The organism is Jeotgalibaca sp. A122, from assembly GCF_052266715.1.
Lineage (GTDB): Bacteria > Bacillota > Bacilli > Lactobacillales > Aerococcaceae > Jeotgalibaca.
Window position 1 is genome coordinate 1 of the sequence record NZ_JBQPRB010000003.1, and the last position, 57,671, is coordinate 57,671.

51 protein-coding genes and 1 rRNA gene (1 of these 52 running past the window's edge) are annotated in these 57,671 nt (G+C 44.8%); 37 read left to right on the forward strand and 15 right to left on the reverse strand.

Annotation, left to right across the window (positions count from 1 at the left end; translation table 11 throughout):
- The first annotated feature begins 148 nt into the window (after positions 1-148).
- From rrf to ACTU7M_RS04280, 4 genes are all read left to right on the forward strand, one after another.
- Positions 149-264, forward strand: a 5S ribosomal RNA gene (gene rrf, locus ACTU7M_RS04265).
- Positions 265-420: 156 nt separating this feature from the next.
- On the forward strand, positions 421-837 hold the full coding sequence (locus tag ACTU7M_RS04270) for a hypothetical protein (RefSeq protein ID WP_443473141.1): 417 nt from the start codon (positions 421-423) through the stop codon (positions 835-837).
- A 36-nt stretch (positions 838-873) separates the two neighbouring features.
- A complete protein-coding gene (locus tag ACTU7M_RS04275) occupies positions 874-1,329 on the forward strand; it encodes a SixA phosphatase family protein (RefSeq protein WP_443473142.1) in 456 nt (151 codons plus the stop codon).
- Positions 1,330-1,334: 5 nt separating this feature from the next.
- Entirely contained in the window at positions 1,335-2,072 is a 738-nt protein-coding gene (locus tag ACTU7M_RS04280; protein WP_443473143.1) for a CHAD domain-containing protein, read from the forward strand.
- Positions 2,073-2,261: 189 nt separating this feature from the next.
- On the opposite strand, the gene ftsH is transcribed toward ACTU7M_RS04280, so the two are convergent.
- Together ftsH and ACTU7M_RS04290 are read right to left on the reverse strand one after the other, a co-directional pair.
- Positions 2,262-4,109 (reverse strand): ATP-dependent zinc metalloprotease FtsH, encoded by a 1,848-nt coding sequence (ftsH, locus tag ACTU7M_RS04285; protein WP_443473144.1) that lies wholly within the window; start codon positions 4,107-4,109, stop codon positions 2,262-2,264.
- Positions 4,093-4,551, reverse strand: coding sequence for a MarR family winged helix-turn-helix transcriptional regulator (locus ACTU7M_RS04290; protein WP_443473145.1), 459 nt, complete (start codon positions 4,549-4,551; stop codon positions 4,093-4,095). Before ACTU7M_RS04290 ends, ftsH begins: the two co-directional genes overlap by 17 nt.
- Positions 4,552-4,656: 105 nt before the next feature.
- Between ACTU7M_RS04290 and ACTU7M_RS04295 the strand changes: the two genes are divergently transcribed.
- On the forward strand, positions 4,657-5,118 hold the full coding sequence (locus ACTU7M_RS04295; RefSeq protein WP_443473146.1) for a methylated-DNA--[protein]-cysteine S-methyltransferase: 462 nt from the start codon (positions 4,657-4,659) through the stop codon (positions 5,116-5,118).
- A gap of 99 nt (positions 5,119-5,217) precedes the next feature.
- Here the strand turns inward: ACTU7M_RS04295 and ACTU7M_RS04300 are convergent, their stop codons facing one another.
- From ACTU7M_RS04300 to ACTU7M_RS04315, 4 genes are all read right to left on the reverse strand, one after another.
- Positions 5,218-5,898, reverse strand: coding sequence for an amino acid ABC transporter permease (locus ACTU7M_RS04300; RefSeq protein WP_443473147.1), 681 nt, complete (start codon positions 5,896-5,898; stop codon positions 5,218-5,220).
- 3 nt (positions 5,899-5,901) lie between these two features.
- Positions 5,902-6,741: a transporter substrate-binding domain-containing protein gene (locus ACTU7M_RS04305; RefSeq protein ID WP_443473385.1), complete on the reverse strand. Its 840-nt coding sequence runs from the start codon at positions 6,739-6,741 to the stop codon at positions 5,902-5,904.
- A 162-nt stretch (positions 6,742-6,903) separates the two neighbouring features.
- Positions 6,904-7,563 carry a P-II family nitrogen regulator gene (locus ACTU7M_RS04310; protein ID WP_443473148.1) on the reverse strand — a complete coding sequence of 220 codons (660 nt, stop codon included), beginning with the start codon at positions 7,561-7,563 and terminating at the stop codon, positions 6,904-6,906.
- Between the two features lies 1 nt (position 7,564).
- On the reverse strand, positions 7,565-9,049 hold the full coding sequence (locus ACTU7M_RS04315; protein WP_443473149.1) for a DUF1538 domain-containing protein: 1,485 nt from the start codon (positions 9,047-9,049) through the stop codon (positions 7,565-7,567).
- 99 nt (positions 9,050-9,148) lie between these two features.
- Between ACTU7M_RS04315 and ACTU7M_RS04320 the strand changes: the two genes are divergently transcribed.
- From ACTU7M_RS04320 to ACTU7M_RS04340, 5 genes are all read left to right on the forward strand, one after another.
- Positions 9,149-9,997 carry a metallophosphoesterase gene (locus ACTU7M_RS04320; protein WP_443473150.1) on the forward strand — a complete coding sequence of 283 codons (849 nt, stop codon included), beginning with the start codon at positions 9,149-9,151 and terminating at the stop codon, positions 9,995-9,997.
- A 233-nt stretch (positions 9,998-10,230) separates the two neighbouring features.
- Positions 10,231-11,097 carry an aldo/keto reductase gene (locus ACTU7M_RS04325; protein WP_443473151.1) on the forward strand — a complete coding sequence of 289 codons (867 nt, stop codon included), beginning with the start codon at positions 10,231-10,233 and terminating at the stop codon, positions 11,095-11,097.
- 124 nt (positions 11,098-11,221) lie between these two features.
- Positions 11,222-12,205, forward strand: a complete 984-nt coding sequence (locus tag ACTU7M_RS04330) for a Gfo/Idh/MocA family protein (protein WP_443473152.1) — start codon at positions 11,222-11,224, stop codon at positions 12,203-12,205.
- A gap of 15 nt (positions 12,206-12,220) precedes the next feature.
- A complete protein-coding gene (locus ACTU7M_RS04335; RefSeq protein WP_443473153.1) occupies positions 12,221-13,501 on the forward strand; it encodes a DEAD/DEAH box helicase in 1,281 nt (426 codons plus the stop codon).
- A gap of 95 nt (positions 13,502-13,596) precedes the next feature.
- Positions 13,597-14,580, forward strand: a complete 984-nt coding sequence (locus ACTU7M_RS04340; protein WP_443473154.1) for a LacI family DNA-binding transcriptional regulator — start codon at positions 13,597-13,599, stop codon at positions 14,578-14,580.
- A gap of 261 nt (positions 14,581-14,841) precedes the next feature.
- Here ACTU7M_RS04340 and ACTU7M_RS04345 read toward each other — a convergent pair whose 3' ends face one another.
- Complete coding sequence (locus tag ACTU7M_RS04345) at positions 14,842-16,020, reverse strand: M20 family metallopeptidase (protein WP_443473155.1); 1,179 nt, start codon at positions 16,018-16,020, stop codon at positions 14,842-14,844.
- An 18-nt stretch (positions 16,021-16,038) separates the two neighbouring features.
- Complete coding sequence (manA, locus tag ACTU7M_RS04350; RefSeq protein WP_443473156.1) at positions 16,039-16,986, reverse strand: mannose-6-phosphate isomerase, class I; 948 nt, start codon at positions 16,984-16,986, stop codon at positions 16,039-16,041.
- A 263-nt stretch (positions 16,987-17,249) separates the two neighbouring features.
- Here manA and ACTU7M_RS04355 point away from each other — a divergent pair, with 263 nt between their 5' ends.
- Positions 17,250-18,053, forward strand: coding sequence for a hypothetical protein (locus ACTU7M_RS04355; protein ID WP_443473157.1), 804 nt, complete (start codon positions 17,250-17,252; stop codon positions 18,051-18,053).
- Between the two features lie 77 nt (positions 18,054-18,130).
- Positions 18,131-18,883 (forward strand): type I methionyl aminopeptidase, encoded by a 753-nt coding sequence (gene map, locus ACTU7M_RS04360; protein ID WP_443473158.1) that lies wholly within the window; start codon positions 18,131-18,133, stop codon positions 18,881-18,883.
- Positions 18,884-19,036: 153 nt separating this feature from the next.
- Here map and ACTU7M_RS04365 read toward each other — a convergent pair whose 3' ends face one another.
- Genes ACTU7M_RS04365 through ACTU7M_RS04375 form a run of 3 tightly spaced genes read right to left on the reverse strand, consistent with a single transcriptional unit; the run spans position 19,037 to position 22,601 of the window.
- On the reverse strand, positions 19,037-20,932 hold the full coding sequence (locus ACTU7M_RS04365; RefSeq protein ID WP_443473159.1) for a PTS fructose transporter subunit IIABC: 1,896 nt from the start codon (positions 20,930-20,932) through the stop codon (positions 19,037-19,039).
- Positions 20,932-21,852, reverse strand: a complete 921-nt coding sequence (pfkB, locus tag ACTU7M_RS04370; RefSeq protein WP_443473160.1) for a 1-phosphofructokinase — start codon at positions 21,850-21,852, stop codon at positions 20,932-20,934. The genes ACTU7M_RS04365 and pfkB overlap by 1 nt, the downstream gene beginning before the upstream one ends.
- A complete protein-coding gene (locus tag ACTU7M_RS04375; protein ID WP_443473161.1) occupies positions 21,849-22,601 on the reverse strand; it encodes a DeoR/GlpR family DNA-binding transcription regulator in 753 nt (250 codons plus the stop codon). The genes pfkB and ACTU7M_RS04375 overlap by 4 nt, the downstream gene beginning before the upstream one ends.
- Before the next feature lie 366 nt (positions 22,602-22,967).
- Here ACTU7M_RS04375 and ACTU7M_RS04380 point away from each other — a divergent pair, with 366 nt between their 5' ends.
- The 13 genes from ACTU7M_RS04380 (at position 22,968) to ACTU7M_RS04440 (ending at position 37,774) form a co-directional block, all read left to right on the forward strand.
- Entirely contained in the window at positions 22,968-24,737 is a 1,770-nt protein-coding gene (locus ACTU7M_RS04380) for a LytS/YhcK type 5TM receptor domain-containing protein (protein WP_443473162.1), read from the forward strand.
- A complete protein-coding gene (locus ACTU7M_RS04385; RefSeq protein ID WP_443473163.1) occupies positions 24,718-25,413 on the forward strand; it encodes a LytTR family transcriptional regulator DNA-binding domain-containing protein in 696 nt (231 codons plus the stop codon). The genes ACTU7M_RS04380 and ACTU7M_RS04385 overlap by 20 nt, the downstream gene beginning before the upstream one ends.
- Positions 25,414-25,530: 117 nt before the next feature.
- Positions 25,531-27,027: a carbon starvation CstA family protein gene (locus ACTU7M_RS04390; protein WP_443473164.1), complete on the forward strand. Its 1,497-nt coding sequence runs from the start codon at positions 25,531-25,533 to the stop codon at positions 27,025-27,027.
- A gap of 119 nt (positions 27,028-27,146) precedes the next feature.
- Positions 27,147-27,569, forward strand: coding sequence for an Hsp20/alpha crystallin family protein (locus ACTU7M_RS04395; RefSeq protein WP_443473165.1), 423 nt, complete (start codon positions 27,147-27,149; stop codon positions 27,567-27,569).
- A 117-nt stretch (positions 27,570-27,686) separates the two neighbouring features.
- Complete coding sequence (locus ACTU7M_RS04400) at positions 27,687-29,078, forward strand: oxaloacetate decarboxylase subunit alpha (RefSeq protein ID WP_443473166.1); 1,392 nt, start codon at positions 27,687-27,689, stop codon at positions 29,076-29,078.
- Position 29,079: 1 nt separating this feature from the next.
- On the forward strand, positions 29,080-29,346 hold the full coding sequence (locus ACTU7M_RS04405; RefSeq protein ID WP_443473167.1) for an OadG family protein: 267 nt from the start codon (positions 29,080-29,082) through the stop codon (positions 29,344-29,346).
- Positions 29,347-29,361: 15 nt separating this feature from the next.
- Positions 29,362-29,703: a biotin/lipoyl-containing protein gene (locus ACTU7M_RS04410; protein ID WP_443473168.1), complete on the forward strand. Its 342-nt coding sequence runs from the start codon at positions 29,362-29,364 to the stop codon at positions 29,701-29,703.
- A 15-nt stretch (positions 29,704-29,718) separates the two neighbouring features.
- Positions 29,719-30,852: a sodium ion-translocating decarboxylase subunit beta gene (locus ACTU7M_RS04415; protein WP_443473169.1), complete on the forward strand. Its 1,134-nt coding sequence runs from the start codon at positions 29,719-29,721 to the stop codon at positions 30,850-30,852.
- A gap of 703 nt (positions 30,853-31,555) precedes the next feature.
- Positions 31,556-34,348: a sigma-54-dependent transcriptional regulator gene (locus ACTU7M_RS04420; RefSeq protein WP_443473386.1), complete on the forward strand. Its 2,793-nt coding sequence runs from the start codon at positions 31,556-31,558 to the stop codon at positions 34,346-34,348.
- A 169-nt stretch (positions 34,349-34,517) separates the two neighbouring features.
- On the forward strand, positions 34,518-35,009 hold the full coding sequence (locus tag ACTU7M_RS04425) for a PTS sugar transporter subunit IIB (RefSeq protein ID WP_443473170.1): 492 nt from the start codon (positions 34,518-34,520) through the stop codon (positions 35,007-35,009).
- An 11-nt stretch (positions 35,010-35,020) separates the two neighbouring features.
- Positions 35,021-35,992 carry a PTS sugar transporter subunit IIB gene (locus ACTU7M_RS04430; protein ID WP_443473171.1) on the forward strand — a complete coding sequence of 324 codons (972 nt, stop codon included), beginning with the start codon at positions 35,021-35,023 and terminating at the stop codon, positions 35,990-35,992.
- A gap of 25 nt (positions 35,993-36,017) precedes the next feature.
- The gene (locus ACTU7M_RS04435) at positions 36,018-36,815 is read left to right on the forward strand and encodes a PTS mannose/fructose/sorbose transporter subunit IIC (RefSeq protein ID WP_443473172.1); all 798 of its coding nucleotides are present in this window, start codon (positions 36,018-36,020) and stop codon (positions 36,813-36,815) included.
- 17 nt (positions 36,816-36,832) lie between these two features.
- Positions 36,833-37,774 (forward strand): PTS system mannose/fructose/sorbose family transporter subunit IID, encoded by a 942-nt coding sequence (locus tag ACTU7M_RS04440; protein WP_443473173.1) that lies wholly within the window; start codon positions 36,833-36,835, stop codon positions 37,772-37,774.
- Between the two features lie 179 nt (positions 37,775-37,953).
- On the opposite strand, the gene rpoN is transcribed toward ACTU7M_RS04440, so the two are convergent.
- A complete protein-coding gene (rpoN, locus tag ACTU7M_RS04445; protein WP_443473174.1) occupies positions 37,954-39,252 on the reverse strand; it encodes an RNA polymerase factor sigma-54 in 1,299 nt (432 codons plus the stop codon).
- Between the two features lie 214 nt (positions 39,253-39,466).
- Between rpoN and ACTU7M_RS04450 the strand changes: the two genes are divergently transcribed.
- The 11 genes from ACTU7M_RS04450 to ACTU7M_RS04500 all read left to right on the forward strand — a co-directional run bounded on the left by ACTU7M_RS04450 (position 39,467) and on the right by ACTU7M_RS04500 (position 53,931).
- Positions 39,467-40,231 carry an IclR family transcriptional regulator gene (locus ACTU7M_RS04450; protein ID WP_443473175.1) on the forward strand — a complete coding sequence of 255 codons (765 nt, stop codon included), beginning with the start codon at positions 39,467-39,469 and terminating at the stop codon, positions 40,229-40,231.
- A gap of 160 nt (positions 40,232-40,391) precedes the next feature.
- Positions 40,392-40,973 carry a TRAP transporter small permease gene (locus ACTU7M_RS04455; protein ID WP_443473176.1) on the forward strand — a complete coding sequence of 194 codons (582 nt, stop codon included), beginning with the start codon at positions 40,392-40,394 and terminating at the stop codon, positions 40,971-40,973.
- Positions 40,970-42,259: a TRAP transporter large permease gene (locus ACTU7M_RS04460; protein ID WP_443473177.1), complete on the forward strand. Its 1,290-nt coding sequence runs from the start codon at positions 40,970-40,972 to the stop codon at positions 42,257-42,259. Before ACTU7M_RS04455 ends, ACTU7M_RS04460 begins: the two co-directional genes overlap by 4 nt.
- 24 nt (positions 42,260-42,283) lie before the next feature.
- On the forward strand, positions 42,284-43,306 hold the full coding sequence (locus tag ACTU7M_RS04465) for a TRAP transporter substrate-binding protein (protein ID WP_443473178.1): 1,023 nt from the start codon (positions 42,284-42,286) through the stop codon (positions 43,304-43,306).
- A gap of 17 nt (positions 43,307-43,323) precedes the next feature.
- Positions 43,324-44,211, forward strand: coding sequence for an acetaldehyde dehydrogenase (acetylating) (locus ACTU7M_RS04470; protein ID WP_443473179.1), 888 nt, complete (start codon positions 43,324-43,326; stop codon positions 44,209-44,211).
- 15 nt (positions 44,212-44,226) lie between these two features.
- Positions 44,227-45,261 (forward strand): 4-hydroxy-2-oxovalerate aldolase, encoded by a 1,035-nt coding sequence (gene dmpG / locus ACTU7M_RS04475; protein ID WP_443473180.1) that lies wholly within the window; start codon positions 44,227-44,229, stop codon positions 45,259-45,261.
- Between the two features lie 204 nt (positions 45,262-45,465).
- Positions 45,466-48,570 (forward strand): glycoside hydrolase family 2 TIM barrel-domain containing protein, encoded by a 3,105-nt coding sequence (locus tag ACTU7M_RS04480; protein WP_443473181.1) that lies wholly within the window; start codon positions 45,466-45,468, stop codon positions 48,568-48,570.
- Positions 48,571-48,591: 21 nt separating this feature from the next.
- A complete protein-coding gene (locus ACTU7M_RS04485) occupies positions 48,592-49,905 on the forward strand; it encodes an ABC transporter substrate-binding protein (RefSeq protein ID WP_443473182.1) in 1,314 nt (437 codons plus the stop codon).
- A gap of 200 nt (positions 49,906-50,105) precedes the next feature.
- Positions 50,106-50,912: a carbohydrate ABC transporter permease gene (locus tag ACTU7M_RS04490; RefSeq protein ID WP_443473387.1), complete on the forward strand. Its 807-nt coding sequence runs from the start codon at positions 50,106-50,108 to the stop codon at positions 50,910-50,912.
- Positions 50,905-51,729: a carbohydrate ABC transporter permease gene (locus ACTU7M_RS04495; protein WP_443473183.1), complete on the forward strand. Its 825-nt coding sequence runs from the start codon at positions 50,905-50,907 to the stop codon at positions 51,727-51,729. Before ACTU7M_RS04490 ends, ACTU7M_RS04495 begins: the two co-directional genes overlap by 8 nt.
- Positions 51,730-51,741: 12 nt before the next feature.
- Complete coding sequence (locus ACTU7M_RS04500) at positions 51,742-53,931, forward strand: alpha-galactosidase (RefSeq protein ID WP_443473184.1); 2,190 nt, start codon at positions 51,742-51,744, stop codon at positions 53,929-53,931.
- A 335-nt stretch (positions 53,932-54,266) separates the two neighbouring features.
- On the opposite strand, the gene ACTU7M_RS04505 is transcribed toward ACTU7M_RS04500, so the two are convergent.
- The 3 genes from ACTU7M_RS04505 to ACTU7M_RS04515 are packed head-to-tail and all read right to left on the reverse strand — an operon-like array spanning position 54,267 to position 56,846.
- Positions 54,267-54,764, reverse strand: a complete 498-nt coding sequence (locus tag ACTU7M_RS04505) for a hypothetical protein (protein ID WP_443473185.1) — start codon at positions 54,762-54,764, stop codon at positions 54,267-54,269.
- Between the two features lies 1 nt (position 54,765).
- The gene (locus ACTU7M_RS04510) at positions 54,766-55,578 is read right to left on the reverse strand and encodes a DUF3100 domain-containing protein (RefSeq protein ID WP_443473186.1); all 813 of its coding nucleotides are present in this window, start codon (positions 55,576-55,578) and stop codon (positions 54,766-54,768) included.
- A gap of 5 nt (positions 55,579-55,583) precedes the next feature.
- The gene (locus ACTU7M_RS04515; RefSeq protein ID WP_443473187.1) at positions 55,584-56,846 is read right to left on the reverse strand and encodes a M20/M25/M40 family metallo-hydrolase; all 1,263 of its coding nucleotides are present in this window, start codon (positions 56,844-56,846) and stop codon (positions 55,584-55,586) included.
- Positions 56,847-57,079: 233 nt separating this feature from the next.
- Between ACTU7M_RS04515 and ACTU7M_RS04520 the strand changes: the two genes are divergently transcribed.
- Positions 57,080-57,671: the 5' portion of a glycerophosphodiester phosphodiesterase gene (locus ACTU7M_RS04520; RefSeq protein WP_443473188.1), read on the forward strand. The gene runs 74 nt beyond the window's last position; the window shows 592 of its 666 coding nt (coding positions 1-592); the start codon lies at positions 57,080-57,082; its stop codon lies beyond the right edge, outside the window.

Below are 57,671 nucleotides of genomic sequence, written 5' to 3' on the forward strand. Positions count from 1 at the left end.
ATGCATGGAGCGGACTGGTACTAATCGGTCGAGGACTTAACCACGATTGAAGATTCAAAAAAGCAAGCGCGGAATGGCTTTGGTCGGCCGTTACGACGTGTTATGGATTCAGTTTTGAGGGAACGCGGTTCCCCCAATTAAATAGATGTGCGGTGGCGATGGCGAGAAGGCCACACCTGTTCCCATCCCGAACACAGAAGTTAAGCTTCTTAGCGCCGATTGTAGTGAAGGGTTTCCCTTTGTGAGAGTAGGACGCTGCCGCGCAAAAATAAAACACCTTGGATTATTTATTATTCTGAGGTGTTTTTTTGTGTTGCGACACTATCATCTATAACCCTCTAAAATTTTTCAACAAAAAAAATTGTTTTTGCGATTTTTTGCTTATATATATATGAGCACACAAAATGGGAGGGTTACGATATGAATAAAATACAAAAATCCTTGATCAGGGAATCACTGTACCACCGAATAGATTTGACGAAGGAAAATTTGGTCTATTTCCAAATGTCACGCCCAGACATGGTAAAAGAAATGAGTTTTCCGACTTATGATTTCAATGAACTCAAGCCAGGTGTTATTTGCCAGGAGTGTCATTCTTTCAGTACGTATGTGCAGGCACAAACCACCTTTTGTCGGTGTTGTGGGGAAATCGAAGATGCGGAAGAAACAATCAAGAGACACAGCGAAGAGTTTCAAATGCTCTTTCCAGACATACCTGTTACGACTTCACGAATCCATAATTGGTGCGATGGACTTTATTCAAAACAAAGAATTTATCGGGTATTGCGGAAAAATTATCATACCATCGGAAGGACGAAAGCAGCGCAATACGAATGAGTTGTTGTATAATGAACGAAAAGGGAGGACGAGAAAATGAATGGAGAATTAATTTTGATTCGCCACGGAAAAGCAGGCAGTGCTGAACCGGGCAAAGACGACTTTTATCGCCCTTTGACACAAAAAGGGAAAGATGAATTTACGACATTTATGAAAACGGTTAAACCGGAGTTGGGTACAAACGAAATTGAAGTGTGGACGAGTCCGTTGCTACGTGCGAAACAAACGGCTGACATTTTTATCGCTAAAATGGGAATCTCAACTTATGAGGAAAAGGAATTCCTGGCAAATGGCGATTTAAAAACATGCCTCAAAGAGTTGGAAGCAAAACAGAATTTTTGTGTTGCCTGTGTGGGACACGAGCCATACATGAGTATGTGGGTACGGGAGCTAACCGGGATGGAAACACCATTTCCTAAAGGTGCAGTGATGGTCATTAAATTCGATGGCGAAAAAATTGCGATGGACATGAAATTGTCGCCAAAAGGGTGAGTGCGATGAAAGAAATATTGTTGGCGCGTTTAGAGAAGATTCGGCGGGCTTACGGGGATTTCAAGCAAAACCCAACTGATCCGGAGACTACGCATCAATTGCGGGTGAACATCCGAAAATTACGTGGCTTATTGAATTTCATGAAGCCAGTACTGGCAGAAAATGAGTATACTGCAGTTAATCAGGTGTTGCGTGAGACAGGACAGATTTATGGTGACTTGCGGGAACTGGACGTATTGATGGCCCTGTGCCTTGAGATTGTGGCGGAACAACCGGAATTAAAAGCGGCTTCGCAAGAACTCTTTGCGTTTCTCCAAAAGGAACGACGGAAAGAAATGGCCCAAATCTTGAAACAAGACATCCGTTTGAACCTCAAGGCAGTCGAAAATACACTCAATCGCCTGCAGTTGCCCGATAAAAATTGGGATAAATTCGTTACGAAGCGCATCCAAAAGTTGGCTGAAGAACTTAAAGAGGATTACAAAGCTTTGGATAAATCAGACTACAAGAAAAGTCATAAAGTACGCATCAAGGCAAAGAAAGTGCGTTATGCCGCAGATGACTTCAATGTGATAGCTTCCAAGGATTTATCGGACCACATTGCTTACGCTGAGAAAGTCCAGGATAAACTAGGTAAAATAACGGATCAATACATCAATAAGCAAATGCTGAAGGATTATGGACATGAAGTGCGAAATGCGGATTTGAAAGAGTTGTTTGAAAAAATGCAGGAATATGTATAAAAAACGGGTCTGGGAAATAACTCCCGGACCCTTATCTATTTACGAATACTTCAACACAAACGTGCTCAAAAAGGCAGCCCCGACGCCACTGGAACGAATAATGCTCAGATGGTCTGCGACCATCCTGTGCTTATTCGTTCCAGTGGTTCGGGGCTAAACGCCTTTTTTCCCACTCTCATTTTTCGTATTTTAAGGTTTTTCGATGATTTCCATAAACTCATGACCTGTAATGGTCTCTTCAACCAATAAGTAGTGTGACAATTCGTGTAACTTCTCAAGGTTCTCACTAAGAATCATACCGGCTTTCTCGTGGGCCGAATTTATCAATTCAATTACTTCACGGTCAACGCGTTCCGCCGTTCCGGCCGAAACATTCATCGAGGTGTCACCACCCAAATATTGATTCGTTTGTGTTTCAATTTGCATCATGCCAAACGTATCGCTCATACCGTAACGTGTAATCATCGCGCGCGCAATTTTCGTCATCTGCTCAATATCATTGGAAGCACCGGTTGTTTGCCGACCGAAAATGATTTCCTCGGCAGCCCGACCACCAGCCAATGTCACCAATTTATTGTATAATTCTTCCTTGCTCATCAACGTCTTTTCGCCTTCTTCAATCTGCATGGTATAACCTAATGCACCCGAAGTCCGTGGAATAATCGTAATCTTATGCACCGGCGCGGAATCTGTTTGTTTAGCCGCCACCAGCGCGTGACCGATTTCGTGGTAAGAAACGATTTCTTTTTCTTTCGGGGAAATAACAGCATTTTTGCGTTGGTAGCCAGCGATGACGGTCTCTACGGACTCTTCTAAGTCACGCTGCGAAACGCGGTCACGTCCTTCACGAACGGCCCTTAACGCCCCTTCGTTGACGATGTTCGCCAACTCCGCTCCGGATGCCCCGCTGGTTGCGCGGGCAATCGTATTATAGTCGATATCAGGTTCCATCATGTAATTATCAGCGTGAACTTTCAAAATATCTTCACGGCCTCTTAAATCAGGTAATTCAACTGGTACGCGGCGGTCAAAACGCCCCGGACGTAAGAGGGCCGGGTCCAATGATTCCGGACGGTTCGTTGCTGCTAAAATAACGACGCCTTTATTGGCTTCAAACCCATCCATTTCCGCCAGCAATTGGTTCAATGTTTGTTCCCGTTCATCATTTCCGCCCATACCGCCCGCACCGTCACGTTTCTTGCCAATCGTATCAATCTCATCGATAAAGACAATGCAGGGGGCTTTCTCATTGGCTTGCTGGAACAAGTCGCGGACTTTAGCCGCTCCCCGTCCGACAAACATCTCTACAAATTCGGAACCGGATATACTGAAGAAGGGAACATCCGCTTCACCGGCAACAGCTTTAGCCAGCAATGTTTTACCTGTACCGGGAGGCCCGACCAAGAGGACACATTGAGGATTTTTTGCTCCGATTTTTTTGTACTTTTCCGGTTGATGGAGATAATCGACGACTTCGGACAAGGCTTCTTTGGCTTCATCTTGACCCGCAACATCATCGAATGTTTTCGAGTCACCCGCTTTAACATAGACTTTAGCGTTGGACTTGCCAAAAGACATGGCGCCACCCGCGCCACCACCCATACGTTTTGCCATTTGACGCGAAAGCATGGAACCAATGCCCCAGAATATCAACAACGGAATACCGTAAGAAAGTAACAAGGAAACGATAGGAGAAGCTTCAGTAGGGATGTCGGTCGCGAAGACGACATCTTGCGCTTCCAAACGGTTGACCAAATCTGGATCGTTGACGATACCGGTAATATATACCTGGCGCTCATTTTTTTCATCTGCAGCAACATAAGTGATTTGATTATTTTCAATCTTTACTTCAGAAACGCTACCATCCTCCACTTGAGAAATAAAGGAGCTGTAAGGTACTTCCACGACGCTGCGGTTTGCGATGGAAGGGAATAAAAAGGCATTCCAGAATAATAAACCAACAATGACTAATAAAATATAGTAGATCAGTGGTTTACGATTATCCGTGTTGAAATTAAATTTATTTTTTTCGGGCATAATGTGCATCTTCCTTTCTGTTCGTTTGTGCTATTATTTTTTGTAAAGCGTGTAGGCCAGTGGTCAAATCTTGAATGGTTTCTTCACCGACTGCTTCAAATTGGTGCGCGAGCCTTTGTTGAAAGCGGGAGATTACAGCGGAACCATGTTCTGTTAATATTAGACTGATGTAGCGTTCGTCATCCTTACGACGCTTGCGGATGATAAATCCTCTTACTTCCAACTTTTTACATAGTGTAGAAGCATTCCCGTCGTTCATATCCATCAACTCAGCTAATTCACGAAGTGAGAGGCCGTTCGCTTGAGAAATGTAGACGAGTGTCTGGAACTGGCGTGAAGTCATGTTGAATTCCCGCGAAATGGGTTTAGTAAGCCAATTTTTAAAATTTTGGATGGAGGCCAGCAGTTGCCACATCTCGCTTAAAATGTCATTTCCTGTCATGTCACCACTTCTTTGTCATTAAATTAGTTGTAAACTACAATCATTGTAAAAGACATATTTGAAGAAATAATGAATTTTGCTTGAATTAATCCCAGGAGGAAGATAATGAACCACATCTTATTTAAATCACCCATAGGTCTCTATGTTATTAGTGCGAGCGAGAAAGGTATCACCCGGCTCGACCGATTAGCGGCAGATGAACCCATTCCCAAAACCAAAGAGACACCTTTATTGCTTGAGGCAAAAAAACAGCTTGAGGAATATTTTAACGGTGTACGGAAAGACTTTGACCTACCACTCGATACAAAAGGAACACCTTTCCAGGAAGCGGTCTGGCAAGCGTTGCGGACGATACCTTACGGAAAAACAGCCTCCTATAAAGACATCGCAGTTGCCATAGGAAACCCCAAAGCGGTTCGGGCAGTGGGTGGGGCAAACAATCGTAATCCCATATCCATCATTACACCATGCCACCGCGTCATTGGTATTACCGGTAAACTGGTCGGATATGGTGGGGGGATGGATGCCAAAGAGTATTTATTGAGAATGGAATTAGAAAATAGCTAAAGGATAAAAAAAGGGCCGCCGTCTTTAGACAGCAGCCCTTTTTGTGTGAGGTAACAAAAATCAACGATTTTTATTACGTTATCTATTATAACGAAAATATCAGTAAGAACCAAATTGTTTTTCAAGTTTTCTTTGCAGAACTTCATAACCGGAACAAATCCCCCAATAAATGAGCGCCACCATAATATACATGGTCATATAATCATTTTCCCGTCCACCAACTATTTTGGCATTTTGGAAAATATCCGGAACCGTGATCATAGCTGCCAATGAGGAACTTTTCACTAAATCAAGGATTACGTTAGAAAGAGGCGGAACCGCAATACGTAAAGCTTGGGGAACAATTATCCGCCACAATACTTTTTGGCGCGGCAAACCAAGTGACATGCCCGCTTCCCATTGCCCATGGTTGATGGCATTCAAGGCTGAACGGATGATTTCCGCGATATAGGCTGCAGAACTCAAAGTGAATCCCAGAATCGCAGCCGGCACCGCATCGAAATAAACCCCGATGAAAGGAAAACCAAAATAAAGCAAGAACAGCAATACCAATGTCGGTGTTCCTCTCATGAAGGAAATGTAAATGGCTGCAAATTTATTCAGAAGTGTGAGTTGCGAAATGCGCATCAAGGACAGAATAAACCCCCAAATTAAACCAAGCGCGAACCCTACTGCGGAAATCAATAACGTATAGCCAATCCCAGACAAAACGTAACCAAAATTTTCAATCGCTAACTCAATATTGAAAATATATTCCCATTTTATATCTGAAACATTCATTTATTAGTCCTCAGGTTCAAATACTGGTAATTCATCCACGTTCTCTAAAGGAACCGTTACGTCTTCGCCGCCGAAGAATTCTTCAGATAATTCACGCAATACGCCTTCTTCGCGCAATTCAGCCAAAGCTTCATCGATTTTAACTTTTACAGAATCATCTTCATTGTTCAAGACGATGGCTTGTTCAGATGGATTGTATTTCAAATCATGCATTTTAACACCTAAGTCCGCAAAAAATTGAACCGCGGTATTAGAGATATAGTAATCGTTTGGAATAAAGTCTGTACGGCCGCTGGCAACATCACGGAAAAATACGTCGTTAGTAGCATTGTCATATGTAACAGGTTCAGCGCCTAAAGAACGTGCGATTCCCATGTAAGTTGTCGTGGCACCACCAGCAGCTTTTTTACCATCCCAATCTTCGAAAGATTCAATACCTGAGTTGTCGCTTGCCCGAACAACCAAACCGCCAAATGAATATTTATAAGGTTCAGAGAATAGATAGTCTTCTTTACGAGCATCAGTAATATCAAAACCGTTTGCTGCCAAGTCCGCTTGTCCGCTTTGAACGGCTGTCAAGATACCATCGACACCCATCTCCATAAATTCAACTTCTAATTCTAGTTTATCAGCAATTGCCTTCACGATTTCTACTTCATACCCTGTTAATTCATTATCATCACCGTGGAAAGAACTTGGGAAAAGGGTTCCAGAAGTTGCAACAGTTAATTTTCCTTTTTCTTCAATCGCGTCCCACGCTGTTTCTTCGCTACTTTCGCCTGTGTTACCTCCGCAAGCTGTTAGTACTAATGCAGATAAAGCCGTTACCAAACCAAATTTCATTTTCAATCCTGTTCGCTCCCTTATGCTGTATTTACTTATTAAAGTATCATTGATTCAAATAAAATGCAACAGTTTGGAAAGCTGTTTCATTTGTGAAAATAGTAATTTAACACAGTGTTGTGAAACAGAAAACCCCTGTGTACGAAACACAGAGGGTTTGGATTATCCTTCGTAAACACCACGGACATTTTGCGCATCAACACTGAATAAAATACCGGTATCTTTATCGTTGAAATTAATTTTTTTGGTTAATTCACTTTCAATGGTGTTAGCGAGATGTTTGCCAACCAAGTTGATGACGATCTCTTTTTCGGAATTAATTTCAATTCCGAAAACTTGCGTCACCGTTTCTGCAAAGGCGCCATACGCAGGAATAACCGTTCCACCTGCGCCACCAGCTTCACGAACGGCCTCGATTACTTTATCCCCATCACCCTCAGGCACAATCGAAACGAACATTTCATGGGTTGCACTAGGTGCGGGATCCGTTTCATGTAAATCGCTGCTTTGGGCGTGCGTGCCAACAACCGTTGAAAGGGGAGTTGAAAAGATTATTCCCCGGTTGGGTTCCTCCAAATGGAAGGTTTCTTTAATGTGATTAATGGTTAATACGGTATGTTCACGTCTGCTGACCATTAACAGAACTTCCTTACGGATTTCGGAAAGCCCCAGTTTTCGTAATAAACCACTGTTCACTGTACCGTGGGCAATGGAAATCGTTCCACCGGTAATACCGATTTTTTTGGCTTCCGCCAAGACACGGCTCGCTTTTCCGATATTAACGATAACAAATATTAAGTCGTAGTATGATGTGTTTGTCATGTTAGACACCTTCTTTTCTGGAACGTTGTTGGTAAATCGCTCCTAGTAATTGTAACGAAAGAATAGGCATCATGGCAACCATTGCTATCATTCCGAAACCATCTAAAAGAACGTTGGAGTGAGGAGTGATTTCCGCAACTCCTTGAATAAAGGCCAGAATAAACGTTGCAGTCATCGGACCGGATGCAACCCCACCAGCATCGAATGCCATTCCGACAAATAAGTTCGGGACGCGGAATGCCAAGGCGATTGCGATAATGTAACCAGGAACCAAATAGTGCCAAAGTAAAATACTTGGGATTAGCACCCTGACGACGGACAGGAGAACGGCCAATCCCACTCCGACAGAAAGGAAGACAAGTACAATCCCACGTCTGACTGAACCGTTCGTCACGTTCTCGATTTGGTGCGTTAAGACATAAACGGCTGGCTCTGCTAGAATAACCACAAGGCCCAACAATAAACCAATAAATAAAACCGGCAATTTACTGTCCATACCGGCAATCATCATACCTAGCTGGCGACCCACATTCAAGAAACCAACATTCACACCAGTCAAAAACAAAACCAAGCCTGCATATAAATATACTAAACCGAGCATAGATTTTTTTAATTCACTGACTGCCATCTTGCGTTTGGCGATAAAAAAATTATAAATGATAAAAATTAGAAAAATAGGGGCGATAGATAAAATGGTTTCGAAGGCCATATGAGGCAAGGAATCGACGAAAGGTGTCAACCAAGAAGAGTAAGCATCCGCATCAACGGATAATGTTCCCGTAATCCCACTGTCTCCTGTAAATAAACCCAGGATCAAGACCCCTAAAATCGCACCACTGGAAGCAACCCCAACAAGTCCAAAACTGTCGATTTCCGCCGATTTGGAATCGTGATTGAGAGAGGCAACCCCCATGGCTAACGCCAACATGAAGGGGACGGTTAAAGCGCCTGTTGTGGAACCGGAGGCATCAAAAGCAATGGCGAACAAATCATTAGAGCTGAAAATCGAAATACTGAAAATCAATGCATAGATAATAGCAAACACGTTCCGCAAAGGATACCGGTAGACAATTCTGAATAATCCCGCCGTCATCATCACGGCAATCCCGATTGAAACGACTACCAGCAAAACAGTGCTCGGGATGGCGCCTCCCGTGACTTCGCTTACTTGATTTGCTAAAATGATTAAATCAGGTTCGGCAATAGAGATAAAAAACCCAAGAATCAATCCCATCACCATAACAAATTTCAAACTGTTGCTTCGGGCGATTTCTTTTCCCAAGTAATTTCCAATCGGGGTAATCCCGATGTCAACGCCAAACAAGAAGATGGCTAACCCCACAATAATCAAACTGGCACCAAATAAAAAACGGGGAAACTCTATCCCCGGCAACGGGGCGATGGTAAAATGAAGAATAACAACGAGAATCGTAATCGGTAAAACCGATTGCAAAACTTCTTTCAGTTTATCGGTAAATACTTCCATATCATAGCTCCTCTCATAAAATGTTATGATATTAAACGAAATTTTTAGATAGTGAAATTATACCATAATTTCGTACCATCACGAAGGAGGAATAACATTATGAAGACCAAAAATAAATTATTGAATCCAGCCTTGATTATGGCAAGCGCTGCAGCTTATTTATATGTCCAAAATACACAATTTCAATTAACTCGTTACAGTGTAGCGGTCAGAAATCTGGCTCCTGAGAATGAAGGGTTGAAAATTGCTCACTTATCCGATTTGCATTTTCCTTATACCAAAATTAATTTGGATAAATTAATCAAAACCTTGACCAAAGAACAACCCGATTTGATTTTCCTGAGTGGGGATCAAATGGATGCGGCTGAACCGGAGCGGACCAAAGAAGCGCATGAATTCTTGAAAAGGTTGCCTGCGATTGCGCCCACTTATGCCATCGAAGGAAACCATGACAAACAAGTGCCCAATCATGCAGCTATTTATGAAGGAACCGGCGTCGCTTATTTAGAAAACACGGCTTACTCAGTGATGCTTGAAGGGCGCAAACCTGTTGTTGTGATGGGCGTTTCGGAACCTTCCAAAATCGCAAAAGTCCAAAAGGGTTTGTTGGGGAAAATAAATGTTCGTCCTGATTGGAGCGGGCAAACCCGTTTGTTATTAGCTCACCGCCCCGAATTATTTGAAAAGTATCATGTTGATTTGAGTAAAGCGCCAGATGTCGTCTTTTCCGGACATGCTCATGGTGGGCAAGTAAGAATTCCGGGAGTAGGCGGTCTTTACGCACCTGGGCAAGGTCGATTGCCGAAACATACCGCAGGAGTCTGGTCATTAGCTACCGATATTGATAAAAAATTGGTCATCAGCCGTGGATTGGGCCCATCGCATTTCCCATTCCGTATCAACAATCGACCGGAATTGGTGATGGTAACCTTGCAGAATAATTTATAGAGTAGTTCTTTTTCCAAAATGCGACGTTCATAAAAAAATATTTCCTGAACGCCGCATTTTTCGTAAAAGTGCGGCGTTCAGCGTTCCAAATAAATTTAATCGCCGCATTTTAGCCAAAAAAGCGGCGATGAGCGCGAACCGATCCGCTGAACGCCGCACCACTGTAAGGCAAACGCTTTCTTTATTTTTGAAACAAGGTTAAAATGGAGAAAACGATTGAAAGGGTGAAGCAAATGGTCCAACTACATACAATGGAGCGTCTACCTTTGAATGATGGGTATACGATTCCGATTATTGGCTTTGGCACTTCAGGCATTTCTGATCGCGACGCAGAGGAAACCATCTTTAAAGCAATTATGAGGGGATACCGGCTTATTGATACGGCAAAAGCTTACAACAATGAGGAAGGCGTTGGCCGCGGCATCCAAAAAGCAATTAATGCCGGCATCCCACGTGGTGAAATATTCGTAGTCTCCAAAGTCTGGAAAACCGACATGGGATTTGATAAGACGATTCAGGCTTTCGAGGGCACCTATGAACGGTTGGGACTTGATTACATTGACCTTTATATCATTCACTGGCCAAGCCCGGAAGACGGACTCAACCTGGAAACTTGGCGTGCGCTGGAAGAAATCCAGGCGTCCGGTCGTGTGAACAGCATTGGTGTATCCAATTTTAACCGCGGGGAACTAGCGGAAATTATCAAAGAAGGAAAAGTGCGTCCGGCCATCAATCAAATCCCGGTCAATCCCGATAACATGAATGCCGACCTCGACGAATTTAATGATAAAAATAATATTGTCACCATGGGCTACAGCCCGCTCGGAGCAGGAAAAGTCAATTCGGATAAAAAACTATCGGCTATCGGAAATAAATACGAAAAAACCCCGGCTCAAGTTGCGCTCAGATGGTGCATCGAACGCGGTGTGGTGCCCATTCCGAAAACGAGTCATGATGAGCGCATGGTGGAAAATCTGGATATTTTCGACTTCGCTTTAACCGACGAGGATATCGATACCATCAACAATATCGACAGGAAAACGAATGCCCGTAAATCGAATGACAATAATCAAAATAAACGCCACGGTTCACGTCGCTAATCAAATTAAATAAACGGCCACCGCACTTTCACTGAAAGTGCGGTTTTTCATAAAACGCTATGGTATCGAAAGCGCCTAAAGTATAGTAAAATAGAATCACTACCAGTTTGAATGGAGGAGTTCGATGTTAGCAGTAGGTTTTATTGGAACAAGTATGATTGCCCATGAATTCGCCAAGGCACTATCAATGTTGAACGCGTATAAGGTAAAAGCTGTGTATAGTCGCACATTGTTCAAAGCGGAAAGCTTCGGAAAAGCATATGGTGCGGATTTATTTTTTGATGATCTGGAACAGATGATGGCGAGTCCTGAGTTGGACGTGATTTATATCGCATCGCCGAACAGTTTGCATTTTGAACAGGCGATGTTGGCAATAGCCAACAAGAAGCATGTGATCGTAGAAAAACCAGCGTTTTCAAATGTGAAAGAATGGGATGCAGCCCACGCAGCAGCGGACGAGCACGGAGTGAAATTGTTCGAGGCGGCGCGTCACTTACATGATCCGAATTTCCAAATCATCAAAGATGAAATTTCCAAATTAGACAGTGTTGATAATGCGATTTTATATTATGGCAAATATTCCAGTCGCTACGACCAGGTGCTGGCCGGTGAGGAACCAAATATTTTCTCGACGAAATTTTCCGGTGGTGCACTGATGGACCTGGGGGTATATACCCTCTATGCTGCCTTAGCATGGTTCGGTGAACCTGATTCCGCAGAGTACGTGGCTCGGAAAATTCAAACCGGCGTCGATGGCTCCGGAACGATTCTGTTCCACTATCCGTATTTCGACGTTACCATGCATATTTCCAAAAACTACAACCTACATGCACCATCCGAAATTCATAGCGGCAAAAAGACCTTGATTCTGGATGAACTGACTGGTACGACCTCCATCGAACGCGAGGATTCCGGCACCCGGATGACCGTTGATTTGGCAGTTGAACCGGCCGAGCATTTGATGCTGGACGAAGCACGTGCATTCCAGCAAGAAATTGAGAATCCTTCTGACAAATACGAAGAATGGCGTCGTCTCAGTCGCCAAGTTGCTTACTGGTCAGAAAAAATACGTAAACAAGCGGGCATTCACTTTGCCGCAGACGAATGAAAGAGGAAATAAATTATGATGATTGAAAAAATGAACCCCAGCTTCCAACGATACTGGCGGTCCATGCGCTTCCAGCTACCAACGCCGATCCAAGAGCGTTCTTTTGAACCCCTTTTGGCTGGTGAGGACATTATCGGTCTCTCACCGACCGGCACTGGTAAAACGTTAGCGTACGCCTTACCGCTTTTGGAAAAAGTAAAACAAAACAATGAACTGCAATTGGTGGTTCTGACGCCATCACAGGAACTTGGTGTCCAAGTAGGACGCGTTCTTGAAGAGTGGGGCTCATTACGTGATATTAACGTGCAAACGTTAATTGGGGGAGCCAGCGTTAAACGCCAAATCGAAAATTTGAAGCTGAAACCAGAAGTAGTTGTGGGAACACCCGGGCGAATGCTGGAATTAGCGAACCAACGTAAACTAAAATTACATTCGGTCAAGACGGTTGTTTTGGATGAGGCTGACTATTTGCTGCAATCAGAACATATGGATAACTTGCGCGAGTTTATCAAAAAAATGCCAGGTCAAAGACAAATGGCCTTCTACTCGGCAACAGATAGCGAAAATTTGCGAGAAGTGTCCCGTTGGTTCAATACGCAACCAACCATCATTGACACCGCTGAAGCGAGCATGGATCAGACGGAGCATGGCTATGTCTTGACTGACAACCGTAGACGTGCTGAAATGTTACGCCGTTTGGGAAACATAAAAGGTATGCAAGCTCTTGTTTTTGTTAACTCCGTGCAAGAATTGGATTATCTAGCTGAGAAAATGAAATACGAAAATGTTGATGTGCGCATGCTCCATAGTGAATATGGCACAAGTCAGCGCAAGAGTGCATTGGAAGCTTTCCGCAAAGGGGAGACGGTCTTCTTGTTGACGACGGATGTTTCCGCGCGCGGGATTGACATTATCGATTTGCCATATGTCATTAACTACGATTTACCACTTTCCCAGGAAGTGTACCAACACCGTTCCGGTCGTACGGGGCGGATGGGTAAAGAAGGTCGCGTCTTGTCACTTGTCAACGAACGTGGCATTCGTGATTTGAAGAAAATCGCACCACGTATGGATACGTTACAAGAATGGTTTATCTTTAAAGGGGAATTGGTGAATGAACGACCAGAAACTGTTCCGGATCCAGTAAAACCGACACCCAAAAAAGAGCGTGTTACGCGAGCAGAAGTGAAACGTGCAGCTACTCCCGCAGCTCCAGCGCTTAAAAAGGCGAAAAAGAAAAATCGGACCCGTGCGCAGAAAAATAAAGGTGCACGCCGTTCGAAATCAGAAGAATAATATTTACTTGCGACTCCTATTCGGGGTCGCTTTTTTTCGATTAAAGCCGTATACTAAAATTATTAGTAAACACTTTACCGAAATGAGGGATGAAAGTGGCGACCTTAAAAGATATAGCCGAACTGGCCAAAGTTTCAACGGCAACCGTTTCCCGGGTTTTAAATGGAGATGAAACATTGTCAGTAGGGGATGACACCCGCCAAAAAATTTGGGAAATAGCTGAAACGCTGCAATACAAGAAAGCAGCCCGAAAACTTCCCCACCGTAAAATATTAGTGATTCAATGGTACAGCCAGCAAGAAGAGCTGGACGACATTTATTACCAATCCATCCGCCTATCCATGGAAGAACATGCCAAGGAAAAGAATTTAGCAATTGCGACTGCCTTTCAGGAAATTCCTGACGAGTTGGAAGAGGACATTGTGGGAATTTGTGCAATCGGAAAATTCAGTGACCGGCAAGTCAGCCGATTAAAAGCCTTCGAAAAGGCACTGGTTTTTATTGATTCCGACCAAATGGCGAATGAAGCTGACAGTGTAACGGTCGATTTCAGATATGCGATTCAGTTGGTATTGAACGAAATTGAGCAGCATGAAAGCATTGGATTCTTGGGCGGAAAAGAACACACGCAGGACCATACGCAAGAACTCGATGACCCACGTGACACTTTATTCCGGATTGCTTTAATGAGAGCAGGCAAGTTTAACGATGCTTATTTCTATAGCGGTAGTTTTTCCACAGATTCCGGTCAAACTATGATGAACCAAGCGATTGCCGATCACGGGGACGATTTGCCCACAGTATTTTTCTGTGCAAATGATTCCATTGCGATAGGAGCGATGCGTAGTTTGCTAGACGCCAACATTGCGGTACCGGATCGGGTGAGTCTGATCGGATTCAACGACAGTAATGTTGCCCGCTATGTTTATCCAGCCTTATCCACCATCCAGGTTGATACCGACGCACTTGGCAGCATTGGTTTGAACTTATTGGTGGACCGGATGGAAGGAAATAACGGCGTCGTCCAGAAAATTTCGATTGCGACTAAGTATATCGAAAGACAGTCTACCAGGAAATAATAAAATAGAACTTCCAACTATCTGGAAGTTCTATTTCATCGTGTAATCCTTGTTAATTAAACAAAATATTTATACTACACCTTCTTCATATCTATATTTTTTAGAATCCAACAAATAATAAAACCATTTCAGCAACTCAAAAGTACCGAAATGGTTTTATTATTTGTTATTAGACCATTTGGCCAAATTTCAACAGGCGAAATGGTTTAATTAATGTTTTTTGAACCATTTGATGTTCATTAAGAACCCAAAATGGTTTAATTATCCACAAAACTTATCAACAACAGCCGCCATTGCTTTCGCGGAGAGTAACAAGCTATCTTCGTTGATATCGAATTTTGGATGGTGGTGTGGGAACCATTCACCATTTGCCGGCATTGCACCCACATAAAAGAATGTACCAGGTACTTCTTTCAAGTAGTAGGCAAAGTCTTCAGATGGTGGTTGTGGAGCTGTCTCTTCAACGTCTGCAATCTCAGCCGCTTCCAAAGCTTCTTGCACCCAACCCGTTACTTCAGGATCATTGTACAACACGGGATAATCGTTCTTGTATTCCAACTCAGTTGTTACCTTGAATGAAGCTTCCAAGCCATCCGCGAACTGGCGCACTTGTTCTTCGACAATCGCGCGACTTTCATCCGACATGGATCGTACGTCACCTTCCAGAACCACTGAATCCTTGATAATATTGAACGTTCCTTTACCGTCAAATGAACCAATCGTCACAACAGCCGTATCGAACGGGTTAATATGACGACTCACGATTGTTTGCACGTTCATGACAAACGAGCTTGCTGCCACAATCGCATCATTAGCTGTATGAGGTGAGGAGCCGTGGCCACCTTTACCTTGAACCTTCAATTTGAAATAAGAACGACCGGTTTGCGTATTGCCGGCACGGTAATAGATTTTGCCTGTTTCAATATTTGACATCACATGAATGCCAAATACATAATCCACGCCATCAAGGACGCCAGCCTTGATCATACCCAAAGCACCACCTGGCGGTACTTCCTCAGCAGGTTGATGAATCACGCGAATCGTACCTTTCAACTGATCCTTCACTTCCGCCAAAGATTCCGCCAAAATCAGCATATATGCCGTATGCCCGTCATGACCGCACGCATGCATCACACCAGGGTTTTGCGAAACAAAAGGAACATCCGTTTCTTCGGTAATAGGCAGGGCATCAAAATCAGCACGAATCGCAATCGTTTTACCAGGCTGAGCACCTTTGATCGTTACGACAACGCCATTTTGCCCCCCGAAATTTGTTTCCACCTTATCAACCGGCACATCCTTATAAAAATCAGCAATGTACTTCGCCGTCTCTTCTTCCTCAAACGACAATTCCGGATGCGCATGCAAATAACGACGCATCTCGATGATGCGTTCTTCCTTCTCATCAAGCTTTTGTTTTAAAATATCCAACAAACTCATACACTCAACTCCTTATTTTTATAAACTTTTCGGACCAGGTGTGGAAACCAACATTTCAAAATTTCCATTCACCGTTACGTCCGCAATGCCATTCGGTAAAATGAAATGCATCCCCTTCATTATAGCATACGATTCACCAGCTACTTCCAGCACGCCGTCACCTTCCAACACACTTACCAATGTATAAGGGGCAGTCTGTTTATACGTGAACGTCTCTGTTACATTCCACTTATAAACATTGAAATATTCGCTCTCGATAAATGTTGTTACCGTATCGCCGATGACAAAATTATTTTTTGCATCCACATGTGGAAAAGTCGTCACATCCAAAGATTTTTGAATATGCAATTCACGCGTTTGCCCATTTTTTTCAACCCGATCGAAATCATAGACCCGATAAGTTGTGTTGCTACTTTGCTGTGTTTCCAATATCGTGATTCCCGCGCCAATCGCATGAATCGTTCCACTTGGTACAAAGAAAAAGTCCCCGCGTTTAACCGGTACATAACGCAACAATTCATTCCATGCGCCAGCCTGCACCTTTTCCGCAAATTCTTCTTGGGAAAGGGCGTTGTGTCCATAGATAATTTCAGCGCCTTCATCTGCATCGATGATGTACCAACACTCGGTTTTACCGAGTTCACCTTCATGTTCCATCCCGTAAACATCATCCGGGTGCACTTGGACGGACAAAGCATCCGCTGCATCAATGATTTTCGTTAACAAAGGAAAAACAGGGGAGCTTGGGTTTCCGAATAATTCTGGCTGTGTTTTATAAAGTTCATCCAAACCAACTCCGGTGTATGCACCATTTACAATCGTACCAACCCCGTCTGGATGGGCACTGATAGCCCAACACTCACCCGTGTGTTCACTCGGGATATTGTAGCCGTAGATATCGCGGAGTTTCGTTCCACCCCACATTTTCTCTTGAAGCACCGGTTGGATAAATAAAGGTTGTCTCATGAATGTCCTCCTCAAACTAAATTGCTACCCTTACTTTACCAGATTTTCGACAGCATTGAAATAACGAGAAAAACGCTTGCAATAAACTATTAAAAGGACTATAATGTCCCTAATAAAACCAGCCTGTCAAGCACAGGCAAAAACCTATTTACACCCGACTGGATATGGGAAGTAAATAGGTTTTTTGTATGGGTACGTATTCATTTTGCATATCCTGTTTATTCGTGATACGGTTGAATTATCAACTGGAAAAGGGGATTACTATGCAATATTATGACCAACATATGCACACCTATTTTTCGCCCGATTCACAAGAACGGTTTGAAAATTACCTTGCTCTTTCCGATAAGCCACTTATCACCACCGAGCACATGGATTATTTTTCACCCGACCAGGCCAAAGATGATGTTATTCCAGATTATGAAGGCTATTGCAAAACAATCGACCAGTTAAACGCAACGTATCAAAACCGTCTATTAAAAGGTATCGAAATCGGCTACACGAAAGACGATGTCGATAAAATTAACGCATTTATGAAAGATAAGGACTATGACCTCGTCTTATTGAGCATCCACCACAATGGGCACTATAATTTCATGAAAGTCAGCAATCGCGATGTTCCGCTGGCACGGACGCTTGATCATTATTATGACTTGATGCTGGAAGGTGTTCGGGCTCTGCCTTTTGCGAATGTTTTGGCTCATTTTGACTACGGTCTACGTAGCTATGACGTTTCCGTAGCGGATTTGAAAACAGTCGAGAATCAATTGTTAACAGTGTTTGAGGCGGCAGCTCAAAATGAGTTGGCTTTTGAACTCAATACGAAGTCCATGTACCAGCACGGTAACTTCAAACTTTATGATTACGCAATTGATCTATACAAAGAAGCAGGTGGAAGGCTATTTACGATAGGTTCCGATGCGCATAAGGTTGCGGACTATGAAGGCAATTTTGAAGACGCCTTTAATATGTTGAAAAATCACGATGTTAGCGAGTTGGTCGTTTACCAAAAACGGCAAGCAATCCCTGTCGAAATACCCAAATTGTTGTTCCCGGCCTCCCGTTGATTTGGGAGGTTTTAAATTCTGCTTATTCAGTGGTATAATCTATAAATGAAGATTGTAAATGATGGAGGAAAATACGAATGATTACACTTAAATCCCAACGAGAAATCGAAGCAATGGAAGAGTCCGGTAAAATCTTGGCGAACATCCACGTTGCTTTGCGTGATTTCATCAAACCGGGAATTACAACGATGCAAATCAACGATTTCGTTGAAAAAGGAATCCGCGATGCGGGTGCCATTCCAGAACAAATTGGCTTTGAAGGCTACGAATTTGCGACCTGTACAAGCGTGAATGACGAAATCTGTCATGGCTTCCCAAGCAAAAAAGTCGTATTGAAAGACGGCGATTTGGTTAAAGTTGATACAGTTGTCAATTACAACGGAGCAATGTCAGACTCTTGCTGGAGCTACATTGTCGGCGAATCCACACCGGCTTTGGATCGCTTGAAAGAAGTGACCGAAAAAGCGATGTATATCGGAATCGAGCAAGCCCAAGTAGGGAACCGCATTGGTGATATCGGCCACGCCATCCAAACGTATGTAGAAGGTGAAGGCTTATCTGTTGTCCGCGAATTTATCGGACATGGTATCGGGCCTACCATGCATGAAAGCCCAGCTGTTCCACATTACGGGGAAGCAGGAAAAGGGTTGCGTTTGAAAGAGGGCATGACGATTACAATCGAGCCGATGGTTAACACCGGTGGTTGGAAATCAAAAATGGATAAAAACGGTTGGACAGCCCGTACACAAGACGGCGGAATCAGCTGCCAATTCGAGCACACCATTGCAATCACGAGCGAAGGTCCAAAAATCCTGACAAAACAAGACTAAAAAAGAACTTGGCCACGGGCCAAGTTCTTTTTGTTAGTAGTTATTTGTCGTGAGGCGACGATTAAGATAGTTAGTTTGAGCTAATCGTCGTGATTTTCCTAAATTGCGACGATTAGCATTTTTCTTAACAGCTAACCGTCGCTCTTTTACAATTTAAACTTTCAAGCTTGCATCTTCTTCGGCCACTGGCTTGCGCAGGATACCAAGCAGAACTGCTGATACAGCCGCACCAATCGCTAACGCCACTAAGAAAAGCAACGCATTGTCCGCCAACCCGATAACGAAAATCCCACCATGAGGAGCCGGAATGGATGTATTCCAGTATTGCGTCAAACCACCTGCAATCGCCGAACCGACAATCGAAGAACCGATTACGCGCAGTGGATCCGCTGCCGCAAAGGGAATGGCACCTTCTGTGATAAACGATAATCCCATGATTAAGTTCGACAAGCCAGACTGACGTTCAACTTCATTGAATTTATTCTGGAACAAGAAAGTTGCCAATGCGATGGCAATCGGAGGAATCATGCCACCGGCCATAACTGCCGCCATCCAACGACCGTCACCTGTATCCGTGAAAATTCCAATCGAAAACGCATATGCCGCTTTATTAAAGGGACCGCCCATGTCAATGGCCATCATCCCACCCAATACCGCACCTAACAGAACTGCGTTTCCTGTTCCCAGTCCTGCCAAGAAATCTAGCATCGCATTATTGATAGTCGCAAACACGGGACCAACGAAGTAATACATCACCAATCCCGTTACCAACAACCCAAATACCGGGAAAAGTAAAATCGTCTTCAGCCCAGCCAAGGCTTTTGGCAAAGTACTAAAAGAACGTTTAACCCAGTTCATCACGTAACCCGCCAAGAACCCGGCAATTAAACCACCCAGAAACCCGGCATTACTTTGAACGGCCATGAATCCACCAGCCATACCAGGCAACAATCCGGGACGATCCGCAATACTATACGCGATGTACCCAGCCAGAATCGGAATCAAGAATTGGAACGCCGCCGCACCTGTTTGGTTAAACGACAAGAACAAGGCACTTTCATTTCCGAACCAGTTCTCGAACAAGAATGAAATCGCCAAGAGTATCCCGCCGCCCACAACAAACGGTAACATATGCGAAATCCCATTCATTAAATCCTTATACAAGGATGAAAATTCGGAAGTTTTTTCATATTCCTCTTCCACCGCAGTGTCATTACTGTCCCCATGGAAAATAGGCGCTTCCTGATTCACAGCTTTGGTAATCAATTCCTCCGCTTTGTTGATCCCATCCGCAACCGGACGTTCCAACACACGTTTACCTTTAAAGCGATTCATCTCAACTTTTTTGCCAACTGCCGCAATAACCGCTGAAGCTCGTTCAATATCCGCAGCTGTCAAACGATTTTTCGTACCATCTGAACCGTTCGTTTCAACCTTGATGTCCACGCCCATTTCGGCCGCTTTCTTTTTAAGGGCATCCTCGGCCATATACGTATGTGCTATTCCCGTTGGACAGGCTGTGACTGCTACAACAAAAGGCCGTTCGGAGTTCGCCACAACTTCAACCGTGTCTGCCGATTCCTCAGCATCTTTTGCACGTTCGGCTGCTTCAAACAAAGCCTCAACTTCCTCTGCCGTCGTGGCTTGTTTCAAAGCCGCAATTAAATCCGGATTCAAAAGCAACCGTGACAAACTCGCCAACACTTGCAAATGAACATCATTGGCATTGTCCGGTGCCGCAATCATGAAGAATAAATAGGCCGGTTGTCCATCCAACGAGTCATAATTCACACCTGTTTCACTTTTGGCAAACACAACCGCTGGACGTTTTACCGCTGTATTTTTCGCATGGGGCATCGCAATTCCTTCACCAATTCCAGTCGACGCTTGCGACTCGCGATTAAGAATGCCTTCCCGGAATAATTCCAAATCATCAATGATGCCTTGTTCATACAAACGCGCTGTCATTTCATTGATGGTCTCGGCTTTTGACCCTGATTCTAACGGTAGGATCATCAATTCCTTCAACATAATATCCTTGATTTTCATTATAATTCCTCCAATTCATTAATTGTAATCTTCGGTAATAAGGCCTCAATATCGGCCGTTTTCGCTAAGTCGTCCGAAAATGCCGTTGCACTCCCACACGCCAAACTCATCCGGAAAGCCGCCAATGCGTCCCCGCTTGCCAAATACGTTCCTACAAATCCAGCAATCATCGAATCTCCCGAACCGACCGAATTTTTGACCGTTCCTTTCGGCGACCAACCATGAAAAACCGCTTCGCCTGTGAAAAATAGGGCACCTTCGCCGGCCATCGACACAATTGCGAACTGCGCGCCATCAGCCACCAGCTTCTTACCATACGGAATGAGATCCGCCATTCCAGTTGTTGAAAAAACATACATATCCGCCAATTCATGATGATTCGGTTTAACCACCAACGGTTGAGACGGAAGTGAGGCCAACAGTTCCGCGCCTGTCGTATCAATCACAAATTGTGCTCCCCGTACTTTGACCAAACTGATTAAATGTTGATAATAATCACCAGGCAAAGAAGGGGGTTTGCTGCCGGATAGAATCACAACATCATCCGCTGTTAGATGTGAAAATTTTTCTTCCAAGTCTTCCAAAGCTTCCTCAGAAACGGTGGGACCGGCACCATTCAATTCTGTTTCATGATCCGCTTTGATTTTCACGTTAATCCGGGTTGGTTCTGCCACTTCCGTAAAGGCAGTGGTTATTCCTTCCTCGGTCAGCCAATTAGCGATGTAATCACCAGTGAAACCACCGGTATAGCCCCAGGCCGTAGAAGGAATTCCCAGTTGTTTCAAAATCCGGGAAACATTAATTCCTTTACCACCCGGTAGCTTTAAATCTTCCTGGATACGATTAACCGCATCCAATTCCAGTTTCTCCAATCGCACCACGTAATCAATGGATGGATTCAAGGTAACAGTGTAAATCATACTTTCGCCTCCCAATACGTTGTTTCTTGTTCCAGTCTCTTGCGTTTGCGTTCGTCCAGACCGACACTAATCACGTCACAATCCGCCAAGTCAGCCACTTTGGCAAAACTGACGACGCCAAATTTTGAGGAATCCGCCAATATATATTTCCGGGCACCATGCTCAACGGCTTTAGCTTTGATTGCTGCTTCTTCGATATCCGGTGTCGTGAAACCAAACTCACTATCAATGCCATTCATCCCTAAAAAGACCTTGTTGAAACGATAACCTTCCAACTGACTTAAACAAGTCGAACCAATAATAGCTTTTGTTTCCAATTTGATTTTTCCACCCAGTAAAATAGTAGGAATGCGCAAATCCGCCAATAAACTCGCATGAGGCACCCCATTTGTCACGACCGTGATTTTTTTTCCTTGTAAAAAAGGAATCATTTCATAAGTTGTGGAACCTGCATCCAAAAACAACACATCATCATTTTCAATAAAATCCGCTGCACGCTTGGCTATCAAGCGTTTTTCATCCATATTCAAGCTAGACTTTATTTCCATCTCCGGTTCGGGTTGGAGTTTATAACCGCGCTTAGCACCGCCATGGACCCGGATTAAAACTCCTTCTTCTTCAAGGGCTGATAAATCCCGGCGAATGGTGGATTCTGAGCTCCCGGTCACTTGGACAATATCCTGCATTTTGACGATATTTTGTTCCTGCAGTAAATCCTTGATTAGTTGATAACGTTCTTCTGTAAACACTTACATCACCTCGCGCCTAAACTATACCACCGTATTCAACCGAAATCAATCAATTTCATTCAAAAACATTCAAAAACAATCGCAATTGTCTTTGGAGGTGACGTTGGAACGTCTCCTATTCATGTAATGAAAGCCATAATCGCTTGAAGTGCGGCGTTCCGGTATGTGATGAGCCGTTATCGCCGCATTTTTTTAAAAAATGCGGCGTTCATGGCACTCGAAAATTCTAAACGCCGCATTTGAGGTGAAAATGCGGTGTTTAGGCAATCAGAATTTCAGGAACGCCGCACCAAAGCAAATCATTCATCCCACAAATAAAGAAGTATAGTAAAATGGAATAAAATGAGAGAAAAGGGAGGGGTGCACATGATTGCTTTACTTTTTTTAATGCTATTAAGGTCGGGCCTGATTATCCTATTGGCTTATTTGCTGATGAATAGCACGAAGGTGCGGGACCTATTGGCTCACCGGAAATCTGTCAGGACCCAAGCCATCCTAGTTTTTATATTCGGCGTTTTCGCAGTCATTTCCAATTTTACCGGTGTTGAAATTGATGAAAACCGCGTCATCGTTGAACAATTATTTTCCCAATTGGGACCGGGCTCATCTCTCGCGAACACGCGTGTTTTGACCATTGGGGTTTCGGGACTTATCGGTGGGCCGCTCGTTGGAACAGCAGTTGGTGTCCTGTCGGCCATTATCCGTTATTTCCAGGGAGGAGTGGATGTCCACATTTATGTCATTTCTTCCATTTCAATCGGATTACTATCCGGAGTATACGGCGCTCGTTCCAGTAAAAAGAATCGATTTCCATCCAGTAAAGAAGGTTTTCTGGTGGGGATCGCCATGGAAATCGTCCAAATGCTGATGATTTTGATCTTCAGCAGCGATTTTGCTTCAGCCCGCGAACTCGTCATGTTCATTGCCATTCCGATGATCGGTGCCAACAGCATCGGAACAGCTATCTTTCTATCTATCATCGAGACAACCTTGAAGCAGGAAGAAATGGCCAAAGCAGTGCAGACCCACGATGTTCTGCAACTCACGAACGAAACATTGCCGTATTTCAGCTCCGGCTTGAATCAGCAGTCGGCTACTGCTGTCGCTCAAATCATTAAACGATTCATTAAAGTATCCGCCGTCAGCCTGACGGACAAAAATCAAATTTTAGCCCACGTTGGAGCTGGGAGCGACCATCACAAACCAACCCGTGAAATTGTAACCGGGCTATCGAAACAAGTCCTGGCGGAAGGCGAAATCAAGGAAGCCCGTTCCAAACGCGAAATAGACTGTGACAATCCCAACTGTCCCTTGGCAGCGGCGATTGTTATTCCTTTGAAATCAAAAAATCAAGTCATAGGTACATTAAAACTCTATTTCACCGATGAAAACGAGTTGACTTATGTCGAGCGTCAATTGGCAGAAGGTTTGGGGAGTATTTTCTCCACCCAAATCGAACTCGGTGAGCGTGAGAACGAAACCAAACTTTTAAAGCAGGCAGAAATTGATTCCTTGCAAGCGCAAGTAAATCCACATTTTCTCTTTAACGCCATGAATACAATCTCATCCTTGATCCGCATCGATAGTGAGAAAGCACGGAAACTTGTTTTGGAACTGAGTCACTTCTTGCGCGCTAACCTTCAGGGAGCGCGTCTGTCGCAAATACCGTTGGAGCAGGAGCTTGCGCAACTCCATAGCTATCTGGAACTGGAATTCGCGCGTTTCCCGGACCGTTATACCGTCACTTTTGCGATCCAACCAAACTTACAAAACGCTCTGGTTCCGCCGTTTATTTTGCAGAACCTCGTCGAAAACGCCATTCGCCATGCTTTTAAAAATCGCCAAACCGGCAACCACGTACACGTATCCATCCAAAAAGAAACAGCAAATCTCCACGTCCAAATCACGGACAATGGCCACGGCATCAACAAAGCTGTTCTAAGTAAACTCGGCAAGGAACCCGTCCAGTCCAATCACGGCTCCGGAACAGCCCTTGACAACCTGAACAAACGTCTGATTAATCTTTACGGTCCAGTTGCGGCGCTCCAATTCACGACATCAGACACAGGCACAACCATAACCAGCCGCATCCCATTACAAACCAAGGAGGAATCCCATGCGTATCCTGATTGTTGACGATGAGCCATTAGCACGTGATGAACTACGTTTTCTCGTTTCCCAGAATCCGGCTGTGACCGATATTCAGCAGGCCGCTACCATTTCCGAAGCGTTGGAAAAAATGCTGCAGCAGCCGATAGACCTGCTTTTCCTGGATATCCATCTCATGGACGAAAGCGGCATCTCGCTTGCTGAAAAAATAAAACACTTTGCAAATCCACCGCAAATCGTCTTCGCAACCGCCTATGACGAATATGCGGTCAAAGCCTTTGAACTGAATGCCACTGATTATATATTGAAACCATTCGCTCCCGAGCGCGTGGAAGCGGCGATTGAAAAAGTAAACCGTCGTTTGCCGGACACGCAGCCGGAGACGATAGCAATCCACTCAGATGAACGGATTTACTTGGTAAAACCGGAAGAAATCGTCGTCGTTAGTGTCGACAACAACGAAACAACTGTGGCGACGCATACCGAAGCCTATGTCACTCACGAAACATTGAGTCAATGGGAGGGGAGCTTGCCCGCTACAATGTTTATGCGGGTACAACGCTCCTTTTTGATAAATCTTGAGGAAATAAAAGAAATTCAGCCTTGGTTTAATAATACTTACCAACTGACAATGACGAATGACGCCAAGGTACCGGTCGGACGCTCCTATTTGAAAGATTTCCGCAAACGGGTTGGCATTTGACCCCATAAAAAAAGCAACTCACCTCCTAAAAGCTGCATTTCGCCGTTAAACGAACCTTGAACGCGCTTTCTTTTGTAGAATGGAAACAAGTAAAACTACAAAAGAGGAGGAGTTAAAATGCTGACATTATTTGGAGGAATCATGTTGTTGTTGGGCGGTTATTTCTTTTATTCAAAATATATTGAAAAGAATTTCCAAATCGAACCCGATCGCAAAACGCCAGCTGAAGTTTTAAAGGATGGATACGACTTTGTACCGATGTCAAAAGGTAAAAACGCTATTATTGAATTGTTGAATATTGCTGGAACGGGGCCTATTTTCGGACCAATCATGGGAGCTCTGTATGGACCAATCGCTTATGTCTGGATTGTAGTCGGATGTATTTTCGCCGGTGCAGTGCATGATTACATGATTGGGATGATTTCATTGCGGAATGACGGTGCACAATTGCCTGAACTCGCAAGTAAGTATTTAGGGAAATTTGTAAAGCATATCGTGAATATCTTTACGATGCTATTGTTGATGTTAGTGGCGACCGTATTTGTGACTTCGCCAGCTAATTTAATTAACTCGATCACGCCAAGTTGGTTATCGATCGGTGTGATTACTGCGTTAATTTTTGTCTATTATCTCGTTTCAACCCTGTTACCGATCGATAAGGCAATGGGTAAAGTTTACCCTTGGTTTGGGGCCGTACTCATTTTAAGTACGTTTGCGATCGGCATTTCCTTGATTGCGGGAGGACACACCATCCCTGAACTAACAATGGGAGCGATGAAAAACTTCCATCCAAAAGGTTTGGCTATTTTTCCAGGACTATTCTTTACGGTTTCCTGTGGTGCTATCTCTGGTTTCCATGCAACACAAGCGCCAATGGTTTCCCGGACAAGTACAAATGAAAAAGAAGGTCGCTTCACTTTCTATGGCATGATGATTGCTGAAGGCGTTATTGCCATGATTTGGGCTGCTGCTGCAATGGCTCTTTTCAATGGCCAAACATTGAGCGGCATGATTGATGCTGGAACAGCATCTGTTGTGGTGAACGAAGTTTCTTACATGCTATTGGGTAGTTTCTTTGGAACAATCGCCATTGTAGGCGTCATTGTGCTACCAATTTCTTCCGGTCTATCAGCATTCCGGAGTTTACGGATTGTCTTGGCGGACTACTTGCATATTAAGCAGGACACTTTAAAGAAAATCTTGGCTATAACAATTCCGTTGTATGTAATCTCCTTCTTCTTGACACAAGTGGACTTCAACTTATTGTGGCGTTATTTCAACTGGGCCAATCAAGTGACAGCCGTCATTTCTTTACTTGTTTCAACACGCTACTTATATTTGAAAGAACGTAACTTCCTGGTAACGCTGGTACCCGCATCATTCATGCTTTATGCAGTCGTGGTATATATCTTGAGCGAACCAATTGGCTTGGGTATGGGCTTGACAACACCGGCTTATCTCGTCGGTATGGTACTGACCCTATTGATTTTAGCCATCTTCGGCATCAGTGGACGCAAGCAAAAAGAAAGCCTGAATCCAGACGATATGCTGCTGAACGACCATTTACCAATTGGAACTTATAGTGATGAAGAAGTGGCAGTTGCCACTTCATAAAAGAAACCCCCGGAGTGTTGGTGCTCTGGGGGTTATTTTTGTGTTTGTTGGTTTTTTTGACAACGCTTCCAACTGAGCGTAAACTATGGGTGGAAGACAAATAGAAAGGGTGAAGAAAAATGAGTAACTGGTTTCCATCCAGACGTAACTTGTGGGACTTAGGAAAAAGTAACTTCGACGACGCTTTCGATCAATTCTTTCGTAACAATGAGGGTAACTTCAACACGGACATTAAGGAACTAGATGACAAATATGTGCTTGAAGCGGATTTGCCTGGATTAGCCAAAGAGGATATTCATCTTGATTATCGCGACAATATTTTGTCAATCTCAGCAAAAAGTGAAATGGGTAAAGATGAAACCGATGAAAAGGGTAATTATATTCGCCGGGAACGTTCAATGCGTTCATACAGCCGTCAGTTCTTGCTTCGTGATGTGGATGAGGAAAATGTTACAGCAACATTCAAAGATGGTGTTTTGACTGTAGAACTGCCGAAAAAAGAACCGGAAACACCAACCACGAGACGTATTGATATTCAATAAGATTAAACCCCCAGGAACCTACCTGGGGCTTTTTATTGTCATATTGACACCGCTTACAAAGAACTTTACAATTAAAGTATGTTATGTTGCATAGTCAAGTGAAAAGGAGTGAGTTGATTGAGCGAAGTGAAAATCAATGAAACCGTACTCCGGGATGCCCACCAGAGTTTAATGGCAACGCGGATGTCCACAAAAGACATGTTGCCGATTGTGGAAACAATGAATCAGGCGGGCTATTATGCTTTGGAGTGTTGGGGCGGGGCGACGTATGATGCCGCTATTCGTTTTTTAAACGAAGACCCGTGGGAACGCCTGCGCGAAATTCGTAAACGGGCGCCGGATACGAAGTTAATGATGTTGCTGCGTGGCCAGAATTTGATCGGCTATCGCCATTACGCCGATGATATTGTGGATGCATTTGTCAAGCAGGCCGCCACGAACGGAATCGATATTTTTCGCATTTTTGATGCTTTGAACGACCCACGTAATGTTGAGGCATCGGTGAAGGCCGTCAAGAAATACGGAGCGCATGCGCAGCTTGCAATTTGTTATACCATCAGCGATGTGCATACAGTGGCCTATTACGTGGATCTCGCGCAGCGTTTTTCCCAAATGGGTGCGGATTCGATTTGTATCAAGGATATGGCGGGTATTCTGACGCCTAAAGTGGCCCGAGAGCTAGTGACAGAAATTAAGAAAGTGATTACGGTGCCTCTGAATATTCATACGCATTCCACGAGCGGGATTGCGCAAATGACGTATTTAGCGGCGGTGGAAGCGGGGGCGGATATGATTGACTGCGCCATTTCACCATTTGCGGAAGGGACGAGTCAACCAGCTACAGAGGCCATTGCTTTGGCGCTTGAGGAATTGGGTTATCACTCGCACTTGGATATCGATAAATTGGAAGAAGTGGCGGATTATTTTAAAGGGGTGCGGGATAAATATCTAGATTCGGGGGAATTGGATGCGAAAATGATGTTTGCCGATCCCAAAGCCTTGATTTATCAAGTACCGGGTGGAATGCTGTCGAATCTGAATTCACAACTGAAGAAAGCGAAAGCCGGTGAACGATTCGATGAGGTGTTGCGGGAAGTGCCGAATGTGCGGGCAGATTTAGGTTTTCCACCACTCGTGACGCCGATGAGTCAAATGGTCGGGACCCAAGCCGTTTTCAATGTGTTGTCTGGTGAAAAGTACAAACTGGTGCCGAATGAAATTAAGGATTATCTGCGTGGTAAATATGGGAAAACACCGGTGCCGGTGACAGATAAATTCCGGGAATCAATCATACCCGGCGAGGGCGTCATGACCGACCGCCCAGCGGATCATTTGGAACCTGAGTTCACGCGACTGAAAGAAGAACTGGGAGCGTTGGCGAAGACGGATGAGGATGTGTTGACCTACGCGTTGTTCCCGGAAGTCGGGAAGGCTTATTTGGAAAGAAAATATCAACCCGATGACACTGATCAACCAATCCGCATCCAGGCGCGCTATAGGAGGGATTAACATGGAAAGCTTCAATATGATGGATGGCCTTGTTGTGACAGTCATTTCCATGGTTTTTGTATTTAGCGTCCTCGCGTCCTTGTGGGGATTGACGGAATTAGTACACCGTTTTTCGGCAGAGTCAAAAATGGAAGTGCCTGCTGTTTCTCCGGACTTGATTCCGGATAAGCAGCGCGAAACAGTTGCCGTGTTGACGGCGATTATTGCAGCACATGAAACCAACCCTGCTAAAAAGTACGAAGTCGTGGAAGTGAAACGGATTAAGTAGAGGAGGAAACGGCAGATGAAAAATTATGAAATCGAAATCGACGGCCAAGTTTATCAAGTGAAAGTCCGGGAGCTTCCGGATGATGAAGAAATGGATGTTGGGGAGAAACCGATACCCAAATCCAAACCTGTGGTACCAACGGCAAGTGGTGAAAAAGTAACGGCTCCGATGTCGGGAACCATTTTACGCGTTTTGGTGCAAGCGGGCCAAAACGTTAAAACCGGCGACCATTTGGTTATTTTGGAAGCAATGAAAATGGAAAATGAAATCATAGCCCCACATGATGGGACAATCAAGGAAATTTTGGTGAAACCGAACGACGCTGTGGATTCCGGCCAAGACCTTGTCATCATGTAGAAAGGAGCGATTCGCTTGTTTGAGCAACTGATGGAACTTTGGTATGTGTCAGGAATTGCCAACATGACCTATAAAGAGTTGATCATGATTGTGATCGCCTGTGTATTTTTGTTTTTAGCCATTCGCAAAGGGTATGAACCGTATCTACTGATTCCGATTGCATTTGGGATTTTACTGGTGAATTTACCTCTGGCTGGTTTGATGAGCCCGCCGCAAAATGACAATCCCGGTGGCTTGCTTTATTATTTATTCCAGGGAACTGATTTAGGTATTTATCCACCCCTCATTTTTCTATGTTTAGGCGCCTCAACGGATTTCGGTCCTTTATTGGCCAACCCTAAAACGCTCTTATTGGGTGGTGCCGCACAATTCGGGATTTTCGCAGCTTTTCTAGGTGCTCTGGCATTAGGTATGACTCCTGAAGAAGCCGCCTCCGTTGGGATTATTGGCGGAGCGGATGGACCGACTGCCATTTATTTAACGACTCGCTTGGCAAGTCATATCCTACCTATTATCGCTTTGGCTGCTTATTCATATATGGCCCTGGTGCCCATTATCCAGCCGCCGATTATGCGTTTTTTGACAACGGAAGAAGAACGGAAAACACCGATGAAGCAACTTCGCCCGGTTACCAAGCGTGAACGGATTTTATTTCCCATCGTAACGACTTTATTCGTGAGTTTGCTAGTACCGTCTGCCACTGCTTTAATTGGTATGTTGATGTTAGGGAACTTGATTCGTGAAAGTGGGCAGGTGCCGAAACTAACGGAAACCCTGCAAAATGCGATGATGTATATCGTGACGATTTTACTGGGTGTCACGGTTGGGGCGAAGGCAACTGGAGAATTGTTTCTTTCCGCAACCACATTGAAAATTATCTTCATGGGTCTGTTCGCGTTCTCGGTCGGAACGGCAGCCGGGGTTCTGATGGGCAAATTAATGTACAAACTATCCGGTGGCAAAATTAATCCATTGATTGGGGCGGCGGGGGTTTCCGCGGTTCCGATGGCCGCTCGTGTTGTGCAAAAAGAGGGGATTAAATACAATTCTTCCAATTATTTATTGATGCACGCCATGGGACCAAACGTAGCGGGTGTGATTGGCTCCGCTGTAGCGGCCGGGGTATTGTTATCTTATTTCGGATCATAGTGGGACTTAAGTTTAGTTGGGACGACGAAAATTTTTTATTGTTGGGCTAACCGTCGTGATTTTCCAAAAATGCGACGGTTATGAAATGGGCGACTATCTAATAGGCGCAAAATCGATAATTAACGACGATTAGCTGTTTAGAAAATTGCTAATCGTCGTTTTTTTAGAAACGCGCTTGGCCGGGCCGACTAGCTTCTCACACAAATGGGATTTGTAAGGATTATCGGGAATCGAGCAGGACTTTACATAAGAATAAGTGTAAAAATTGCACAACTATCTGCAAAATCAAAATAGTTATGCAGACAACGTCAATAAAGAACCAGGAAGGGCGAAGCCTGTTCCAGGTTTCTGTTTTAAGTCTAAAAATACAAGGTGCGGCGTTCTGACAATTCTCATTCCGCCAACGCCACATTTTTGGCAAAAGTGCGGCGTTGGCGGGAAATAAAGTTCCTTAACGCCGCATTTGGAGCGAAAATGCGACGTTAAGCCAATAGAAATTTCAGGAACGCCGCACTAAGCCACCCAAGTGCGGCGTTAAACATCGAATAAGTAAATTAACGCCGCACCGATAACTTCTAACTATAAACCGTAACTCAATACCCCACACAAAAATTAGTGTATAATATATAAGACGATACAGTATTAATCACGGAGGGTGAATACAGTGAACCGGAAAGACCGAATTTACCACTATATCAAGGAAATGACGCATACACTAACCGACCAGGAAATTGAATTGGGGCATGGGCCAACTACGAAAATGATAGCGGATGCACTCGACATCCAACGCACCAACGTTTCCAAGGACCTGAACCAACTCGTGCGCGAAGGCAAACTTTTCAAGACTGACGGCCGTCCCGTTCGTTATCTTTTGGTGAAAATAACCCCACACGAGCCACTTTCCAAACACGTTCCCAGTTACAAAGAAGCGATCCGCCGCCCAACCACAAAACAGCCAACCATCAGTAACAAACAAGACGTTTTCCGAACGATGATCGGCGCCAACAGTAGTATGAAAAATGCGGTGGAACAAGCAAAAGCAGCGGTCCTTTACCCACCAAAAGGCCTGAATACACTTATCACAGGCCAAACTGGTTCGGGTAAATCCTATTTCGCACATGCCATGTTCGATTTTGCCAAGTCCAACGGCATCATACCAAATGACAAAGAACTCGTGGTTTTCAACTGTGCCGACTACGCCAACAACCCGCAACTGTTGATGAGCCAACTATTCGGCTACAGCCAAGGTGCTTTTACGGGCGCAACGGGTTCGAAAGATGGTCTCATCCAAGAAGCAGATCAAAGCATGCTGTTCCTGGATGAAATCCACCGTCTTCCGCCAGAGGGGCAGGAAATGATTTTCTATTTCATGGACACCGGCATGTACAGTCGCCTAGGTGAGTCGGGCCGTAACCGCGCTGCCAATGTGCGTATCGTTTGTGCCACGACCGAAGATCCGAAATCAACCTTCCTGGATACTTTTATGCGCCGAATCCCGATTGTCATCCAGTTACCATCATTCAAGGAACGCACCATCAGCGAGCAACTTGACCTTGTCAAATTGATGGCCAGCCTGGAAGCAACCCGTATCCAGAAAGAGATTACCTTGACCGAAGATGTGGTTAAAGCCCTGATTGCCAGTGTGGGCTACGGGAATGTCGGGCAGCTAAAATCCGGTATCCAACTGGTCTGTGCCCGTGGCTTCATGAACCAACTCAGCCAGGACCAAATCGTCTTGACCGTTCGCGATTTACCGGAGTCTATTCAGTCCCATCTGGTTGGCCAGTCCGCTAACGCACGAACACGCTCTGAACTCGCCAAAATTTCCGAAGCCCAGATTACCGTTAAACCAAATGAACCATTCTACCAAATCGAAACCGATGCCTACGAACTGCCGTATAACCTTTACGACATCATCGGCGACAAAGCGACGCTCCTTGAAGCGGAAGGATTGGACCCTGAGTCGATCAACCAATACATTTCGACCGATATCAATGTCCATCTAAAATCCTTTTATAAGAACCACGGATTCTCCTTGCAGACTGACTCTCGTCTCGCTGAAGTCGTATCCAAAGAAGTCATCCAATTCGTGCATGAGGTTTCGGGGGAAATTGAAAATTCACTCAATACCGCATTCAAACACAACTACATTTACGCCGTCAGCCTACACATCAGCTCGCTCTTGAACAATATTCAAATCGGCGAAATCCGTTACTTGAACGACCGAATCAAGGATATGGCACTGGGTTTTCCCAATGAAATGGCCGTTGCACGCTTTTTGAAAGACCGTATCGCGGACTACTTTGGCGTCGATGTTCCGGAAAACGAAATCTATTACCTGACTGTCCTCCTTGTTTCACTTCAGGAAGAACAAGTTACCGGTCGCATCGGGGTAGTCGTCGTGACACATGGCAATTCCACCGCTACCAGCATGGCCAAAGTCGCCGAGGAACTCCTGGATTTTACCGGTATCATCGCCGTCGATATGCCACTTGATATGTCACCGGCTATCGCTTATGAAAAAGTAAAACACGCCGTTATCCAGGCAAACGAGGGCAGTGGCGTCCTCTTGATGGTGGATATGGGGTCCTTGACGACCTTCGAAGCCAATTTGATCAAGGAAACGGGCATTCAGGTCCGTACTATTCAGATGGTATCAACCGCACTCGTTCTGGAAGGTGCGCGTAAAGCCTCCTTGGTCGATGCAGATTTAGAAATTTTACATGAAAGCCTCGACCGTTTCAGTGGCTATGCGAATACGGCCTCCGATAATCGGGATAAATTCCAGACTTTACCCAAGCCACCGGTGATGATTGCCATTTGTGCGAGTGGGGAAGGGACCGCTCGTAAACTGAAAGAAATCATTGAAAAACCATTGGCGGAACAAAAAGAAAACCATTTAAAAGTGTTGACCACATCCATTGCGGATTTGGATCAAAACTTGAAACTATGGGAAGATCGTTATACCATCATTGCCACAACAGGGATTGTCGATCCGAAACTGACCGCACCCTTTATTCCTTTGGAAAAATTCATCGAGAAAAATTCGCAGGAACTGATCGAAAAAATTAATGATTTAACGGCTGTTGCCCCTTCAGAAGCCATTCAAGAAGCAGGTGCAGCCCAAAAATTAATTTACCAATTCCTGGAAGAGCACTATACGTTCTTAAATCCAAAGAAGGTTATGCCGATACTCTGGGAATTTGTGGATGAGTGTGCGGGGTTACAGTATCATCCCGAGCCGGGTTATGCGTTCCACATTAATTTAGCACTCCACATGGGTGGGGTGTTGGAACGACTCATTAACCAAGACCCTTTGGCACGCGTTGCGAACACAATCAAACGTGAAGAGCGGGATAGCGCTATTATCCAGGCAATTCGCCATTTTGAACGGGCATTGGCTATTCGCATCCCTGAAGAGGAATACGACTACATCGCTTATTTCGTCAAAAAGGAAAAAGGCAATCTCGATGAACTGGATACACTATTAAGCTGAACAATCGAAAAGATACACTAACAACACAATGTGTTAGTGTATCTTTTTTTGTGTATTGACACAAACCTTGATATGAAGCGTTTTTATACATCAAAAAGTTGGCACGCTTCTTGCATATATATAGTGAAGGGTACAGAGTGTGCCCAATCACACTAGAAAGGAGATGCAAATGGACATCCAGTTGGTTCGTATTGATGACCGCTTGCTTCATGGTCAAGTTGCGATTACGTGGGCGAAAGATACCCGGATCAGTCGCATTCTGGTTGTCAGTGACGAAGTAGCCGCGAATCCCATTTCAAAAGCTTTGGTAAGCCAAGCAGCACCACCCGATATTAAATCACATGTCGTCACATTAGATAAACTCGTTGAAGTATATTTTCACCCCATGTTTATGAATGTGAAGGTTTTGCTCTTATTTACGAATCCATCAGATGTTGCCACTGTCTATAAAAGAGGCGTTTATTTCAAATCAGTGAATATCGGTGGGATGAAGTTTACCGGAGATAAGAAGATGATTACGCATTTCATTTCAGTTGATGAAAGGGATATCGAAGCATTTAAATTTCTGGATTCAAAGGAAATTGAATTGGAAGTCCGGAAAGTTCCGAGTGATCGGAAGCAGATGTTGATGGAGATATTAAAAAAAGGGAACCATATCTAGGAGGGAAATGAATGGTTGGAATTATTATAGCAAGCCACGGTGAATTCGCTCAAGGCATCTTGCAATCCGCAACGATGATTGTTGGTGAACAAGAAAATGTCGAAGCAGTGGTATTGCAACCAAGCGAAGGTCCGGATGATATCCGGAAAAAAATCGAAGATGCAGCCGCTTCTTTCGATACAGATGAAGTGTTGGTATTGGCAGACTTGTGGGGCGGAACACCGTTCAATCAGGCAAACAGCCTTTACGAACAAAACAAGGACAAATGGGCAATCGTTGCAGGATTGAGCTTACCGATGTTAATCGAAGCTTTAACAGCACGCTATTCCATGAATGAATCACATGCTATTGCCAAAGCAATTGTACCTGTGGCGCAAGAAAACGTAAAAGTGAAACCGGAATCACTAGGCGAAGTTGCTACACCGCAAACAAACGGTCCTGTTGCTTCAAATCAAGCTCTTCCGGAAGGAACGGTAGTGGGTTCTGGCCGTATCGATATCGGCTTGGCACGTGTTGACTCACGTTTATTGCACGGACAAGTTGCAACGGCATGGTCTAAAGACGTTAAACCGACCCGTATCATTGTTGTGTCTGATGAGGTTTCCAAAGATGATTTACGTAAATCATTGATTACCCAAGCTGCACCTCCAGGGGTTAAAGCAAACGTTATTCCAATCGACAAAATGATCGAAATCTGGAAAGATCCTCGTTTCGGAAAAACACGTGCATTGCTTTTATTTGAAAACCCAACGGACGTTCTGCGTGTCGTTGAAGGTGGCGTTGAACTTGAAGAAGTAAACATCGGCTCAATGGCTCACTCAGAAGGTAAAGTCATGATTAACAACGTATTGTCTGTAGACGAAAAAGACGTTAAATCCTTGAAAGCTTTAAGTGATAAAGGAATCAAGTTTGATGTTCGTAAAGTGCCATCAGACCAACGTAAAAACATGAACGAATTATTGAAGAAAACGAAATTTGTTTAATAGTATATAGAGGAGGGATTACAAAATGAATTTTATTACAGTTATTTTAATTCTTGTTGTAGCATTTATTGCTGGTATGGAAGGTATTTTGGATGAGTTTCAATTTCACCAACCAATTTTGGCAGCAACTTTAATCGGTATCGTTACAGGTCACCCAGTGGAAGGTTTACTACTTGGTGGTACCTTGCAATTGATTGCCTTGGGCTGGATGAACATCGGGGCTGCAGTAGCACCGGATGCTGCTTTGGCTTCAATCGCATCCGCAATCTTGGTTACCGTTAACGGTGCTAGTATTACAGAAGGTATTGCATTGGCAATTCCTTTGGCAGTTGCTGGTCAAGTGTTAACAATGTTCGTTCGTACTGCAACAGTTGTTTTGGCACACGGTGCTGACAAAAAAGCAGAAGAAGGATCTTTCCGTGGCGTTGAAATGTACCATTTGGGTGCTTTGATGCTACAAGGACTACGTATCGCAATCCCAGCAGCTATAATCTTGGCTGTTCCGGCTGATGTAGTAACGGCTGGTTTGAACAGTATTCCAGACTGGTTGACAGGTGGTTTGGCTGTTGGTGGTGGAATGATCGTAGCAGTAGGTTACGCAATGGTTATTAACATGATGGCAACACCAAAACTATGGATGTTCTTCGCTCTAGGATTCGCACTTTCAGCAATCGGTGAATTGAACTTAATCGCAATGGGTATTATCGGTGTCGTATTGGCTCTTCTTTACCTACAATTCTCACCTGAATTCAACCAAACAAGCGGTGGGGGTCCAACAAGCGGTGGCGGCGACCCATTAGATGATATCTTGAACGACTATTAAAAGGAGCGATGAGAATAATGACTGAAAACAACAATTATAAATTAACTAAAAAAGATCGTTTGCACGTTGCTTGGAGAAGTCAATTCCTCCAAGCATCATGGAACTTCGAGCGTATGCAAAACGTGGGTTGGGCGTATGCAATGATCCCGGCTTTGAAAAAATTATACACAACTAAAGAAGACCGTTCTGAAGCTTTGAAACGTCATTTGGAATTTTTTAATACACATCCATACGTAGCTGCACCTGTATTAGGTGTAACTTTGACACTTGAAGAAGAAAAAGCAGCTGGTCGTGACATCGACAACGCAGCTATTCAAGGGGTTAAAATCGGTATGATGGGTCCTTTGGCTGGTGTGGGTGACCCAATTTTCTGGGGAACCTTACGTCCGGTATTAGGAGCTTTCGCGGCATCCCTGGCATTGAGTGAAAACTGGATGGGACCAATTATTTTCTTCGTAGTTTGGAACGTTGTCCGTATGGCATTCTTGTGGTACACGCAAGAATTCGGTTATGTCCAAGGTGGGAACATCGCTCAAAACTTGGGCGGCGGATTGATGCAAAAACTGACTCAAGGTGCTTCTGTTCTTGGTATGTTCATCATGGGTGTATTGGTACCACGTTGGACAAGCATGAACTTCCCGATGGTACTTAGCCGTATGGAAGTTGCTGAACAAGACCGCGTTAACTTCGGTGTCGTTGCTGACGCTGTAAACGAAGGCGTTGTTTCTGGCGATATGCTGCGTAACATCGTGACTGAAATTCAATCAGGCTTGAGCGTTTCAACAGAACAAGTGACAACGCTGCAAGGCACACTGGATTCATTACTACCAGGTATTGCACCATTAGCTTTGACATTGCTATGCGTGTGGTTACTTCGTAGAAAAGTCAGCCCAATCACAATCATCTTCGGATTGTTTGTTGTTGGTACAATTGGTTATGTATTAGGTATTTTAGGTTAATAAAATATAAAAGAAAGTCCCATCCTGATTTTCGTGGTGTTTATCAGGGTGGGGCTTTTTTTGTTTGCATTTTGTGTGTGCGGCGTTCCGCTCACGCTCATAGTTTTTAACGCCGCATTTTCGGCAAAAAAGCGGCGTTCATAGAAAATATTTCCTATGAACGCCGCACTTACAGCCTGTTATTTTATTTTTCGATCGGTTGAAGAAGGGATGTTCAATTGTTGCCGATATTTCGCTATGGCTCGGCGCGAAACCTGAATATTTTTTTTCGCCAACATCTCCACCAAAGCCTGATCGGAGTAGGGACGATGCTGATCCTCGCCAGCAATTAATTCCTGCAACACGTTCAATACGTCATCCCGAGACTGTTCGCTATTTTGCATGCGGCGTGACAAGAACGTCTTCAACTCAAAAATTCCTTTCGGCGTTTGAACGAATGTTTCCCGTACAGCACGGCTAATGGTTGACTCGCTCAACCTACACATTTCCGCCACATCTTTTAACTGCAGTGGTTTCAATGGACTATTATCTTCTGTGAAAAACGCGTGCTGATACGAAAGTACGGCTGTGCCTACTGTCAGGACCGTTTCTTTCCGCTTCATCAAGCTCGCCTGCAGTTGATCGAATTCCTGTTTCTTGGCATTCACATATGCCTTAACTTCTGCGTCGTCAATCGCTTTCATTTCCTCGAAATAACTAGCGTTCAAAGTCAGCAACGGTGTCTTGTATTTCGTCTCCTTAATCGCCAACTCACCGTCTTCCAAAGTCACCATCAACTCCGGTACAATGTAAGGCACTGTCTTCGTCCGCGTTTCAAATGCTTCCGCGGGTGCCGGTGTCAAGCGTTGCACGAATTGGTAAATTTCCGCAATTTTATCCGATGTCGTTTCATAATGGTCGGCAATTTTTTGCCAATTCTTCTGAACCAAATCCTCGTAATGTTCCTCCAGGACTACGTAAGCCAGATTTGGGGCAAAATCAACCCGTTCTGTCTGTAACATTAAACATTCCTGCAACGTCCGTGCCCCGATACCAGCCGGATCCAATTGTTGCAATAACGTCAATCCATCCAGGAGTTCGATTGCCGAAGCATGCGTTTCCGCTTGCGCTTCTTTGATTGTCTTCATGACATACCCACGCGGGTCAAGTTGTTCCGCCCACCAAAAAATTAGTTTCCTAAGTGGCGTGTCCCGGTAAAGTAAATAAATCTGCTCCTGTAAAAACTCGTACAAGGATGCTTCATACACTGATGTTTGCTCGATTACCGCTGAAACATCATTTGTGGAAACGTCCTTAGCGGAAATGGTTAAGGGTTCATTTACCGACATCTCAATAAAAGGATTTCCCAGTAAAACGCTATTTAAGTAAGTGGATAATTCCATTCGATTTAATTGCAACATTTCCATACCTTGGACGAGGTTAGGAATAAATGCTTGTTTTTGTGCCTGTTGTTGCTTTATTTGCTGATTAAATTCCATATCAACCCCTTCTTTCTGGCTTCATTCTACCACATGCAGAGAACAAAATGAATGCTGATAGATAGCGCATTCAAAGAAAGAAGACTTCTAAAAAACGAACCCTCTTATTTATACGAATCGCGTTCGATAATATTGAACCTTTTCAAATAAAGCGTTTACAAACGAAGGGGAATCTGTTACGATGGAGCCAAGAAATTAAGAATGAGGGAACAAGATGAGCAATGGCAGAATTCAATCGATTGATCGTGCGGTCCAAGTTTTGAACTGTTTTACGGAGCGAAATCCGGAATGGCGCCTCACGGAAATCGCCGAACAATTGCATGTCGGTAAAAGTACCGCCCACGGAATCGTGAACACCTTGAAATGGAATGGTTTATTGAACCAGGACGAGGAAACCCAGAAGTATCGCTTGGGTTTAAAGCTGATGGAGATGGGAGAATTGGTTAAAAAATCCATCGATGTGACTGAAGTAGCCGGGCCGTTTATTGATGATCTTTGTGATTTGGTCGAAGAGACAGTTCATCTAGGAACCTTGGTTGATTCAGAGGTCATGTATGTGGACAAACGGGAAACCCAACAATCCATCCGCATCACAACGACTATCGGCTCAAGGATTCCGGCACAAAATACGGGTATCGGAAAATGTCTATTGGCATTCTCCAGTCAAAGCGTTTTGGAGAATTTGCCTGATGAATTTGAGACATTTACGCCACATTCCATCGCAACGAAAGCAGAACTGTTGGAAGAACTGGAACGAATAAGACAAAATGGTTATGGGCATGATAAAGAGGAATATGCAAAGGGCCTTTATTGTGTAGCGGCACCGATATTTGATTATACGGGCAATGTCCATTATGCAGTCAGCGTTTCCGGTCCGACTTTTCGGATGACACCAGGAAAAATCAAAATGGTGACAAAACTCGTTTTGAGAACAGCACAACAAATTTCCGAAAAAATGGGATATATACAAAAAAATTAGTTTTTATTAGGTTGAATAATCACGCTGATAAAAACTTTTTTTCGGAACTATATATGAACACGGTTCGACAATGTCGAACTTAAAAAGGGGTGAATTTGTAAGCGGTAACAAAAAAGATTGACGCATGTGAATATTAAGAGGCAGAAAAGGAGTGTAAATAATGAAGTTATTAAAAATATTAAATGAAAAAGGCGAAGAAATCTTGATGTCATTTTCTCTTTGGGGAATAGTATTGATAATGGGTCTGCAGATTACGCTACGCTATGTATTCGGGGAAGCACTTGCCTGGCCGGAAGAATTATCCCGCTATTTGTTCATTTGGTTCACCTTCTTAGGCATGAGTTACTCAATCAAAAATAAATCCCACATCCGGATCGACATGTTGGAGCTATCCGTACCGAAATTACAAAAACCGCTTGAAATGATCGGGGATGCGATTTTCTTCGTTTTTGCCATCATCATGCTCCAACCGGGCATGAAGGTCATCAGTATCTTGTTTAATACCAACCAAACCAGTCCGGGATTACAATTACCGATGTACCTTGTTTACGGCTCAGTTTTCGTCGGTTTTATCCTTGTTATCGTACGTCTCATCCAAAAATATGCACGGCTTATTATTGTCAGAAGCACTGCACAAAAGACAGTAGTTGTCGATGAACGCAATGAAAGCGAATTCACAACGAAAGAAGAACGCCTGAATGATACGGATGTCGTTACCCAAACAGGAGGTAGAGAAAGATGATTACAGGAATTTTTATTGTTTTCTTCATTGTATTGATATTGGGTGTCCCGATTGCGATTTCGCTGGGAATCGCCTCGCTCTCGGCATCAGTTTTCGATCCGAGCTTGCCGGCCGGTGCCGGGTATATTTTCCGGAATATGGTGACGGGCATCGATTCCTATTCATTACTTGCGATCCCTTTGTTTATCCTTTCGGGTAATATCATGGCCAAAGGTGGTATTTCCAAACGTATTTTTAACTTCTTCGCTTATTTTATCGGTGACAAAACCGGTGGCATGCCCATTGCTGCCATCATCACCTGTTTGTTTTACGGGGCCATTTCCGGTTCGGCACCGGCAACCGTTGCAGCGGTTGGGGCGATGACATTCCCATTGTTGACTGAATTGGGCTATGACAAAAGAGTATCTATTGCAACTATCGCCGTAGCTGGTGGATTAGGAGTCATCATCCCGCCTAGTGTGCCATTCATCATTTATGGAACCTCGGCTGGAGCTTCAGTAGGTGATCTGTTTACAGCTGGAATAATACCCGGTGTTTTGATTGGTGCATTCTTATGTATCTATACTTACTTCTATTATAAGAAACACGGTGAAGACAAAGAAAAATTGAAAAAAAACACTGACGAACTGAGAAAGAATGGTTTTGCGGGAATTTTAAAGGAAAGTTTCTGGGCCTTGATGACACCAGTCATCATCCTTGGGGGGATTTACGGCGGAATCGTGACTCCTACAGAAGCTGCGAACTTGTCGGTTGTCTATTCCCTCATCGTCAGCATCCTTATTTACAAAACGATGAAACTTGAAGACTTAGCAAGTATAACGAAAGATACGATTAAAACGGCTGCTCCCGTTCTGTTGGTAGTTTCGACAGCAACGGTATTCGGACGTGTCCTGACTATTATGCAGGCACCTCAAACTATTGCCACAGCGATAACTGGGGCCGTATCATCCAAGGTTGCCATTATCCTGATTATCATAGGCTTCCTCTTGATAGTTGGTATGTTCATGGAAACACTGGCCGCGATTTTAATCTTGACGCCGATTTTCTTGCCAATCGTTACTGCCATTGGGATGGATCCTGTCCACTTTGGTGTTATCACGATTGTGGTATTGGCAATCGGCTTCGTGACGCCACCGGTTGGCCTGAACCTCTATGTTGCCAGTTCCATCAGTGGGGTACCGGTCATGGAGGTTGCCAAGAAAGCAACCCCGTACATGATTGCCTTTGTGATTGCGGCATTGTTAATTGCCTTTATTCCAGAAATCAGCCTGTTGTTACTCAAGTAAAGAGATAAGAATGAGAGGGATACCATGAAAAAGAAAATCACACTGATGCTAACAGCATTCATTGCCACAACCTTGGCTGGATGCGGACTTGTCTCCGGAAAAACAAACGAGAACCAACCTGAGTATGTCATCAATTATGCGCACGGCGCAGCGGATGTGGCCTCATTGCATCAAGGTGCTGTAAAATTCAAGGAATTAGTTGAAGAAGGTTCTGACGGCCGGATCAAGGTCCAAATTTATCCCAACTCGCAATTGGGCGGGGACCGTGAATTGATGGAAGGCGTCCAATTTGGCGATATCACCGTCATGAACTCCAATGCGGCCGTGCAAGTGAACTTCGTTCCGGGAGCTGCTGTATTTGACCTGCATTTCCTCTTCCAGGATCTGGAACATGCCCGTGCAACCAACAGCGATCCCGAGTTCGTTGCCAAGCTTTCAAAGGAATATGAAGAAGCCGGCTTCAAATTTTTAGGAACGGCCGACCAAGGTTTTCGGATCATGACGGCCAATGAAGTCATTACTGAACCGGAACAAATGGCAGGAAAAACCATCCGCGTAATTGAAAACCAATTCCATATAGCCGCCTGGAGCGCAATTGGGGCCAGTCCGACACCGATGCCTTTTAACGAATTGTATACGGCTTTGCAACAAGGAACAGTTGATACGCAAGAAACGCCAATCGAGTTGATTTATTCTCAAAAGTTTTACGAACAACAAGATTACTTCATCATGACCAATCACCTGCTGCAGACCATCCCTTGGGCGATGAATCTGGAATTCTACAACGAATTGCCTGAAGATTTGCAGGAACTTGTGAGTGAATCGGCCACGGAAGCAATCAGCTATTCCAATGAGTATCTCGATGCGAATATCGAGGAGATGACCCAGGAAATTGTTGATTACGGCATCGAAATCATTGAACTGACACCGGAACAACAACAGTCATTTGCTGAAAAAGCGCAATCCGTATATGGCCAAATCGAAGCAGCAGTCGATCCTGGCATCTATGAAGCTTATATAAATGCAGCTGACAAAAATGCCAAGTGAAAAGGGGAAGAATAATGATGAAAAAAATTAAAGCAGGAATTATCGGCTCCGGAAACATCGGATCCGACTTGATGATGAAACTGTTCCAATCCGATATCCTGGAACCGACCGTGATGATCGGGATTGATGAGGAGTCAGCAGGGATGAAACGGGCTAAGGAATTGGGGTTGCGTTGTTTTGCCGACGGAATTGACGGGTTCAGAAAAGAACCGGAGTTGGCGGATGTCCTGTTTGACGCAACGTCTGCTGGGGCGCATCTTTACAATGCCAAGGTAGCCAGGGAATTGGGTAAAATGATGTATGACTTGACACCTGCTGCCATCGGACCCTATGTCGCTCCTACCGTCAATATTGATGAACATCTGGACAAGGATAATGTCAACCTCATCACGTGTGGCGGCCAGGCAACGACACCGATTGTCAGTGCCATCAACCGCGTTGCGCCGGTCGAATATGCGGAAATAGTCGCAACCATTTCCAGTAAAAGTGCCGGTCCCGGAACACGGGCCAACATCGATGAGTTCACGGAAACGACTTCCAAAGCATTGGAAGCTGTCGGGGGGGCCAAAAAGGGCAAAGCAGTTATTATTCTGAATCCGGCTGAACCGCCGATTTACATGCGCGATACCGTCTATGCTTTAGTCGAAGAGGATAAGATGGATGAAGAAGCGATTCAAAAATCCATCAATGAAATGGTTTCCGAAGTCCAAAAAGCCGTCCCTGGCTATCGTCTGCGTGGGGAACCTCTGTTTGACGGGAACAAAATCACCGTCTTTATTGAAGTTGAAGGCGCCGGTGATTTCTTCCCTAAATATTCGGGGAATCTTGATATCATGACCGCAGCAGCAGTGAAAGTCGCGGAAGAATTTGCGCTCAAAGCTGCCTTGCAAAAACAGGACGCATAGGAAGGGGAACTTATAATGGAAAATAAACAACTAGATGTTATTTTAACAGAGGTCGCACTCCGGGACGGTAGCCATGCCGTTGCCCACCAATTCACCGTTGAACAAGTGACTGCGGTGGCAAAAGCCTTGAACGAGGCCCGCGTTCCGTATATCGAAGTGAGTCATGGGGACGGGTTGGGGGGATCCACGTTACAATACGGCCTCTCTAAAGTCGATGAATATGAATTGATCAAGGCTGCGGTTGATGTCTGCGATTATTCGAAAATTTCGGTCTTGCTCCTGCCGGGAATTGGAACGATCCCTGATCTGGAAAAAGCCTTCCAACTGGGCGCGCGTATGGTGCGGGTAGCAACCCATGTAACGGAAGCTGATGTCTCCAAACAACATATTGAATATGCGAAAAAATTAGGAATGGAAGTTGTCGGCTTCCTCATGATGTCCCACATGGCACCAGTAGAAAAGGTGGTTGAGCAAGCAAAATTGATGGAAAGTTATGGGGCGGACGTTGTCTATTGTACCGACTCGGCGGGTGCGATGGTACCGCGCGAAGTCACGGAAAAAATAACCGCCTTGAAAGAGGCCCTCTCGGTCGAAGTTGGTTTCCATGCGCATAACAACTTGGGATTGGCGATGGGGAACACCTTGGCCGCAATCGAAGCGGGAGCGACCCGCATCGACGGCAGCATCCGCGCACTGGGTGCGGGGGCCGGAAATACCCAAACAGAAGTATTGGTGGCGGTCCTAGATAAAATGGGGATTGAAACCGGGGTAGATTTGTACAAAATCATGGATGCCGCGGAAGATATTGTTGCTCCAATTTTGGAAGTTCCACAAGAAATTACCAAAGACAGCTTGACCATGGGATATGCCGGGGTTTATTCCAGTTTCCGCCTGCATGCGCAAAGGGCCGGCAAACGCTTCGGCATCGACCCACGCGATATTTTAATCGAACTGGGAAAACGGCAAGTGGTCGGTGGTCAGGAAGATATGATCGCCGATGTGGCGTCAGAAATGGCCGAAGCACGGAAAAAAGAATTGATCTTGAATTAAGAACACGGTAGTAGCGTGCATCCTCGCAAAGATAGAGGGGCACGCTTTTTTTTGGGGATAACATTGGTCGCATCAGGTAGTGTTTGTTAATATATAAATTAACCGCTTACTATTGACTTCAAATATATTGAATCTTATAATGTAATTAATCATTTAGTAAATAATATGTAAAATGTTTTACTAAAGGCGGGAGGGATTTTCGTTTTGAATAAAGATTATTTAAATCATCAAATTCTGCACAGAAATACCTTAAATCCACATGCTTATTTCTTTGGTTATCAAAACAAGGAAAATGCACTTACTTATGAAAGAAAGTTAGCGAGAGGCTTCCAGCTTCTGAATGGTTTGTGGAAATTTATGTATACGCTTACTCCGGAAGAAGGGCCGGAGCAGTTCTTCAGCGAACAATTTGCAGACGAAGAGTGGGAAACAATGCCTGTACCGGCTCATTGGGAATTAAACGGTCATGGTCGTCCGCATTATACCAATGTCCAATATCCATTCCCGGTCGATCCGCCCCATATACCGTCGGATAACCCGACCGGATTATATCGGAAAAATTTCAACTTCAACAAAGCTGATGACAACGAAAGAGCCATTCTTCGCTTTGAAGGGGTAGACAGTGCTTTTCATGTTTGGGTAAATGGCGAAGAGGTTGGCTACAGTACCGGTAGTCGCGAACCTTCAGAATTTGATATCACCGATCATATTCGTGAAGGAGAAAATACTCTGGCTGTTAAAGTTTATAAATGGTCGGCAATGAGTTATTTAGAAGACCAGGATATGTGGTGGATGAGCGGGATTTTCCGTGATGTCTATCTCTATACGAAACCTGAAATTTCCATCCAGGATATTTTCATCAAAACAGAACTGGATAAAGAATATAAAGATGCAACTTTATCGTTGGAATTGAAAACGGATTCTATTACGGAGGGTTCGGGATACGCACTGAACGTAACCCTTTTGAATCATGATAGGGAAGAGATTATCGCAAATGACGTTCAAATGTCTGGAAATCTGACCAGTCTCCTATTAGATGTAGAAAACCCAGAAAAATGGACGGCAGAAACACCTTACCTGTACCATTTGATTTTGACACTTAAGAAAAACGACCACATCGTGGAAGTCATTCCGCAAAAAGTCGGTTTCCGAATGGTAGAGTTGAAAGATGGGTTAATTCAAATAAACGGGCAACCGATTATGTTCAGAGGTGTGAACCGTCACGAGGATAACCCAGATTATGGGCGGGCGATAAATTTTGACTGGATGGTAAAAGATGTCCAGTTAATGAAGCAATACAATATCAACGCAGTTCGTACAGCCCACTATCCTGCCGATCCAAGATTTTACGCTTTGTGTGATGAATATGGTTTGTATGTTATTGATGAGACGGATATTGAGACGCACGGTTTCGATATTATCGGCAAGTGGAATCAACTGAGTGATTCCCTGGAATGGCAACCGGCTTACCTAGACCGCATGGAACGCATGGTTGAACGCGATAAGAATCATCCTTCCGTCATCATCTGGTCGCTTGGAAATGAATCCGGTTTCGGTCAAAACCATGTAGCGATGTACGATTGGGCTAAAAAACGAGATGATACGCGTTTGATTCACTATGAAGGAGAAACACGCGATATTCTGACGCGCACGAACAACGATCCACAAGAGGAAAATGTTGCAGCGGATATGTTCTCAACCATGTATAGTTCGGTGGAACTGATGGACGAACTCGGACAGCGCACTGAATTCAAGCAACCACATATCCTTTGCGAATATGCCCATGCGATGGGAAATGGTCCAGGTGGATTCAAGGAATATATGGAAGTCTTCCGGAAACATCCACGCCTACAAGGTGGTTTTGTGTGGGAATGGATGGATCATGGCATTCGCAAACACACCGAAACGGGTGAATCGTATTTTGCCTATGGTGGGGATTTTGGAGAAACGCCTCATGATTCAACATTTGTCATCGACGGTCTAGTGATGCCGGACCGGACGCCTTCACCCGCGTTATATGAATATAAAAAAGTGATTGAACAGATTCGCGTGACGGATTTTTCATTGGAAGATAAATATATAACCATTCAAAATGATTATGATTTTATCAATCTCGACCATGTTTATGGGGTTTGGCAATTGGTTGATGGCGAGGAAATACTACGAGAAGGAACGCTTGATTTATCAGATATCCAGGCAGGACAAGAAAAGAAAGTTGAACTTGACTTACCCCAAAATAGTGTAGATCAAGCTTTTAATCCAATCCTGAACATTCAATTTTTACAAAAATTCAATACGAGATGGGCTAAGTCAGGTCACGAAATTGCTTGGCATCAAGAGCTTTTAAATACTGCTAAACAAGCTAAAAAAGATTTACTTGTTGCTTCTCAGCTACATGTTGACCAGAACAAAAACGTTCTAAAAGTTGAGGGAACCAATACAGAATGGATATTTAACCTCAATAAAGGAGAACTCGTTTCCTGGAAAGTAAATGAGTTGGAACTCCTTGAACAAGGGTTTAAGCTGAATATTTGGCGGGCACCAACTGATAACGACCTGAAAAGCAGTGTGGAATTCCAAACTAAGTCAGTGGCACAAGATTGGAAGAAGCACGGTTTGAATCATTTGCAAACCCGTATCAAGGCAGTCAACGTCGATAAGAGTGAAACCGACGTGACCGTGACGGTTGAAACGAAAGTCGCGCCACCCGTCCTTGATTGGGGATTCGAGGTTACAACCACCTATCACATCCAGGCAGATGGACGAATGGCAGTCAATGTGGAAGCGAAAAAAGTGGGCGAAGGACCCGAAACTTTACCGAAAATCGGACTGCAGGCGAGAATCAATCAAACCTTGCAAAATGTTTCGTGGTTCGGAAGAGGACCAGGTGAGGCATACTCAGACACCAAACTAGCCAATCGTTTCGGAATTTGGCATGCAGGCATACCGGAATTATCAACAAACTATGTAGTGCCTCAGGAAAACGGCAACCGGACAGATGTATCCTGGGTGGCATTGAACGCTGATAGTGGTTCTGGGTTGTTTGTCAAAGGTGATGATTTTAATTTCAGCGCCAGACCTTATACAACTGAGAACCTGGAAACAGCCACACACACGCATGCTTTAGAAAAGCAGGACTTTATCGAACTGAACGTGGATCAAAAACACCAAGGAATCGGGTCGGCAACTTGTGGTCCGGGTGTGTTGGAACAGTACGTGTTATTAAATCAAGATTTCTCATTTTCCTTTACGATGTTCGCATTTTCGAAAAACGAATGGCAACCACAAACACTGAATAAATATGTTTAAAAAATAAAGGAGGAACAGAAAATGAATAAAATGACAAAATGGTTGGGTTTGGCAACAGCAGGTTTATTATTGGCAGCGTGTGCGAGTGACGGAGGCGAAACAGCTGAGTCCACTGGAACAGAAGGATCAAGCACGACGGGAGGGGGTACAAATCAAGTCACCGTTTGGGCATGGGACCCAGCCTTCAACTTGAAAGCCCTGGAATTGGCGGAAGAAGTTTATACCGCTGACAACCCGGATTTTGAATTAAATGTGATTGAAAATGCACAGGATGATATCGTCCAAAAATTGAATACAAGTTTGAGTTCCGGAACAACTAAAGGAATGCCAAACATCGTCTTGATTGAGGACTACCGTATCCAAAGTTTCCTGGAAGCTTATCCGGAATCTTTCTACCCGGTAACGGACTTACTTAATGCGGATGATTTCGCAGACTATAAAGTCACAGCGGGAACAGTTGAGGATGAAGTTTACACAGTTCCGTTTGACTCCGGGGTAACAGGCCTTTATGTTCGTACTGATATTCTTGAAGAAGCGGGTTATTCAGTAGAAGATTTGACCGATATCACATGGGAAGAGTACGTTACGATCGGGAAAGATGTCACTGAAAAAACCGGCGTAAAATTTGTAACGAGTGACCACAATGATCTTGGCTTGATTCGGACAATGATCCAAACAGCCGGTAAATGGTACACAGCAGAAGATGGAACGACACCGGATATTGCGGACAATGAAGCACTAAAATCAGCTTTCAAAGTCTATAAAGGCATGGTTGATGGCGGCATGATGAACGTCCATAGTGACTGGAGTCAATTGGTATCAGCAGTCAACACGGGTGCTGTAGCAACAGCTCCAACTGGTAACTGGTTCACGCCTTCCATCAAACAAGCTGCTGACCAATCAGGTAAATGGGCAGTTGTGCCATATCCTCGCTTGGATATTGAAGGCTCTGTCAATGCATCCAACTTGGGTGGTTCATCATGGTATGTCTTGAACGTTGATGGCAAAGAAGCAGCAGCAGACTTTTTGATTGAAACATTCGGTTCCAGCGATGAGTTGTATCAAACGTTAGTTGAAGAAATCGGTGCGATCGGTGCATTCGGTCCGGCTGCTGAAGGCGACGCTTATAAAATGGAAGACGAATTCTTCGGTGGGCAAGCAGTATACCAAGACTTTTCAGCTTGGATAACAGAAATTCCACAAGTTAATTTTGGTCAAAACACCTACGCTATCGAAGATATCATGGTTGTGGCTATGCAAGAGTACTTGAATGGTGGGGATTTGGATGAAATTTTAGCCAACGCCCAAACACAAGCAGAAACACAAATCCAGTAGAATCAGCATCGATATCCTAGAAATTAATGACTTGATTCGTTTACCAACAATCAAAGTTATTGATTTCTAGGATTTGCTATAAGGGGGAGAAACAGGTGGAGAAAAGTATAGCAAATCGTAAAGTAAAAAAGAGCAAGTTAAAAACACAAAGAGACATTTTAGGTTGGGCATTTGTCATTCTATCGGTTGGCTTAATCGGCATGTTTTATTTTTATCCAATGGTGCAATCGTTGTTACTATCGTTCCAATCAGGTACTGGTGTTAATCTGGAGTACGTGGGCTTGAATAACTACAAGCGTTTATTCCAGGATCCCACGTTTATGACCGCTACTAAAAACACACTGATATTCCTGCTGTTCCAGGTGCCGATCATGGTAATACTGGCAATCTTCTTCTCAGTGCTGTTGAATCAAAAAACATTGAAATGGAAAGGGCTTTTTCGGACGCTTGTTTTCCTACCATCCGTCACATCCCTGGTTGCGTATTCCATTATTTTCAAATATTTGTTCAGTAATAACGGAATCGTCAATAAAATCTTGATGAGTATATCCTTGATTGATGACCCAATTTTGTGGTTATCCAACCCATTCTGGGCCAAAGTGTTGATCATCATCGCCATTACTTGGCGCTGGACCGGTTATAACATGATTTTCTTCTTGTCGGCCTTGCAAAATATCAGTCCGGAAATTTATGAAGCAGCCCGAATCGATGGGGCATCAAGCATCCAACAATTCTTCAAAATCACCGTACCGATGTTGAAACCGGTCATCTTGTTTACGACCGTGACCTCGACCATCGGGACCCTGCAATTGTTCGATGAGCCGATGAACATCACGGGTGGTGGACCGGGTAATGCAACCACGACCATTTCCCAGTATATTTACAACCTTTCGTTTAAATTTACGCCGGACTTCGGTTATGCAGCGGCTGTTTCTTATGCCATCGTAATTCTCGTCATTATTTTCTCAAGTATACAATTTTGGGTAGGAGGTAGAGACAATGACTAAAACAAAAAAAGTGGCAGTTTACGCATTTTTGATTGCGGTGAGCATCGTTTTTGCCTTTCCGTTTTATTTCTTGATTGTTAGCGCGACTAACCTTTCCATCGATGTCACCAACGGAAAGCTGTTGCCGGGTACAAATCTGATTGCTAACTTCCAGAAACTGTTGGAAACCGTAGATATCGTGACGGCCGCCAAAAACTCGACCATTGTATCCTTGTCCCAAACCTTTTTCTCGCTTCTTGTAGCTTCGCTTGCCGGTTACGGATTTGAAATCCACAAATCGAGAGGGAAAGAAATAGTCTTTCGTATTTTGTTGCTATCGATGATGATTCCTTTCGCGGCTATCATGATTCCGTTGTTCCGTATGTTCGGAACCATTTCATCCGTAGCGCCGGCAATCGGGATTGATACCTTATTTTCTGCATATCTGCCTTATTTAGCTACGGCCTTCTTGGTCTTCTTCTTCCGGCAAAACACTAAAATGTTCCCGAAAGAATTGCTGGAAGCGGGCCGGATTGACGGTTTATCAGAACTGGGCTGTTTTTTCTTCATTTTTATTCCAACAATGAAAACGACCTATGCAGCAGCCGCCATCATTACGTTCATGGGTAGCTGGAATAACTACTTGTGGCCCTTGATTGTCTTGCAATCGCCGGAAAATCAAACCATTCCCTTGTTGATTTCCAACCTGGGAGCAGGCTACTCTCCGGATTACGGCATGATCATGTTGGCGATTATGATTGCAACCATTCCGACCGCAGCGATTTTCTTCTTCCTGCAAAAACATTTTGTGGCAGGTATGCTTGGATCGGTTAAATAACAAGGAGGTATTATGGCTATTACTTTTAACGAAAGCGAACGTCGCTTTCATATTCAAAATGACTTTTTCAGCTACATCCTGACGGTAGAAGAAAATGAAATCCTGTCACATACGTATTTCGGGGCCCCGCTCAGGAAGCTCTCATCAATCCGGAACTATCCCCGGGTCGACCGCTCCTTTTCGCCGAATCTGCACAATGCCACCGATCGCCTGTTTTCACTGGATACCCTGCCGCAGGAATACGCCAGCTTCGGGAGCGGGGATTTCCGCGAACCGGCTTTCATCTTCCGCTTCAAGGATGGGACTTCCATCAGCGATTTCCGCTACCATACGCACCGGGTTTTCCCGGGTCGGGAAGGCTTGGCGGGATTGCCGCATGTGCAAGGGTCCGCGAATGATTGCGAAACCCTTGAAATCATCCTGAAAGATGAAGTGGGCGATCTGGAAATTGCCTTGACCTACACGTCCTTCAAACATCATGCCGCCCTGGTCCGATCGGCCAAGGTGGTGAACGTGGGTTCGGAAACGGTGAACATCGAAAAGATGATGAGTGTGAGCCTGGATTCCCCGGTCGCCGATTTCGACTTGATTCACCTAAACGGGTCTTGGGCGCGGGAAACGCAATTGACGCGTGAAGCACTTGCCCATGGCATCAAGGTGATTGACAGCAAAAGGGGAGCCAGCAGCCACCAACAAAACCCGTTCTTGGCCCTGGTCGACAAGAAAGCGGACGATGTATCCGGGGAAGTTTACGGCTTCAGCTTCGTCTACAGCGGCAATTTCGCCGCTCAACTGCAGGTCGATTCATACAGCCAGTTGCGCCTCAACCTGGGCTTGAACCCATTCCAGTTCAGCTGGAAGCTGGAGGCAGGACAGGCTTTCCAGACCCCGGAAGTCGTGATGGTATATTCGCAGGACGGCCTGAACGGCATGTCGCAAAACTATCATAACCTCTACCGCGAGCACCTGCTCAGGGGCGTGCACAAAAGCCAGGAACGTCCTGTCCTCATCAACAACTGGGAAGCGACCTATTTCGATTTTACCGAAAGCACGTTGCTGCCGATCGTGGATGAAGCCAGCAATCTGGGCATCGAACTGTTCGTGCTCGACGACGGCTGGTTCGGGAAACGCAATTCCGACCTGGAGGCGCTGGGGGATTGGTTTGTCAATACAGACAAGTTCCCCGACGGCATCCGTTCCTTTTCCCGGAAAATCAAGGCGAAGGGGATGAAGTTTGGTATCTGGGTTGAACCGGAGATGATCTCAGGTGAAAGCGACCTGTACCGGGCCCACCCGGATTGGTGTCTCCAGGTCAAGGGTCGTGGCAAATCGTTGGGGCGGAACCAATATGTGCTGGATTTCAGCCGCAAGGTGGTCCGTGACCATATCGAAGCGGCCTTGACCGCCATCTTCACCGATGCCGAAGTGGACTATGTGAAGTGGGACATGAACCGCAACATCACGGAAGGCTTTTCCAATGAATACCCGGCGGAACAGCAAGGAGAGATTTACCACCGCTATATCCTGGGGCTGTATGAGATGCTGGAGCATTTGACCACCACGTTCCCACACATCCTGTTCGAAGGCTGTTCCGGTGGGGGCGGCCGCTTCGACCCCGGCATGCTGTATTACATGCCGCAGACCTGGACCAGCGATAACACCGATCCGGTTTCCCGATTGAAAATTCAATACGGAACGAGTTTGGTTTATCCGATTATCACGATGGGTGCCCACGTTTCAGCTTCACCCAACCACCAGTTGGGGCGCGTGACTTCCCTGGAAATGCGCGGGGCCGTCGCCAGTGCCGGCAACCTGGGGTACGAGCTGGATGTAGTGAAGCTGTCGGAAGACGAAAGACAGGTGGTCGCCGAGCAGGTCGCCTTTTACAAGGAGCACCGCGCTCTGGTGCAGTTCGGCTCGTTCTACCGCCTGATCAGTCCGTTTGCCGGCAACGATTGCGCCTGGATGTTCGTGTCCAAGGACCGGAGTGAAGCCCTCGTGTTCTACTACAAAGTCCTCAACCAGGCTTCGGAACCGCTGGGTTTCCTGAAGATGCAGGGCCTCGATCCAGAAAAGAACTACCGTTTCAGCGACACCGGCGCTCCGGTTGGCGGCGATGAGCTCATGTACAGTGGCATGTTCCTGCCGACCAATGTGGCAGGAGATTACCAGGCGTTCACCTGGTATTTGACCGCCGAGTAAAACGAGAGCGCTCCGTTGATTACGCAAAGGTCTTGCGAAAGCTGTCGACCTTTGCATTGCTACACTCAAATGGATGCAAAGGTCCGTTCAAAAGTCCCGACCTTTGCTTTGCCGCAGCCAAAGTAGCGCAAAGGTGCCAAAGAAAGTTGCCGACCTTTGCGTAATCAATCAGAAAACACTTGCCAAGAAGGACGCAATGATGTTACTACATCGTTAATGAAGCTTTTTGCACGAAAATGTTGGGCTTGGTAGTTTTTCACTCCTTCAACACTGCTAGATAGATAACAAAAAGAAGCATCCCCTGAAATGGGAATGCTTCTTTTTCATTGTTGATTTTATAAGGCACCGGACAACATTAAGCCCAATTGTGCCACCAATGACGTCAAAACATAGGCGCCGGAGAATACGAAAACAGCAACGATCGCGATTTTCCAGGAGGTCTTGCTGAGGTCAGCCAGACTGTCCGCCACCGAAATGCCGGCGAAAGTCAAAATTGGTGTTGTAATCGACAGGAAATCGACCGCGCTGATGGCTTGGACGAAGAAATCGGAAGCCAGACAAAAAACCAACGATACGATTGAGACCCAACCCAGTGTCGGGAATTCTTGCAAGAAGCCAATTTTAGTGCGTTTTGTGGCTTTGGATACCCAGATTCCCAACAGTGAGAAGGCCCAAAGGACTGCTAACCCCACGAATGTCGTGCCCGTGATCGGCGTTGCGTCCGGATATTTGACCAATTTGATTTGTTGCGTGAATAGGATCAAAGCGACACTCAATAATAGAATAAGAGCATGTTTCTTGAACTCACGCATTGAATATTGTTGATTTTGCATACTATACTTCCTCCTTGGTGAACAGACGGTACATCACACGTTGCAACGGAACAGCCAGGAACACCATCGTGTAGGTGCCCATGAAGCTCGTCAACAACTGGCTGGCAGCCGCATAAGAAAGGATTACACTTTCCTGTTCGGGATAAAGAGCGACCAATGAAGAGGAGGCAGCAGTCATCATACTGGATGAACCCATGCCGGAGGCCATCGCCAGAGCGCGCACATCCAAGCCCAATGACAATACCAGCGGGGCAAACAGGCTGAAGAAAATGGTCCCGAACAAGGTTCCGATCAGATACATGGACAAGACGCCACGACCTTCCGGAGAGTTCAAGGTATATTTTTCAGTGATGTAAGAAAGTTCGCCTTCACGGCCAATTCCCAACGTCGCACCGATTGCCTCGCGACGCAGACCCAATAACAAAGCGATTGGTAACCCAATCAGGATGGTCCCTAAGTTACCGATTTCCTGAATCAAGAAAACCCAGCCGACCTTGATGATTTCACCGATACGTGGTGCCACATCAGCACCGTAACGCGCCATCAAGGGCAACATGATGAACATCAAGTTTTCACCCGAGAAACGGATATTTTCCTTCGAATAGACTTTCGCCAAAACACCTTTGCGAATGGCCGGAACACCAAAAATCATGCCAATCAATACCGCGAAAACCAACGGCAAAACACTCACACGCAATGAGCCGATTGCGAATGATTGAAAACCGATCATTTCCGCGATGAAAATAATAATCAAAACCATTGCCAACAGCCAAACAAAGGTACCATTCTTTTGAGCAGTTTCTTGCTTCTCCATATTTTTTACTCCTCCACAATTGACGCCAATAATGCTTCATAATCGGCAAAGGACCGTTTGTAAGCAGGCGCTTCTTCTAATTTTCCATTCAGTTCTGCCAAAACTTGCATCAAGTAAGCAGGGAAAGTTTCCAACACAAAGTGTGGATCGTCCATTTTAAAATCATCGCCGTGGATTGAACCGGTGAAACCGCCATAACTGATTTGCAGGCAAGGGAACAGGAAGGACAAATCGCCGATGTCTCCCGCCGCCGCAATGCTGCCACGATCGGTGATCAACCCAGTGATGGCCGTTTGTTTGTCAAAGGCAGCCCGGGCCAAATCAGACAAATACCGGTCCTGGACGAAAGGTAAATAACCCATTTCCGTATCGATATGAACCTGACCATTCAAGGCCATAGCACTCCCTTTAGCAGCCATATCAAGTTTTTTGACCGTTTCTTTCATGTATGCGACTGTCTTGCAGCGCAAATCCGTTCCGATTTTAACGCGGTTCGGAATGACGTTGGTCGACATGTCGCTTTCCGCCACAATCGGGTTAAACCGCACCGATTGGTCGTCGCGCACATGTTGACGGGTCAAGCCCAGTGCCACGTTGAACAGGGTGCTCATGCTGTAGGCATTCGCCCCGGAAAAAGGATCGAAACCGGCATGGCTGGCTTTCCCTTCGAATGTGTAATGCTTGTACAAGAAGCCGGCCAAATCGCAGTACAACTCAATCGTCGGTTCGGTGAAATATTCGCCGATGGCATGCACACAAATGCCGAAATCGACATCATCAAACACCCCTAGGCGCATCGCTTCCGGCTTGCCCCCGTAATACTGGATAATGCCTTGTTCCTTCAACGACTTGCGGTAAGCCAAATCCAGATATTCCTCCGCAGGCACGAAGACGAACTGCAGGTTGTAGTCCAACTGCTCGAAGGCCCGGGTCTTGAATAAATGGGTGTAGAGCGCCAGGGCAATGCCAACCTGTGTATAATGACCGCAGTTGTGGGCTGCACCCGTTTCTTTATTGGCATGGAAGTGGGTTGGGGCATACACAGCATCCAGTTCGGCGATAAAAGCCACTGTTTTTGGTTTCCCGGAAGATAGCGTCACTTTCATTCCAGTTGTGCTGAAATAGTCAATGTCGATATTCGGGTTTAAGCGGGTTAAATACTTTTCGATCGCCTGTTTGGTATGAACCTCCTTATACCCCAGTTCAGGATGGTCCCAGATATCAGCGACCACACGTGCTATTTCTGGATAATATTCGGTAAAAGTCACTTTTTACTCATCTCCTTACTTAAACAACGTGGTAATTATACGAAATTACGAACAAAGGGTCAATGGGACAGGCGTAATTTTCCCAAGATTGGTCACTAAATCGATAAAAGGCGATCGGAGAAAACCTTTTTAATGATTCTTTACATTCCCCACACAAACTTTACATTAAACGCCTAAATAAATTTACATCCCTTTCCTATAATAGGCTGTAACAGAAAGAAAGGGTGAGTGCAATGATGCTTACAGCACACTCCGGCAGTGACGGTACCCCAGATAACAGCCGGCAATTTATCAAAGAAATGTTACTGGCAGGAATCTCCTGCGTTGAAGTCGATGTCCGCCGCTCGCAAACAGGGAAACTTTATTTGAGCCATGATAAAACATTTTGGTCCGAAGCCATGCTCAGCCTCGATAATGCTTTCCAAATCCTGAAAACCGATTCCGATGCACTGATGAACTGTGATCTCAAAGAACCAAATCTCGAACAATCAGTCCTTGCTTTAGCGACCCAACACAATATCCAAGACCGCATTATCCTGTCCGGCGCAGTCAATCTGGCTCATTTACCCGACCCAATGTACCTGAAGCAAGTCTATTATAACGCCGAGAGCATCATTCCCCACCTCTATCTGAACTGGGAAATGACCAAGTCACAAATCGACGAAATCATCCAAACTTGTCACACAAAAGGCATTGAAACGATTAATATCAATTACCGCCTCGCAACCAACGGCGTCATCAATCGTTTCCACCAAGAAGGCTTGAACCTGAGCGTCTGGACCGTCAACGACTTTGCCGAAATCAACCGTTTCCGGAGCGCCGATG

Bases quoted from the DNA above. Each gene is read 5' to 3' on its own strand.
- ACTU7M_RS04270 (WP_443473141.1), top strand. From the start codon at position 421: ATGAATAAAATACAAAAATCCTTGATCAGGGAATCACTGTACCACCGA.
- ACTU7M_RS04275 (WP_443473142.1), top strand. From the start codon at position 874: ATGAATGGAGAATTAATTTTGATTCGCCACGGAAAAGCAGGCAGTGCT.
- ACTU7M_RS04280 (WP_443473143.1), top strand. From the start codon at position 1,335: ATGAAAGAAATATTGTTGGCGCGTTTAGAGAAGATTCGGCGGGCTTAC.
- ftsH (WP_443473144.1), bottom strand. From the start codon at position 4,109: ATGCCCGAAAAAAATAAATTTAATTTCAACACGGATAATCGTAAACCA.
- ACTU7M_RS04290 (WP_443473145.1), bottom strand. From the start codon at position 4,551: ATGACAGGAAATGACATTTTAAGCGAGATGTGGCAACTGCTGGCCTCC.
- ACTU7M_RS04295 (WP_443473146.1), top strand. From the start codon at position 4,657: ATGAACCACATCTTATTTAAATCACCCATAGGTCTCTATGTTATTAGT.
- ACTU7M_RS04300 (WP_443473147.1), bottom strand. From the start codon at position 5,898: ATGAATGTTTCAGATATAAAATGGGAATATATTTTCAATATTGAGTTA.
- ACTU7M_RS04305 (WP_443473385.1), bottom strand. From the start codon at position 6,741: ATGAAATTTGGTTTGGTAACGGCTTTATCTGCATTAGTACTAACAGCT.
- ACTU7M_RS04310 (WP_443473148.1), bottom strand. From the start codon at position 7,563: ATGACAAACACATCATACTACGACTTAATATTTGTTATCGTTAATATC.
- ACTU7M_RS04315 (WP_443473149.1), bottom strand. From the start codon at position 9,049: ATGGAAGTATTTACCGATAAACTGAAAGAAGTTTTGCAATCGGTTTTA.
- ACTU7M_RS04320 (WP_443473150.1), top strand. From the start codon at position 9,149: ATGAAGACCAAAAATAAATTATTGAATCCAGCCTTGATTATGGCAAGC.
- ACTU7M_RS04325 (WP_443473151.1), top strand. From the start codon at position 10,231: ATGGTCCAACTACATACAATGGAGCGTCTACCTTTGAATGATGGGTAT.
- ACTU7M_RS04330 (WP_443473152.1), top strand. From the start codon at position 11,222: ATGTTAGCAGTAGGTTTTATTGGAACAAGTATGATTGCCCATGAATTC.
- ACTU7M_RS04335 (WP_443473153.1), top strand. From the start codon at position 12,221: ATGATGATTGAAAAAATGAACCCCAGCTTCCAACGATACTGGCGGTCC.
- ACTU7M_RS04345 (WP_443473155.1), bottom strand. From the start codon at position 16,020: ATGAGTTTGTTGGATATTTTAAAACAAAAGCTTGATGAGAAGGAAGAA.
- manA (WP_443473156.1), bottom strand. From the start codon at position 16,986: ATGAGACAACCTTTATTTATCCAACCGGTGCTTCAAGAGAAAATGTGG.
- ACTU7M_RS04355 (WP_443473157.1), top strand. From the start codon at position 17,250: ATGCAATATTATGACCAACATATGCACACCTATTTTTCGCCCGATTCA.
- map (WP_443473158.1), top strand. From the start codon at position 18,131: ATGATTACACTTAAATCCCAACGAGAAATCGAAGCAATGGAAGAGTCC.
- ACTU7M_RS04365 (WP_443473159.1), bottom strand. From the start codon at position 20,932: ATGAAAATCAAGGATATTATGTTGAAGGAATTGATGATCCTACCGTTA.
- pfkB (WP_443473160.1), bottom strand. From the start codon at position 21,852: ATGATTTACACTGTTACCTTGAATCCATCCATTGATTACGTGGTGCGA.
- ACTU7M_RS04380 (WP_443473162.1), top strand. From the start codon at position 22,968: ATGATTGCTTTACTTTTTTTAATGCTATTAAGGTCGGGCCTGATTATC.
- ACTU7M_RS04385 (WP_443473163.1), top strand. From the start codon at position 24,718: ATGCGTATCCTGATTGTTGACGATGAGCCATTAGCACGTGATGAACTA.
- ACTU7M_RS04390 (WP_443473164.1), top strand. From the start codon at position 25,531: ATGCTGACATTATTTGGAGGAATCATGTTGTTGTTGGGCGGTTATTTC.
- ACTU7M_RS04395 (WP_443473165.1), top strand. From the start codon at position 27,147: ATGAGTAACTGGTTTCCATCCAGACGTAACTTGTGGGACTTAGGAAAA.
- ACTU7M_RS04405 (WP_443473167.1), top strand. From the start codon at position 29,080: ATGGAAAGCTTCAATATGATGGATGGCCTTGTTGTGACAGTCATTTCC.
- ACTU7M_RS04410 (WP_443473168.1), top strand. From the start codon at position 29,362: ATGAAAAATTATGAAATCGAAATCGACGGCCAAGTTTATCAAGTGAAA.
- ACTU7M_RS04420 (WP_443473386.1), top strand. From the start codon at position 31,556: ATGACGCATACACTAACCGACCAGGAAATTGAATTGGGGCATGGGCCA.
- ACTU7M_RS04425 (WP_443473170.1), top strand. From the start codon at position 34,518: ATGGACATCCAGTTGGTTCGTATTGATGACCGCTTGCTTCATGGTCAA.
- ACTU7M_RS04430 (WP_443473171.1), top strand. From the start codon at position 35,021: ATGGTTGGAATTATTATAGCAAGCCACGGTGAATTCGCTCAAGGCATC.
- ACTU7M_RS04435 (WP_443473172.1), top strand. From the start codon at position 36,018: ATGAATTTTATTACAGTTATTTTAATTCTTGTTGTAGCATTTATTGCT.
- ACTU7M_RS04440 (WP_443473173.1), top strand. From the start codon at position 36,833: ATGACTGAAAACAACAATTATAAATTAACTAAAAAAGATCGTTTGCAC.
- rpoN (WP_443473174.1), bottom strand. From the start codon at position 39,252: ATGGAATTTAATCAGCAAATAAAGCAACAACAGGCACAAAAACAAGCA.
- ACTU7M_RS04450 (WP_443473175.1), top strand. From the start codon at position 39,467: ATGAGCAATGGCAGAATTCAATCGATTGATCGTGCGGTCCAAGTTTTG.
- ACTU7M_RS04455 (WP_443473176.1), top strand. From the start codon at position 40,392: ATGAAGTTATTAAAAATATTAAATGAAAAAGGCGAAGAAATCTTGATG.
- ACTU7M_RS04460 (WP_443473177.1), top strand. From the start codon at position 40,970: ATGATTACAGGAATTTTTATTGTTTTCTTCATTGTATTGATATTGGGT.
- ACTU7M_RS04465 (WP_443473178.1), top strand. From the start codon at position 42,284: ATGAAAAAGAAAATCACACTGATGCTAACAGCATTCATTGCCACAACC.
- ACTU7M_RS04470 (WP_443473179.1), top strand. From the start codon at position 43,324: ATGAAAAAAATTAAAGCAGGAATTATCGGCTCCGGAAACATCGGATCC.
- dmpG (WP_443473180.1), top strand. From the start codon at position 44,227: ATGGAAAATAAACAACTAGATGTTATTTTAACAGAGGTCGCACTCCGG.
- ACTU7M_RS04485 (WP_443473182.1), top strand. From the start codon at position 48,592: ATGAATAAAATGACAAAATGGTTGGGTTTGGCAACAGCAGGTTTATTA.
- ACTU7M_RS04490 (WP_443473387.1), top strand. From the start codon at position 50,106: ATGTTTTATTTTTATCCAATGGTGCAATCGTTGTTACTATCGTTCCAA.
- ACTU7M_RS04495 (WP_443473183.1), top strand. From the start codon at position 50,905: ATGACTAAAACAAAAAAAGTGGCAGTTTACGCATTTTTGATTGCGGTG.
- ACTU7M_RS04500 (WP_443473184.1), top strand. From the start codon at position 51,742: ATGGCTATTACTTTTAACGAAAGCGAACGTCGCTTTCATATTCAAAAT.
- ACTU7M_RS04505 (WP_443473185.1), bottom strand. From the start codon at position 54,764: ATGCAAAATCAACAATATTCAATGCGTGAGTTCAAGAAACATGCTCTT.
- ACTU7M_RS04510 (WP_443473186.1), bottom strand. From the start codon at position 55,578: ATGGAGAAGCAAGAAACTGCTCAAAAGAATGGTACCTTTGTTTGGCTG.